General features: G+C 65.1%; 58 protein-coding genes (1 of these 58 running past the window's edge). 23 read left to right on the top strand and 35 right to left on the bottom strand.

Annotated features, from left to right (window positions below):
- The 3 genes in view from rnhA to ispH are tightly spaced (at most 53 nt apart) and all read right to left on the bottom strand, a layout consistent with a single transcriptional unit that may run on beyond the window.
- Positions 1–155: the 5' end (the start) of a ribonuclease HI gene (gene rnhA, locus QUV11_RS01410; RefSeq protein ID WP_300880117.1), read on the bottom strand. Its footprint begins 283 nt before the window's first position; 155 of the gene's 438 nt are visible here — the first part of the coding sequence; the start codon lies at positions 153–155; its stop codon lies off the left edge, out of view.
- Positions 156–208: 53 nt separating this feature from the next.
- Positions 209–1,180, bottom strand: a complete 972-nt coding sequence (thrB, locus tag QUV11_RS01405; protein WP_300880116.1) for a homoserine kinase — start codon at positions 1,178–1,180, stop codon at positions 209–211.
- Positions 1,180–2,163, bottom strand: coding sequence for a 4-hydroxy-3-methylbut-2-enyl diphosphate reductase (gene ispH / locus QUV11_RS01400; protein ID WP_300880115.1), 984 nt, complete (start codon positions 2,161–2,163; stop codon positions 1,180–1,182). Before ispH ends, thrB begins: the two co-directional genes overlap by 1 nt.
- A 190-nt stretch (positions 2,164–2,353) precedes the next feature.
- Here ispH and QUV11_RS01395 point away from each other — a divergent pair, with 190 nt between their 5' ends.
- The 9 genes from QUV11_RS01395 (at position 2,354) to tatC (ending at position 9,708) form a co-directional block, all read left to right on the top strand.
- Positions 2,354–3,034, top strand: a complete 681-nt coding sequence (locus QUV11_RS01395; RefSeq protein WP_300880313.1) for a hypothetical protein — start codon at positions 2,354–2,356, stop codon at positions 3,032–3,034.
- A gap of 184 nt (positions 3,035–3,218) precedes the next feature.
- Positions 3,219–4,955: an arginine--tRNA ligase gene (gene argS, locus QUV11_RS01390; protein WP_300880114.1), complete on the top strand. Its 1,737-nt coding sequence runs from the start codon at positions 3,219–3,221 to the stop codon at positions 4,953–4,955.
- A 57-nt stretch (positions 4,956–5,012) separates the two neighbouring features.
- Positions 5,013–5,639, top strand: coding sequence for an SPOR domain-containing protein (locus QUV11_RS01385; protein WP_300880113.1), 627 nt, complete (start codon positions 5,013–5,015; stop codon positions 5,637–5,639).
- A gap of 31 nt (positions 5,640–5,670) precedes the next feature.
- Entirely contained in the window at positions 5,671–6,678 is a 1,008-nt protein-coding gene (gene nagZ, locus QUV11_RS01380; RefSeq protein ID WP_300880112.1) for a beta-N-acetylhexosaminidase, read from the top strand.
- 59 nt (positions 6,679–6,737) lie between these two features.
- Positions 6,738–7,478 carry a ScpA family protein gene (locus QUV11_RS01375; protein ID WP_300880312.1) on the top strand — a complete coding sequence of 247 codons (741 nt, stop codon included), beginning with the start codon at positions 6,738–6,740 and terminating at the stop codon, positions 7,476–7,478.
- Positions 7,475–8,122 (top strand): SMC-Scp complex subunit ScpB, encoded by a 648-nt coding sequence (gene scpB, locus QUV11_RS01370; protein WP_300880110.1) that lies wholly within the window; start codon positions 7,475–7,477, stop codon positions 8,120–8,122. Before QUV11_RS01375 ends, scpB begins: the two co-directional genes overlap by 4 nt.
- 28 nt (positions 8,123–8,150) lie before the next feature.
- The gene (locus QUV11_RS01365) at positions 8,151–8,405 is read left to right on the top strand and encodes a twin-arginine translocase TatA/TatE family subunit (RefSeq protein WP_300880108.1); all 255 of its coding nucleotides are present in this window, start codon (positions 8,151–8,153) and stop codon (positions 8,403–8,405) included.
- A 68-nt stretch (positions 8,406–8,473) separates the two neighbouring features.
- Positions 8,474–8,890, top strand: a complete 417-nt coding sequence (gene tatB / locus QUV11_RS01360; protein ID WP_300880106.1) for a Sec-independent protein translocase protein TatB — start codon at positions 8,474–8,476, stop codon at positions 8,888–8,890.
- Positions 8,887–9,708, top strand: coding sequence for a twin-arginine translocase subunit TatC (gene tatC, locus QUV11_RS01355; protein ID WP_300880104.1), 822 nt, complete (start codon positions 8,887–8,889; stop codon positions 9,706–9,708). The genes tatB and tatC overlap by 4 nt, the downstream gene beginning before the upstream one ends.
- A gap of 111 nt (positions 9,709–9,819) precedes the next feature.
- On the opposite strand, the gene QUV11_RS01350 is transcribed toward tatC, so the two are convergent.
- Positions 9,820–10,161, bottom strand: coding sequence for a DUF2282 domain-containing protein (locus QUV11_RS01350; protein WP_300880102.1), 342 nt, complete (start codon positions 10,159–10,161; stop codon positions 9,820–9,822).
- 106 nt (positions 10,162–10,267) lie between these two features.
- Here QUV11_RS01350 and tgt point away from each other — a divergent pair, with 106 nt between their 5' ends.
- The gene (tgt, locus tag QUV11_RS01345) at positions 10,268–11,410 is read left to right on the top strand and encodes a tRNA guanosine(34) transglycosylase Tgt (protein WP_300880100.1); all 1,143 of its coding nucleotides are present in this window, start codon (positions 10,268–10,270) and stop codon (positions 11,408–11,410) included.
- Positions 11,411–11,427: 17 nt separating this feature from the next.
- On the opposite strand, the gene QUV11_RS01340 is transcribed toward tgt, so the two are convergent.
- Both QUV11_RS01340 and QUV11_RS01335 read right to left on the bottom strand, forming a co-directional pair.
- Positions 11,428–13,023: a histidine kinase dimerization/phosphoacceptor domain -containing protein gene (locus tag QUV11_RS01340; RefSeq protein WP_300880099.1), complete on the bottom strand. Its 1,596-nt coding sequence runs from the start codon at positions 13,021–13,023 to the stop codon at positions 11,428–11,430.
- On the bottom strand, positions 13,023–13,274 hold the full coding sequence (locus tag QUV11_RS01335; protein ID WP_300880098.1) for a NepR family anti-sigma factor: 252 nt from the start codon (positions 13,272–13,274) through the stop codon (positions 13,023–13,025). Before QUV11_RS01335 ends, QUV11_RS01340 begins: the two co-directional genes overlap by 1 nt.
- Positions 13,275–13,525: 251 nt before the next feature.
- Here QUV11_RS01335 and QUV11_RS01330 point away from each other — a divergent pair, with 251 nt between their 5' ends.
- The gene (locus QUV11_RS01330; protein ID WP_300880097.1) at positions 13,526–14,338 is read left to right on the top strand and encodes a response regulator; all 813 of its coding nucleotides are present in this window, start codon (positions 13,526–13,528) and stop codon (positions 14,336–14,338) included.
- A 125-nt stretch (positions 14,339–14,463) separates the two neighbouring features.
- Here the strand turns inward: QUV11_RS01330 and rpsD are convergent, their stop codons facing one another.
- Positions 14,464–15,078 carry a 30S ribosomal protein S4 gene (gene rpsD, locus QUV11_RS01325; protein ID WP_300880096.1) on the bottom strand — a complete coding sequence of 205 codons (615 nt, stop codon included), beginning with the start codon at positions 15,076–15,078 and terminating at the stop codon, positions 14,464–14,466.
- 236 nt (positions 15,079–15,314) lie between these two features.
- On the opposite strand from rpsD, the gene QUV11_RS01320 reads away from it, so the two are divergent.
- Positions 15,315–15,626, top strand: a complete 312-nt coding sequence (locus QUV11_RS01320; protein WP_300880095.1) for a chorismate mutase — start codon at positions 15,315–15,317, stop codon at positions 15,624–15,626.
- Between the two features lie 134 nt (positions 15,627–15,760).
- On the opposite strand, the gene QUV11_RS01315 is transcribed toward QUV11_RS01320, so the two are convergent.
- From QUV11_RS01315 to QUV11_RS01280, 9 genes are all read right to left on the bottom strand, one after another.
- Positions 15,761–16,828 (bottom strand): TrmH family RNA methyltransferase, encoded by a 1,068-nt coding sequence (locus tag QUV11_RS01315; RefSeq protein WP_300880093.1) that lies wholly within the window; start codon positions 16,826–16,828, stop codon positions 15,761–15,763.
- Positions 16,828–17,301 carry a transcriptional regulator NrdR gene (gene nrdR, locus QUV11_RS01310; protein WP_300880092.1) on the bottom strand — a complete coding sequence of 158 codons (474 nt, stop codon included), beginning with the start codon at positions 17,299–17,301 and terminating at the stop codon, positions 16,828–16,830. Before nrdR ends, QUV11_RS01315 begins: the two co-directional genes overlap by 1 nt.
- A gap of 16 nt (positions 17,302–17,317) precedes the next feature.
- A complete protein-coding gene (locus QUV11_RS01305) occupies positions 17,318–17,542 on the bottom strand; it encodes a hypothetical protein (RefSeq protein WP_300880091.1) in 225 nt (74 codons plus the stop codon).
- Positions 17,543–17,545: 3 nt separating this feature from the next.
- Complete coding sequence (gene glyA / locus QUV11_RS01300) at positions 17,546–18,856, bottom strand: serine hydroxymethyltransferase (protein WP_300880090.1); 1,311 nt, start codon at positions 18,854–18,856, stop codon at positions 17,546–17,548.
- 52 nt (positions 18,857–18,908) lie between these two features.
- Complete coding sequence (gene rpiB, locus QUV11_RS01295) at positions 18,909–19,352, bottom strand: ribose 5-phosphate isomerase B (protein WP_300880089.1); 444 nt, start codon at positions 19,350–19,352, stop codon at positions 18,909–18,911.
- A gap of 279 nt (positions 19,353–19,631) precedes the next feature.
- Complete coding sequence (locus QUV11_RS01290; protein WP_367279829.1) at positions 19,632–20,684, bottom strand: S41 family peptidase; 1,053 nt, start codon at positions 20,682–20,684, stop codon at positions 19,632–19,634.
- Positions 20,632–21,084 (bottom strand): hypothetical protein, encoded by a 453-nt coding sequence (locus QUV11_RS17165; RefSeq protein WP_367279828.1) that lies wholly within the window; start codon positions 21,082–21,084, stop codon positions 20,632–20,634. The genes QUV11_RS01290 and QUV11_RS17165 overlap by 53 nt, the downstream gene beginning before the upstream one ends.
- Positions 21,085–21,139: 55 nt before the next feature.
- Positions 21,140–21,697 (bottom strand): isoprenylcysteine carboxylmethyltransferase family protein, encoded by a 558-nt coding sequence (locus tag QUV11_RS01285; protein WP_300880088.1) that lies wholly within the window; start codon positions 21,695–21,697, stop codon positions 21,140–21,142.
- Complete coding sequence (locus QUV11_RS01280; RefSeq protein ID WP_300880087.1) at positions 21,694–22,725, bottom strand: type III polyketide synthase; 1,032 nt, start codon at positions 22,723–22,725, stop codon at positions 21,694–21,696. Before QUV11_RS01280 ends, QUV11_RS01285 begins: the two co-directional genes overlap by 4 nt.
- Positions 22,726–22,925: 200 nt before the next feature.
- On the opposite strand from QUV11_RS01280, the gene trxB reads away from it, so the two are divergent.
- Positions 22,926–23,891: a thioredoxin-disulfide reductase gene (trxB, locus tag QUV11_RS01275; protein WP_300880086.1), complete on the top strand. Its 966-nt coding sequence runs from the start codon at positions 22,926–22,928 to the stop codon at positions 23,889–23,891.
- A gap of 159 nt (positions 23,892–24,050) precedes the next feature.
- On the top strand, positions 24,051–24,338 hold the full coding sequence (locus tag QUV11_RS01270; protein ID WP_300880085.1) for a hypothetical protein: 288 nt from the start codon (positions 24,051–24,053) through the stop codon (positions 24,336–24,338).
- A 349-nt stretch (positions 24,339–24,687) separates the two neighbouring features.
- Here QUV11_RS01270 and QUV11_RS01265 read toward each other — a convergent pair whose 3' ends face one another.
- From QUV11_RS01265 to QUV11_RS01250, 4 genes are all read right to left on the bottom strand, one after another.
- Positions 24,688–25,512, bottom strand: coding sequence for a hydrolase 1, exosortase A system-associated (locus QUV11_RS01265; RefSeq protein WP_300880084.1), 825 nt, complete (start codon positions 25,510–25,512; stop codon positions 24,688–24,690).
- On the bottom strand, positions 25,509–26,204 hold the full coding sequence (locus QUV11_RS01260; protein ID WP_300880083.1) for a hypothetical protein: 696 nt from the start codon (positions 26,202–26,204) through the stop codon (positions 25,509–25,511). Before QUV11_RS01260 ends, QUV11_RS01265 begins: the two co-directional genes overlap by 4 nt.
- The gene (locus QUV11_RS01255) at positions 26,201–26,488 is read right to left on the bottom strand and encodes an acyl carrier protein (protein ID WP_300880311.1); all 288 of its coding nucleotides are present in this window, start codon (positions 26,486–26,488) and stop codon (positions 26,201–26,203) included. The genes QUV11_RS01260 and QUV11_RS01255 overlap by 4 nt, the downstream gene beginning before the upstream one ends.
- 63 nt (positions 26,489–26,551) lie before the next feature.
- Complete coding sequence (locus QUV11_RS01250; protein WP_300880082.1) at positions 26,552–27,598, bottom strand: GNAT family N-acetyltransferase; 1,047 nt, start codon at positions 27,596–27,598, stop codon at positions 26,552–26,554.
- A 42-nt stretch (positions 27,599–27,640) separates the two neighbouring features.
- Here QUV11_RS01250 and QUV11_RS01245 point away from each other — a divergent pair, with 42 nt between their 5' ends.
- Together QUV11_RS01245 and QUV11_RS01240 are read left to right on the top strand one after the other, a co-directional pair.
- Entirely contained in the window at positions 27,641–29,179 is a 1,539-nt protein-coding gene (locus tag QUV11_RS01245) for an acyl-CoA ligase (AMP-forming), exosortase A system-associated (protein ID WP_300880081.1), read from the top strand.
- Positions 29,176–30,402 (top strand): pyridoxal-dependent decarboxylase, exosortase A system-associated, encoded by a 1,227-nt coding sequence (locus QUV11_RS01240; protein WP_300880079.1) that lies wholly within the window; start codon positions 29,176–29,178, stop codon positions 30,400–30,402. Before QUV11_RS01245 ends, QUV11_RS01240 begins: the two co-directional genes overlap by 4 nt.
- A gap of 1 nt (position 30,403) precedes the next feature.
- On the opposite strand, the gene eda is transcribed toward QUV11_RS01240, so the two are convergent.
- The 9 genes from eda to QUV11_RS01195 form a co-directional block, all read right to left on the bottom strand.
- Positions 30,404–31,024, bottom strand: a complete 621-nt coding sequence (gene eda, locus QUV11_RS01235) for a bifunctional 4-hydroxy-2-oxoglutarate aldolase/2-dehydro-3-deoxy-phosphogluconate aldolase (protein ID WP_300880078.1) — start codon at positions 31,022–31,024, stop codon at positions 30,404–30,406.
- Positions 31,021–31,989: an ROK family protein gene (locus tag QUV11_RS01230; protein WP_300880077.1), complete on the bottom strand. Its 969-nt coding sequence runs from the start codon at positions 31,987–31,989 to the stop codon at positions 31,021–31,023. Before QUV11_RS01230 ends, eda begins: the two co-directional genes overlap by 4 nt.
- Positions 31,990–32,126: 137 nt before the next feature.
- Positions 32,127–33,953, bottom strand: a complete 1,827-nt coding sequence (edd, locus tag QUV11_RS01225; RefSeq protein ID WP_300880076.1) for a phosphogluconate dehydratase — start codon at positions 33,951–33,953, stop codon at positions 32,127–32,129.
- Between the two features lie 32 nt (positions 33,954–33,985).
- Positions 33,986–34,690, bottom strand: a complete 705-nt coding sequence (gene pgl / locus QUV11_RS01220; protein WP_289618284.1) for a 6-phosphogluconolactonase — start codon at positions 34,688–34,690, stop codon at positions 33,986–33,988.
- A complete protein-coding gene (gene zwf / locus QUV11_RS01215) occupies positions 34,683–36,131 on the bottom strand; it encodes a glucose-6-phosphate dehydrogenase (RefSeq protein WP_300880075.1) in 1,449 nt (482 codons plus the stop codon). The genes pgl and zwf overlap by 8 nt, the downstream gene beginning before the upstream one ends.
- Before the next feature lie 184 nt (positions 36,132–36,315).
- Complete coding sequence (locus QUV11_RS01210) at positions 36,316–37,158, bottom strand: S1/P1 nuclease (protein WP_300880074.1); 843 nt, start codon at positions 37,156–37,158, stop codon at positions 36,316–36,318.
- 37 nt (positions 37,159–37,195) lie between these two features.
- On the bottom strand, positions 37,196–39,421 hold the full coding sequence (purL, locus tag QUV11_RS01205; protein ID WP_300880073.1) for a phosphoribosylformylglycinamidine synthase subunit PurL: 2,226 nt from the start codon (positions 39,419–39,421) through the stop codon (positions 37,196–37,198).
- Between the two features lie 206 nt (positions 39,422–39,627).
- Complete coding sequence (locus QUV11_RS01200) at positions 39,628–39,891, bottom strand: type II toxin-antitoxin system VapC family toxin (RefSeq protein ID WP_300880072.1); 264 nt, start codon at positions 39,889–39,891, stop codon at positions 39,628–39,630.
- A complete protein-coding gene (locus QUV11_RS01195; protein WP_300880071.1) occupies positions 39,891–40,145 on the bottom strand; it encodes a type II toxin-antitoxin system prevent-host-death family antitoxin in 255 nt (84 codons plus the stop codon). Before QUV11_RS01195 ends, QUV11_RS01200 begins: the two co-directional genes overlap by 1 nt.
- 97 nt (positions 40,146–40,242) lie before the next feature.
- Here QUV11_RS01195 and QUV11_RS01190 point away from each other — a divergent pair, with 97 nt between their 5' ends.
- The 5 genes from QUV11_RS01190 to queA all read left to right on the top strand — a co-directional run bounded on the left by QUV11_RS01190 (position 40,243) and on the right by queA (position 44,211).
- Positions 40,243–40,491, top strand: coding sequence for an exodeoxyribonuclease VII small subunit (locus QUV11_RS01190; protein ID WP_300880070.1), 249 nt, complete (start codon positions 40,243–40,245; stop codon positions 40,489–40,491).
- Between the two features lie 71 nt (positions 40,492–40,562).
- Positions 40,563–41,468, top strand: a complete 906-nt coding sequence (locus tag QUV11_RS01185) for a polyprenyl synthetase family protein (RefSeq protein ID WP_300880069.1) — start codon at positions 40,563–40,565, stop codon at positions 41,466–41,468.
- A gap of 24 nt (positions 41,469–41,492) precedes the next feature.
- Positions 41,493–42,002 (top strand): pantetheine-phosphate adenylyltransferase, encoded by a 510-nt coding sequence (coaD, locus tag QUV11_RS01180; protein ID WP_300880068.1) that lies wholly within the window; start codon positions 41,493–41,495, stop codon positions 42,000–42,002.
- Positions 42,003–42,454: 452 nt separating this feature from the next.
- Positions 42,455–43,048 (top strand): peptidylprolyl isomerase, encoded by a 594-nt coding sequence (locus QUV11_RS01175; RefSeq protein WP_300880310.1) that lies wholly within the window; start codon positions 42,455–42,457, stop codon positions 43,046–43,048.
- A gap of 131 nt (positions 43,049–43,179) precedes the next feature.
- The gene (gene queA, locus QUV11_RS01170; RefSeq protein ID WP_289618278.1) at positions 43,180–44,211 is read left to right on the top strand and encodes a tRNA preQ1(34) S-adenosylmethionine ribosyltransferase-isomerase QueA; all 1,032 of its coding nucleotides are present in this window, start codon (positions 43,180–43,182) and stop codon (positions 44,209–44,211) included.
- 81 nt (positions 44,212–44,292) lie between these two features.
- Here queA and QUV11_RS01165 read toward each other — a convergent pair whose 3' ends face one another.
- Both QUV11_RS01165 and QUV11_RS01160 read right to left on the bottom strand, forming a co-directional pair.
- Positions 44,293–45,963, bottom strand: a complete 1,671-nt coding sequence (locus QUV11_RS01165; RefSeq protein WP_300880066.1) for an MFS transporter — start codon at positions 45,961–45,963, stop codon at positions 44,293–44,295.
- A 24-nt stretch (positions 45,964–45,987) separates the two neighbouring features.
- The gene (locus QUV11_RS01160) at positions 45,988–47,400 is read right to left on the bottom strand and encodes a DcaP family trimeric outer membrane transporter (protein WP_300880065.1); all 1,413 of its coding nucleotides are present in this window, start codon (positions 47,398–47,400) and stop codon (positions 45,988–45,990) included.
- Between the two features lie 197 nt (positions 47,401–47,597).
- Here QUV11_RS01160 and acs point away from each other — a divergent pair, with 197 nt between their 5' ends.
- Together acs and QUV11_RS01150 are read left to right on the top strand one after the other, a co-directional pair.
- Positions 47,598–49,553: an acetate--CoA ligase gene (acs, locus tag QUV11_RS01155; RefSeq protein WP_300880064.1), complete on the top strand. Its 1,956-nt coding sequence runs from the start codon at positions 47,598–47,600 to the stop codon at positions 49,551–49,553.
- Positions 49,550–50,170 (top strand): response regulator transcription factor, encoded by a 621-nt coding sequence (locus QUV11_RS01150; RefSeq protein WP_300880309.1) that lies wholly within the window; start codon positions 49,550–49,552, stop codon positions 50,168–50,170. Before acs ends, QUV11_RS01150 begins: the two co-directional genes overlap by 4 nt.
- A 6-nt stretch (positions 50,171–50,176) precedes the next feature.
- Here the strand turns inward: QUV11_RS01150 and QUV11_RS01145 are convergent, their stop codons facing one another.
- The 4 genes from QUV11_RS01145 to QUV11_RS01135 all read right to left on the bottom strand — a co-directional run.
- Positions 50,177–53,524 carry a PAS domain-containing hybrid sensor histidine kinase/response regulator gene (locus QUV11_RS01145; protein ID WP_300880063.1) on the bottom strand — a complete coding sequence of 1,116 codons (3,348 nt, stop codon included), beginning with the start codon at positions 53,522–53,524 and terminating at the stop codon, positions 50,177–50,179.
- Positions 53,525–53,786: 262 nt separating this feature from the next.
- Positions 53,787–54,011 (bottom strand): hypothetical protein, encoded by a 225-nt coding sequence (locus QUV11_RS01140; RefSeq protein WP_300880062.1) that lies wholly within the window; start codon positions 54,009–54,011, stop codon positions 53,787–53,789.
- Positions 53,971–54,249 carry a BrnT family toxin gene (locus QUV11_RS17160; protein ID WP_367279827.1) on the bottom strand — a complete coding sequence of 93 codons (279 nt, stop codon included), beginning with the start codon at positions 54,247–54,249 and terminating at the stop codon, positions 53,971–53,973. The genes QUV11_RS01140 and QUV11_RS17160 overlap by 41 nt, the downstream gene beginning before the upstream one ends.
- A gap of 9 nt (positions 54,250–54,258) precedes the next feature.
- On the bottom strand, positions 54,259–54,776 hold a 518-nt coding region (locus QUV11_RS01135), incomplete at its 5' end, for a ribonucleotide-diphosphate reductase subunit beta (protein WP_300880061.1).

Here is a 54,776-nt window from a genome sequence, read left to right as displayed (position 1 = left end):
ATCGCTGCCATCATTTCCATGCGGTTGTTGGTGGTGTCGGCTTCGCCGCCGGACAGTTCCTTCTCGTGCTTGCCATAGCGGATGATCGCGCCCCAGCCGCCAGGGCCGGGGTTGCCCTTGCAGGCTCCGTCAGTGAAGATTTCGACCGTTTTCATGTCTGTTGAACCATCGCCTTGATCTGACCCGACTTATGCCGTCCTGTTAGGACTCAGGCAAACAGCAAGGCGTTGGCCGGGTCCGCGTAGAATGCGGCCCGCCGCGCAAAGGCCATGGGGTCCTTGCGGGTCACCAGGGCATCGGCGGGCGTGTTGATCCAGTCATAGGCGCGGCTCAATGTAAAACGCAACGCTGCACCGCGTGCCAGAATGGGAAGCGCAGCCCGTTCGTTCTCAGTCAGCGTCAGGCGACTGCGATAGCCCTGCAGCAGCGCCGCAGACAGAGCGGGCTCGAACTTGGTCCCGTCGGTGCTGAAACACCACGCGCTGTGGGTGATCGCCAGATCATAGGCGCGCGCATCGGTGCACGAAAAATAGAAGTCGATCAGGCCGCTGACCCGGTCGCCCAGCATCAGCACATTGTCCGGGAACAGATCGGCATGGATCACCGATTGCGGCAGATCGCTCGGCCAGTTTGCCTTCAGATACGCCAGCTCCGCGCGCACCAGATGCTCGAGCGCGGGATCGACCTGCTGCCATTGCCCTGCGCAGCGGCTGGCCAGATCCTGCCAGGCGGCAGGGCCCATGCTGTTGGGGCGGCTTCCGCCAAAATCTGCCACCGCCAGGTGCAGATCGGCCAGTGCTGCACCCGCCGCTTCGGCCTGGGCCGGGGTCGGCGTGCTCAGCGATATGCCCTCGAGAAACTCGATCAGACACGCCGGGCGCCCCGCGAGTTCTCGAATCTGGATGCCCTTGCGGTCGGCAATCGCGCGCGGCACGCGGCATCCGCGCATCGCCAGATGATCAAGCAGCGCCATGAAGAACGGCAGGTCGCCTGGATCGACGCGCTTTTCGTACAAGGTCAGGATGAAGCGATGGCCATCGCTGCCGCCGCGGGTTTCGACCAGGAAGTTGCTGTTCTCGACACCTTCTGCGATGCCCTTGAAGCTGATCAGGTCACCCGTGTCATAATCGCCCAGAAACTGCGCCATCATCTCGGCGCTGACGTGCGTATAGACAGCCATCAGGCAGCGTCGGCCTCTGCCGCGAGCGCGCGGGGTAGCTTGAAGGTGATGCGCTCGTCGACGGTCTTGACGCGTTCCTCACGGACATCGAAATGCCGCCCGAGCAGGTCGACGACCTCGCGCACCAGGATTTCCGGTGCCGATGCGCCTGCGGTGAGGCCCAACGTTGTCACGCCATCGAACCAGCGCAGCTCGATTTCCTGCGCACGCTGGATCAGCTTCGCGCGCGTGCCCTCGCGTTCGGAAACCTCGACCAACCGCACCGAGTTGGAGCTGTTGGGCGCGCCGATGACCAGCACCAGTTCGCAATCGTCGGCCATCACCTTGACCGCAGCCTGGCGGTTGGATGTGGCGTAGCAGATGTCCTCGCCCTTGGGTCCGACGATCGCGGGGAAGCGCTGGTGCAATGCGGCGACGATCTCTGCGGTGTCATCGACCGACAGCGTGGTCTGGGTGAGGAACGCCAGCTTGGTGTCGTCGGCAAATTCGAGCTTTGCAACATCCTCGACCGTCTCGACCAAGGTCATATGGCCCGGCTCGACCTGGCCGAAGGTGCCGATCACTTCGGGATGGCCCTTGTGGCCGACGAAGATGATGTGACGGCCCGCCTCGACCTGGCGCTCTGCCTGGCGGTGCACCTTGGAGACCAGGGGGCAGGTGGCATCGAGATAATTGAGACCCCGTTCGGCCGCCTTGTGCGGAACCGCCTTGGGCACGCCATGCGCAGAGAACACCACGGGCACGCCATCGGGCACCTCGTCCAGTTCCTCGACGAACACCGCGCCTTTTGCTTTCAGGCTGTCGACCACGAACTTGTTGTGGACGATCTCGTGCCGGACATAGACCGGCGCACCGTATTTGTGCAGCGACAGCTCGACGATCTCGATCGCACGGTCGACGCCGGCGCAAAAGCCGCGCGGCGAAGCGATCTTGATCAGCAGTGGTGGCTTTGCTGCAAGCGGGGCGTTGGCGGTTTCGGTCATGTTCAGATTGGCTTTCGTAGTTCCGCATCTGTCTTAGGGGAAGCGGAGCGCGGTGTGAAGCATATCCCTGATGCCCGGCGATCTGACGGGACGGTTGCCCGATTGCGCACCCGGAATCTGGACATTGCGCTGAAACCCAACGGCAGATAAGGAGCGATCCACTGTGGCCTCGAAGGATTTTTGTTTGAACATGCCCAAACTGCCCAAGAAATCGTCCCCCAAGGCATCCAGCCTTGCCATTCTGGGATCCGGGCTTGCGCTGCTCAGCCTCTCGGCGTGCGCGGAGAAGAACCAGCTCGTGGTCGATTCCGGTGTCGGGGTGGCATCCACGCTGAGTGCCTGCCCGAACACCGCGATCCCCGAGCATACCGGTGATGTCACCATCTTCAATCCCGCCAACAGCCGCGATGCCAGCGCGATCGACGTGGTGGCGACGATCACCAACGTCCGTCCCACCTGCGACGAGACGGGCGCAGAGATCTACGCCACCGCCAGTTTCGATGTCCAGGCGCGGCGCAGCGACAATCGCGGCCAGCGCACCGTGACGCTGCCGTACTTTTCCACCGTCGTGCGCGGTGGCAACACCGTGGTCGCCAAAAGGCTGGGGTCGGTGACGCTCAACTTCGCCGATGGTGCATATCGCGCCGAAACCAAGGCGACGGGCGCGGGCTATATCGACAAGGCGGCGGCGACGCTGCCCGAGGACATCCGCGAACGCATCACCCGCAGGCGCAAGTCCGGCGACGCCGATGCGGCAATCGATCCGCTGTCGGTGCCTGAAGTGCGCACCGCGCTCCAGCGTACCAGCTTTGAACTGCTGGTCGGCTTCCAGCTGACCCAGGACCAGCTGCAGTATAACGCTACCCGATGAGGCTGGCTTAAACCCTCTCCCTCCAGGGGAGAGGGACAGCTTCACGCAGTGAAGCAGGGAGAGGGCGGCGAGCACGATTGGCTGCTCAGTTTCCCCTCTCCAACTCGCGCCTAGGCAGCAGGCTGCCAAGGCTTCGTATCCTCTCCCCTGCAGGGAGAGGAGGTATGCGATCAGGGCTAAAATCATGACACTGTATACCCGTTTCACCCAGCATCTGCATGACGCGCTCGACGCGATGGAAGCCAGCGGAGCATTGCCGTCGGGGCTTGACCGCGGCGCGCTGACCGTCGAGCCGCCGCGCGATCCGTCGCATGGCGATCTTGCGACCAATGCCGCGATGGTGCTGGCCAAGCCTGCTGGCACCAACCCGCGCGCGCTCGCCGAGGCGATCAGCGTGGAACTGGGCAAGGTCGACGAGATCACCGCGGTCGAGATCGCCGGGCCCGGCTTCCTCAACCTGCGTCTGGCGCCGTCCGCCTGGATCGAGGAACTGCGCGCCATTGCCGATATGGGCGCCGATTACGGCCGCTCGGAGCTGGGCAAGGGGGTGACGGTCAACATCGAATACGTCTCTGCCAACCCCACCGGTCCGATGCACATGGGCCATTGCCGCGGCGCGGTGGTGGGCGACGCGCTGGCCACCTTGCTCGAATATTCGGGCCACAAGGTGATCCGCGAATACTACATCAACGATGCCGGCGGGCAGGTCGATGTCCTCGCGCGCTCGGTTCACTGGCGCTATTGCGAAGCGCTCGGCAAGGCCTCGGGCGACATTCCCGAAGGGCTCTATCCCGGCGACTATTTGGTGCCGGTGGCACAGGCGTTGGCGGGCGAACTCGGCGATGCGATGGTCGATGCGCCCGAGAGCGAATGGCTAGTGATGTTCCGCAAGCGCGCGGTCGCTGCGATGATGGACATGATCCGCGCCGATCTCGCGCTGCTCGGCATCCACCACGACGTGTTCTCGTCGGAAGCGGAGCTGCAGGCCGCGGGCAAGCCCGAGGCGGCCGAAGCCGTGCTGCGCGCGCGCGATCTGGTCTATGATGGCGAACTCGAAGCGCCCAAGGGCAAGGTGATCGAAGACTGGGAGCCGGTGGACCTGCCGCTGTTCCGCTCGACGAAGTTCGGCGACGATCAGGACCGCCCGATCCGCAAGTCGGACGGCAGCTGGACCTATTTCGGCGCGGATCTCGCCTATCACTACCAGAAAGCCGAAACCGCCGACCAGCTGATCGATATCTGGGGCGCGGACCATGCCGGTACCGTCAAGCGGATCAAGGCAGCGGTCGCCGCGCTCACCGAGGGCCGCGCCGAGGGCCCGGCGCGCTTCGACGTGCGGCTGGTGCAGATGGTCAAGCTGATGCGCGGCGGCGAGCCGCTCAAGATGTCCAAGCGCTCGGGCAATTTCGTGACTCTGGCCGATGTCGTGAACGAGGTCGGCAAGGACGTCGTGCGCTTCACCATGCTCACCCGCAAGGCCGACGCGCAGATGGAGTTCGACTTCGAGAAGGTGGTTGAGGCCTCGAAGGACAATCCGGTGTTCTACGTGCAATATGCGCACGCGCGGATCCACTCGATCATGCGCAAGGCGCAGGGCGAGGGGCTCAGCGCCTCGGCCGAGCATCTCGACCGGCTGGGCGAGGAAGAGCACGCGCTGATTGCGCTGGCGGCGCAGTTCCCGCGCATTGTCGAATCGGCGGCATTGAACCGCGAGCCGCACCGGATCGCGTTTTACCTCGGCGATCTGGCGGCAGCTTTCCACGCCTTCTTCAACCTTGGCAACGATCGGCCCGACAAGCGTATCGTTATGACCCACGATGCCGACACCAGCGCCGCGAGGCTTTTCATGGCCCAAAATATCGGGCAAGTCATTGCCAACGGTCTGGCGCTTATGGCGGTGGAGGCGGCTACGCAGATGTAGCCGAACCATGGGCCGGAGCAGGCCGGACCGGTCTGGCGTGTCTATGGGGCGACAAGAATGAGCAATCGGCTGGATGATGGCATGGACGATAGCCTGAGGGATCAGCCGTTGGGGCTGGATGCCGATGACGACCGGCTGCCCTGGCTGGAATCGGCTGACGACGCGCCGTCGAGCGATGGCTCGGCGGGCAAGATCATGGGCTTCATCCTGCTGGGATTGGTCGGCCTGTCGATCGTGCTGGCCGCGATCTACTGGCTGGGCGGTGATGGCGCCGCGCCCGATGGCGATGGCAGCCTGATCGCCGCGCCGCAGGGCGACTACAAGGTGCGCCCCAAGGACAAGCAGGAACAGAGGGTCGAAGGCACCGGCGATGCGAGCTTTGCCGTCAGCCAGGGCGAGCAGCCGCAGGGACAGCTTGTCGATGCCGCTGGTGCCCCGCCGCCTCCGGGCAGCGCGCTGGTGCAATTGGGTGCCTATACCAGCGAGACGAGCGCCCTCACCGGCTGGTCGACATTGAGCCAGCGGCACGAGGTGCTGAGCGGGCTCAACCGCAGGATCGTCGAGGCGACCGTCGATGGCGGAACGGTGTTTCGCCTGAGCGCGGTGCTCGACAGCCCGGCCAGTGCGGACTCGGTGTGCGGTCAGCTCAAGAAAGCTGGGCAAAACTGCCTGGTGGTGCGTTGATTTCACCGCCGGTTTTGGCGACACTGCAGGCATGAAACCTGTAATTTTCGGCCTGGCCGGTCTGACGCTCGCGCCGGACGAGCGTGCCTTTTTCAAGGACTGCGCCCCTGCGGGCTATATCCTGTTCGGCCGCAACATCGACACCCGCGAACAGCTCCGTGCGCTGACCGACAGTCTGCGCGATCTGCACAATGATGACCGGCTGCCGATCCTGATCGATCAGGAGGGCGGACGGGTGAGCCGGATGAAGCCGCCGCACTGGCTGTCCTTTCCTGCCGGCGGCGCGTTCGACCGGTTGTACGATATCGCACCCGCGAGCGCGATCGAGGCGGCGCGGATCAACGCCGAGGCGCTGGCGCTCGATCTGGCCGAGGTCGGCATCACTGTCGATTGCCTCCCCTTGCTCGATGTCGCGATCCCCGGCGGCACGCCCGCGATCGGCGACCGCGCGCTGGGGCAGGAGCCGATGCGCGTTGCGGCGCTCGGCCGAGCGGTGCTCGACGGGTTGCGGCGCGGCGGGGTGCTGGGCACGATCAAGCATATGCCGGGCCATGGCCGCGCGATGGTCGACAGCCATATGGAACTGCCCCGCGTCACCGCCAGCGATGCCGAACTCGAGCAGGACATCGCGCCGTTCCGGGCGCTGAACACCGCCGAGATCGGAATGACCGGGCATATCCTGTTCGAGGCGTGGGACGCGGAGCGCTGCGCGACTCTGTCGCCGACCATCATCGAGGACATCATCCGCCAGCGCATCGGCTTTGACGGGCTGCTGCTCAGCGATGATCTCGACATGAAGGCGCTGAAGGGCGAGGTGCCCGACCGAGCCGCGCGTGCCGTCGCGGCGGGCTGTGACATCGCGCTCAACTGCTGGGCGCGGATGGACGAGATGGTCGGCATCGCCCACGCCCTTCCCGATATATCCGATGCCGCCCGCGCGCGGCTGGACCGGGCCCGCGCCGCGATCAACCCCGTGCATGACTGGTCGCACCAGGCGGAGCTGATCGCCAAACGCGATGCGCTGCTGGCGCTGGTGTGATCGCGCAGGACACCACGATCGCCCCGCCCGATGGCGATTACTTCTTCTTCAGCGAGCCCGTGCCTGCCGCCACCGCCGCAGCCGAGGCTCTGCTCATCGATGTCGACGGCTGGGAGGGCCCGCTCGACCTGCTGCTCGATCTCGCGCGGCGGCAGAAGGTCGATCTGCGGCAGATCTCGATCCTCGATCTCACCAACCAGTATCTCGGCTTCATCGAGAGCGCGACCAGCCTGAAGCTCGAGCTTGCCGCCGATTATCTGGTGATGGCGGCCTGGCTTGCCTATCTCAAGTCCGCGCTGCTGCTGCCTGGCGATCCCGAGATCGAACCTTCGCCCGAGGAACTGGCCTTGCGGCTGCAGTTGCGGTTGCAGCGGCTGGCCGCGATGCGCGAGGCGGCAGCAAGGCTGCTGGGCCGCGACCGGCTGGGCCGCGATGTCTTCGCGCACGGGCAGGGCGAGGGGCTGCGGCTGCTCACCCGCACCCGGCACGACTGCAGCCTGTTCGATCTGCTCACCGCCTATGGCCGGGTGAAGCAGCGCAGCGAACCGGTGGTGCATATGGTGAAATCCCGCCGGGTGATGACGCTGGAAGATGCGCTGGCGCGGCTGTCGCTGATGCTGGGCACCGCGATCGACTGGACCGACCTGCGCGCCTTTCTGCCTGAAGGCGCGCCTGCCGACCTCACCCGCTCGGCCACCGCGTCGACCTTTCTCGCGCTGCTCGAACTGGCGCGGCAGGGGCGGGTCGAGCTGGCGCAGGAGGCGGCGTTTGCGCCCTTGAGAGTGCGCAGGGCGCCATGAGCGAGATCGATCCGGTGGTGCGCGCGGTCGAAGCGGCCCTGTTCGCAGCCGAGCAGCCGCAAAGTGCCGCCGATCTGGCTGCGCATATCGGAACGGACGCCGATATTTCAGGCGCGCTTGCGGTGCTGCAGGGCGATTACGCCGGGCGCGGGGTCGAGCTGGTCGAGCGCGGCGGGCGCTGGCATTTCCAGACCGCGCCCGATCTCGCCTGGCTGCTGCGTCGCGAGACCGAGCAGACCCGCAAGCTGTCGCGCGCGGCGACCGAAACGCTGGCGATCATCGCCTATCATGAACCGGTCAGCCGCGCCGAGATCGAGGCGATCCGCGGCGTGCAGGTCAGCAAGGGCACCATCGACGTGCTGATGGAGGAAGGCTGGATCGCACCTGCCGGACGGCGCGAGGTGCCGGGTCGGCCGCTGACGTTCGCCACCACACCCGATTTCCTCACACATTTCGGCCTGACCAGCAGGCGCGACCTGCCGGGGCTCGAGGACCTGCGCGCGGCAGGCCTGCTCGACCCGGTCGATCTGGCGCTGGAAGGCGCGCTGGCTACGGATGATACGGGCGGTGATTTTGGCGACGATGCCGACGGCTCGTCCGATGAATCCGATTCATTGCTGGAAAACAGCAGCGATCAGGCCTAGATAGCAAGCGAATTTCAGGAGAAACGCCATGGGATCCTTCTCCCTGATGCACTGGGTAATTGTGCTGATCATCGTCGTGCTGCTGTTTGGCGGCGGACGGATTTCATCGATCATGGGTGATGTCGCCAAGGGCATCAAGAGCTTCAAAAAGGGCATGGCCGACGATGACGAAGAGCCGGTGCAGCCCAAGCGCCCTGTCGCGCAGATCGAGGCTCCGCCCGCGCGCACCATCGATGGCACCGCCAAGTCGACCGCGGCGAGCGAAGAACGCAAGCCGGGTTGATCCGGGCGGTTGTTCCGGTTCGATCGGGGTCGGGACGGCTTCAGCCAGCGTGAAGGCGTGACCATGTCATGTTAGACATCGGATCGACCGAGTTGTTGATGATCATCATCGTGGCGATCGTTGTGATCGGCCCGAAGGATCTTCCGCGCGCGCTGTACAAATTGGGTCAGGTGGTCGGCAAGGCCAAGGGTGTTGCGCGCCATTTCCGGACCGGCATCGATGCCATGGTCCGAGAGGTCGAACTCGAGGAAATGGAAAAGAAGTGGAAGGCCGATAACGAGCGCATCATGCGCGAGCATGCCGCGCTGTCCCCTCCCGTTGCGACCGCCGCTGCCGCCTCTGATGCAACCGAAGCTGCCCCGGTGATGCAGCCCTTGCCATCGGCCGAGAAGCCCCCCGCCGCGGCTGCGCCGAACGACCCTGCCGCGAATGCCGTTCCCGATGCTGCGCCTTCCGGGGTTCCGGCCACCGAGGGCGAACGATGAGCGAGCCCGAAGACGAAATCGATGCCTCGCGGGCGCCCTTGCTCGATCACCTGATCGAACTGCGCCAGCGTCTGGTGCGCTGCGTCGTGGCGCTGCTGCTGGCGTTCGGCGTCTGCTTCTATTTTTCCGAGCATATCTTCGCGTTTCTGGTGGTGCCGCTCAAGGAAGCGTTCGGCGACGGCAATGGCCGGCTGGTCTACACCAAATTGTACGAGGCGTTCTTCGTGCAGGTGAAGGTGTCGATCTTCGCAGCGTTCTGCGTCTCGTTCCCGATAATCGCCAACCAATTGTGGGCCTTCGTCGCGCCCGGGCTGTATCGCCAGGAAAAGCGCGCGCTGCTGCCGTTCATCCTCGCAACCCCGCTGCTGTTCACCACCGGCGCGGCGCTGGCCTATTACATCGTCATGCCCACCGCCTTCCACTTCTTCCTGCAGTTCCAGGGCGAATCGGGCGGGCTCGAGGTCGAAGCGCTGCCCAGTACCGATGCCTATCTGTCGCTGGTGATGCAGTTCATCCTCGCTTTCGGGATCAGTTTCCTGCTGCCGGTGCTGCTGATGCTGCTCAACCGCGCGGGCATCGTCTCGCGCGCGCAACTGATCAGCGTGCGGCGCTACATGATCGTCGCCGCGTTCGTTGCAGCGGCGATCCTGACCCCGCCCGATGTCGTCTCGCAGCTCATGCTGGCGATCCCTTTGGTGCTGCTTTACGAGATCAGCATTCTGGCGATCTGGTTCACCGAGCGCAGGGCTGCCAAGGCCGCGCCCGAAGAGACTGAAGACGCCGCTGAGCCTGAGGCGCAGTCCGAGCCTGCCGAGTAATCTCCACTTCCGTCCTTCCCGCGAACGCGGGAATTCCGCTATTGCGCGAGGGATGAAATAAAGCGGGACTCCCGCGTGCGCGGGGGTGACGATGGGGCTTTGGTTAAAAGTTCAGCCCTTCACCGGCACCGGGGGATCGTTGTCCGCGACTTCCGTCAGCGAACCGCCCATCTTCTCGCAGGCGCCCGCCTCGGTGAACTTCCAGGCATTGCCCTGATAATCGACCGACGACGTGCCGGCGCAGCTGGTGCCGGGGCCGGCAGCGCAGTCGTTCTGCTTGGCCAGCGCAACGCCATAGCATTTTTCCTGCGCGGCGAGTTCGGTCGCGGCCTTCTCGATGGCCTGCGCGCTGGTTTCCTCGGGCGCTGCAGGCGTGTCGGATGAACAGGCGGACAACGCGGCGGTCGCGATCAGCGCCGAGGCCAGCGCGGCAAGGGGGGAGGTCTGGGACATGATGACGGCGCTCCTGCAGGGCAATAAGCAGGGTTATCGCTCGCACAACCGGGGGCAATCGTCAAACCTTTGCCCCCGCGCGGCAAAGACGATAGAGCGCCCGGCCATGACCAAGACCGCTCCCAGATTCGCCTTTTCAATCACCGCCCGCGAAGGCAAGGCGCGGCTGGGCGAGATCGCCATGCAGCGTGGCACCATCCGCACCCCGGCGTTCATGCCGGTGGGCACTGCTGCGACGGTCAAGGGCATGAAGCCGGCCGAGGTGCGCGGGCTGGGCGCGGATATCATCCTGGGCAACACCTACCACCTGATGCTGCGTCCGGGCGCCGAGCGCGTGGCGAGGCTGGGGGGCTTGCACAATTTCATGGACTGGCCGCACCCGATCCTTACCGACAGCGGCGGCTATCAGGTGATGAGCCTGTCGGCGCTGACCAAGACCACCGAAGAGGGTGTCGCTTTCCAGAGCCATCTCGATGGCTCGCGGCATATGCTCAGTCCGGAGCGCTCGATGGAAATCCAGCGGTTGCTGGGGTCGGACATCGTCATGGCGTTCGACGAGCTGGTGCCTGCTACGGCGGAGCGCGATGTTCAGGCCGCCGCGATGGAGCGATCGATGCGCTGGGCGCGCCGCTCGCGCGAGGGCTTCGACAGCGGCACCGAGCATGCCGACCGCGCGGCTTTGTTCGGCATCCAGCAGGGATCGCTCAACGAAGGCCTGCGCCGCCAGTCCGCCGATGCGCTGCGCGACATCGGTTTTGACGGCTATGCGATCGGCGGGCTTGCGGTGGGCGAGGGCCAGGAGGCGATGTTCGGCGTGCTCGATTATGCTCCGGGCCAGCTGCCCGACGACCGCCCGCGCTACCTGATGGGCGTCGGCAAGCCCGATGATCTGGTCGGCGCGGTCGAGCGCGGGGTCGACATGTTCGATTGTGTGCTGCCGACGCGCTCGGGGCGCAACGGCCAGGCGTTCACATGGGACGGACCGATCAACATCCGCAATGCGAAGCACGCCGAGGACCAGTCCCCCCTCGACGCGGCGTGCGCATGCACCGCCTGCAGCCGCTTCAGCCGTGCCTATCTGCATCACTTGGTGAAATCGGGCGAGATGCTGGGCGCTATGCTGATGACCGAGCACAATCTGCGCTTCTACCAGGATCTGATGGCAGCGATGCGCACTGCGATCAGCGAGGGGCGGATGGCGGCCTTTGGGCAGGCGTTCCGCGAGCGATATTACGCCAGGGGAGGCTGAGCGGCCAGCAGCAACCGTCAGGCCGACGCGGGCACGAACACCGGCACGGCGATGGCGATGCTCTCGAACGCGGTGTCCCTTTCCAGCGGCGCGCGCAGCTGGCGGGCAAGCCCTGTCATCACACGGTCGATGCCGTCTGCGAGCATCTCTTCGAGCATCGGGTTGGGACCAAGCGCAGGAGAGGCGATGCGCAGCTTGATCCGGGTCGGGTCGTCGGCCAGGCGGGTCGCGGATATCCGCACCGGAGCCTCGGGCCGAGTCAGGTGGATCAGCTCGAGAATTTCGGTCAGCAGGAACGCGATCGGCACGCCGACATCCTGGCTGACGTGGAGATTGTCGATATCGACCATGATATCGGGGCCATCGCTCGACGCGCCGTTTCCGGCATGCTCGAAGCTGCCCGCCAATTCGCCGACCAGAGCGCGCAGATTGATGCCCTCGTTGCGCTCGGTCCCCGCGAAATGGTTGCGGTGGACCACCGCAAGCGCATCGACCCGCCGCTGGATCTTGCCATAGGCCAGCTTGGCCTGATCCGAATCGGCCGTTCGCGCGTGCAGGTTGATCAGGCTGGCGATGATCTGCAGGTTGTTCTTGACCCGGTGATGGACCTCGCGGGTCAGCATGATCTGCTGCTTGAGACCCTCATCGAGCGCGTCGCGATCGATCGAGACCTTGTGCGCCAAGGTGACGAATCCTTGATCGAGCTCCTGAATCTCGCTGGCGTTGAACGCGGTGAGCGCCATCGGCACCAGCCGCTCCCCGGTTTCGTACTGGCGCACCTTGCGTTGCAACTGCGTCAAAGGCGCGATCAGCATGTAGTTCACCACGAGCCAGCCGATCAAGGCGGCGGCAAGCACGGTGATGAACGGAATGATCTGCGCAAGAAATTCGGGCGGCGTCTGGGCGGGACGTGCGAAGCGCAGGTCCAGATTGACGCCAGCGATGTCGCTCTGCGCGCTCATGACCGCGTTGAGTCTGCGCTCCCAGTTTGTCGGAATACGCGTCAGGGGCAATACGACCGACTGGTCGCGCAGATCGAATTGCGAGAGCGGAACATCATCAACCGGGTCGGCGAGAGCCAGCAGACTATCGACAGGGTAGAAGGCGACCGCACGCGCCATGGACACCCGTCCGCGGGTCGCGAAGATGGCGCCATTGGCGCTGGGGACGAGCGTGGTGGCCGGTGTGCCCGGCTCGCGGCCGGCCTGCCGCAGAGCTTGGGGCACAGCGCCGATCTGGCAGGCGGCGGGGCTGGTGCTGTTTGCGAACAACAGCGCGGCAAAACGCGTTTGTTGCGGCCCCAACTGCTCCCGCAAGTTGAGGCATATCTTCGCCGGGTCTTCGCCCAAAGCGATCTGCGAGGCTGCCGTGCCGAGGATCGCAAGATCGCTCTGGATGGCGGTCCGCAAACGCTGCGCGGCGTCGTCGACATTCTTCTGCAGCAATCGGCTGCGCTCTTCGGCGGCGGTATCGGCGAGGCTGCGGTTGGCGACAACCGCGCCCATCGCCAGCGGCAACAGGGCGACGGCGAGGATGAGGAATAATCGCGTGCCGATCGACAGCCGCGCCAAGGGGGCAAAAAGCGGGAAACTAGCCCTGGGGGTGCTGGGCATTATTTAAGCTGCTTGAGTAGATCCAGAAAATCGTCCGGAATGTCCTCTTCCAGCGTGCGCTGATACACCGACTTGAGGGCATCGCCGATCACATGGGTCTTGCCTTCTTCCGGCGCGTTGGCGCTATCCTGCCCATCGGAGAGGGGCGCGGAGGCGTCGTCGGTCGTCTGGCGGTGGGCCAAAGGTGGCTTGCCGTCTTTGCCGGAGAGTTCGTCGCCGGACTGATCGTCATTTTCACGATGCACGAGCATCCCATCCCGCCTGTTGAATTCGTCCCGAAATGGGGCTTAGCAAGCCGTCCAACCCCTGCCAAGCCCGCAAAATTCTGCGGGATCGTGCATAAACGTCTCAGGGGAGGAAACAAACTGCGGCGAGGATTGTTCCTTGCCTGAGGTTCTGTTTGTTGCCTTTCCACTGCAATGTCATCCCGGCCGACCTGATTTTGACACTGGCTGCCAAAAGCAATAGACACGAGCGCTATCCGATGAAGGAGTTTCAATACATGTCCCTGGGCCAGACGCTCGCTCCCCACCTTCCCCTCCTGCGGCGTTACAGCCGGGCGCTTGCAGGCGATCAGCATCATGGCGATGCCTATGTGAAGGCAACGCTGCAGGCGATCATCGCCGCACCCGACCAGTTCCCCAGCGATGTCGACGCGCGGCTCGGCCTGTACCGGGTCTTTCAGGTCATCTGGAGTTCAACCCATGACGACCGCCATGAATCGGACAGCTTTGACGCCTATCCCGATGCGGATGACGATGCTCGCCGGCTGCTGACCGAACAGAGGCTGGGTCGCATCCCGCCGATGTCGCGGCAGGCGCTGCTGCTGACGGCGATGGAAGGCTTTTCCAATGCCGATACCGCCTATCTGATGGGGCTGGACGACCGTACCGTTTCGGGACTCGTCGCCGAGGCCCTCAGCGAGATCGACAGCCAGATCAAGGCCAAGGTGCTGATCATCGAGGACGAGCCGATCATCGCGATGGATATCGAAACGATCGTGCGCGACCTTGGACATGACGTCACCGGCATTGCGGTCACCCGCGACGAGGCTGTGGAACAGGCACGGCTGCACAAGCCCGGTCTGGTCCTCGCCGACATTCAGTTGGCCGATGACAGCTCGGGCATCGATGCCGTGGCAGACATTCTGCGCGAGATCGAAGTTCCGGTGATCTTCATCACCGCCTTCCCCGAGCGCCTGCTCACCGGTGAACGTCCCGAGCCCGCGTTCCTGATCACCAAGCCGTTCCACCGCAACACGGTGCGCGCGGCGATCAGCCAGGCCTTGTTCTTCTTCGACGCCGAAACGGTGTAATCATCGCATGCCTGCCGGGTGGCTGGATGGCCGCCCGGCAAGCGAGCGCTCTGGTCATGCCGGACACACAAAAAAAGGCGGGCATTGCGGCCCGCCTTTTTCGTATGCGTTGGGTGTGAACCAGATCAGCGCGAATAGAATTCGACGACCAGATTGGGTTCCATCTTCACCGGATAAGGCACTTCGTCCAGCGTCGGAACGCGGGTGTAGGTGATCTTGTCGGTGCCGTCGGGTGCGACATAATCGGGGATGTCACGCTCAGCCAGGCTCTGCGCTTCGATGACCAGAGCCATTTCCTGCGCCTTCTTGCCCAGCGACACGACGTCGCCCGGCTTGACCTTGCGCGATGCGATGTTGCACTTGATGCCGTTGACGCGGATGTGGCCGTGGCTGACGATTTGGCGCGCCGAGAAGATGGTCGGCGCGAACTTGGCGCGATAGACCACCATGTCGAGGCGCTGTTCCAGCAGACCGATGAGGTTCTGGCTGGTATCGCCCTTCATGCGGCTGGCTTCGGTGTAGTTCTTCTTGAACTGCTTTTCGGTGATTTCGCCGTAATAGCCCTTGAGCTTCTGCTTGGCGCGCAGCTGCAGACCGAAGTCCGAAACCTTGCTCTTGCGACGCTGGCCGTGCTGGCCGGGACCATATTCGCGCTTGTTGACGGGAGATTTGGGGCGGCCCCAAATGTTCTCGCCCATGCGGCGATCGAGCTTGTACTTTGAACTATTGCGTTTGGACACGCGTGTTTCTCCAATTTGCTGCCTGGTATCAGGCGGGTCCGGCCAGACAGGAGGCCGGATTTCAGTCCCGGGTTCGCTCCATGGTGCCAAACATGCACCGTGCGGCCGCTGCTTCACCGGGGGTGCAGGGCCAATTGCGAAGCGCGGCCTATGGCGAAGCAGGCTGGCAGAGTCAAGGCGTGTAGCGTGCGACAGCCACCTCGACACGGCGCGCGGTGGTGATTAAGGCTGCGCGCATGTCAGAACCCATCAAAACACCGGACGACTGCGCGACGATGATCGATGTGCGCGCAGGCGTCGACGCCCTGGACCGCGAGCTGATCGCGCTGCTCGAAACCCGATTCGGCTATATGCGCGCTGCCGCCCGGATCAAGCCCGAGCGCGCCATGGTCCGCGACGAAGCCCGCAAGGCGCAAGTCATCGCCCAGGCGAAGACCGCCGCGTTCGAGGCGGGCGTACCGGTCGGGCTGGTCGCCGATTTCTGGGAGCGGCTGGTCGAAGCGTCGATCGCGTACGAGACCGAGCACTGGGAGCTGCTGCGGCGGTAGGGGGCTGACCCTATCGCACGCTGCTACCTACATCCGCTCAGGCTGAGCTTGTCGAAGCCCCCGCTATTTCGCCCGCGTGGGCGCGGGGCCTTCGACAGGCTCAGGCTGAGCGGGGGTAGGAAACTCGGGCTGACTCAAACAGGTTTGCGCTTGTCCTTGGCCAGCGTGCTCAGCACGCCGCGGAAGGTGCGGACCTCGTTGCTGTTCCATTGCGGCTTGGTCAGCAGGTTGCGCAGCGTACGCCGGGTCATCGAGGCGCGGCCTTCGGGGAAGAAATAGTTCTTTTCCTCCAGCATCGTACACAGTTGCTCGAACATCCCGTCGAGCTCTTCCATCGCCGCGGGCGGATCGATCTCGACCTCGGTCGGCGATGACACCGCATCGCCGCCGCCGGTCTTCGACCATTCATACGCCACCAGGATCACCGCCTGGGCGAGGTTGAGCGATCCGAATTGCGGGTTGATCGGCACGGTGAGGATCGCCTGCGCGATCGCGACGTCCTCGGTCTCGAGCCCCGAGCGCTCGGGCCCGAACAGGATTGCGCTGCGTCCCGGTGCGGTGACGATCTGCGCAGCGGCGTCGGCGGGCGTCACCACCGGCTTGGTCACCCCGCGCTTGCGCACCGTGGTCGCATAGACATGGTTGCAGTCGGCCACCGCATCGGCGACGGTCTCGAACACCTGCGCCTGTTCGAGCACGATGTCCGCGCCCGATGCCGCTGGCCCTGCCGTCGGATTTGGCCAGCCGTCGCGCGGCGCGACCAGCCGCATTTCGGTGAGCCCGAAGTTGAGCATCGCGCGCGCGGCCTTGCCGATATTCTCGCCCAGCTGCGGACGGACAAGGATGATGATCGGCTTGCGCAAGTCCGCAGGCGTTGCCGCGGGGGCGGACTGCAGGTTGCGCGCGGCCTTGCTCTTGCCGAGCAGCAGCTTGCGCGCGCGTTCGGAGAGCGATGCATAATCCTGCCGGATCAGCGCCTCCTTCTTGGCACGGCTCCAGCCCTTGATCTGCTTGTCGACCGCGTTGGCGTTGTCAGCCGTGGCGTAATCCTCGCTCCACACAAGTTCGACCGGCTGGCGCGACTTGGTGTAGCCGGGAACGGTGCCCGCCTGATGCGCGACGACATCGGCGTCGAGGTCTTCGCCATGGCCGACATAATACGAGCCATCGCCGCAGCGCAGGATATAGGTGTAGAAAGGCATCAGGCGGCGCTCCCGCCCCCGCCAACGTCTTTCACGGTGCTGGCGAATTCCTCGAAATCCTTGGCCTCGCTGAAATCGCGATAGACCGAGGCGAAGCGGATATACGCCACGCTGTCGAGCACGCGCAGGCCGTCCATCACCATCTCGCCGATATCGCGCGAGCGCACCTCGTTCTCGCCCGAGGTTTCGATCTGCCGCTGGATTCCCGAGACGAGCTGGTCGATCCGCTCCTGGTCGATCCCGCGCTTGCGGCAGGCAACCGCCACCGATTTCTCGATCTTGGCGCGGTTGAACGGCTCGCGCCGGTTCTCGCTCTTGACCACCATGATGTCACGCAGCTGGATGCGCTCGAACGTCGTGAAGCGCGCGCCGCAGCTTTCGCATTGGCGGCGACGGCGGATAGCCGCCCCGTCTTCGGTGGGGCGGCTATCCTTGACCTGGCTGTTTTCGTGCGCGCAAAACGGACATCTCATTGTTCAGCCGATGCCCTCAGGGACGCAGTCGCTTGTAGAGCATATAGCCCGCACCAGCGACCAGGCCGATCGGCCAGCTCACCACCGGCAAAACCGCGCCTGCCACCGCGCCGATCGCGCCTGCGGTCAGCACCGGCTTGGTCGACGGGTGCGCCATGCCCTGCTTGGCCATGCCGACGATTTCCTCGCGGGCGTCGCCGATCAAATCGCCTGGGTTCTTGGGGTCGTCAGGATTCTGCATGGTTCAAAGCTCCGGATAGATGGGGAAACGGTCGCAAAGGGCTTCGACGCGCACGCGCACCGCAGCCTCGACGTCCGGATCGCCATGTTCGCCCTTTTGGCGCAGCCCGTCCAGTACGTCGGCGATCATGTCGCCGATTTCCCGGAACTCCGCGACGCCAAAGCCGCGCGTGGTGCCGGCGGGCGAACCGACGCGGATGCCGCTGGTCTTGGTCGGCGGCAGCGGGTCGAAGGGGATGCCATTCTTGTTGCAGGTGATGCCCGCACGCTCGAGCGCCTCGTCGGCATCCTTGCCGGTGACGCCCAAAGGCCGCAGATCGACCAGGGCGACGTGCGTGTCGGTGCCGCCCGCGACCAGATCGGCGCCGCGTTCCTTCAGGCGGCTCGCCAGCGCCTTGGCGTTGTCGATCACCGCGCGCGAATAGCTCTTGAACTCGGGCGTCAACGCCTCGCCGAACGCGACTGCCTTGGCAGCGATGACGTGCATCAGCGGGCCACCCTGAAGCCCCGGGAACACCGCCGAGTTGATCTTCTTGGCCAGCGCCTCGTCATTGGTCAGGATCATGCCGCCACGCGGACCGCGCAAGGTCTTGTGCGTGGTGGTGGTGGCGACGTGCGCGTGCGGGAAGGGCGAGGGGTGGACGCCGGCTGCGACCAGTCCTGCGAAATGCGCCATATCGACCTGAAAGTAGGCGCCAACTTCATCGGCGATCGCGCGGAACTTGGCGAAATCGATGTGGCGCGGATAGGCCGAACCGCCCGCGAAAATCAGGCTGGGCTTGTGCTCGAGCGCCAGGCGGCGGACCTCGTCATAATCGATCAGGTGGGTGTCGGGGGTCACGCCATACTGGATCGCGTTGAACCACTTGCCCGACATCGCAGGCCGCGCGCCGTGGGTCAGGTGGCCACCGGCGTCGAGCGACATGCCGAGGATCGTGTCGCCAGGCTTGATCAGCGCGAGCAGCACCGCGCCATTGGCCTGCGCACCCGAGTGCGGCTGGACGTTGGCATACGCGCAATCGAACAGCTTGCAGGCGCGGTCGATCGCGAGGCGTTCGACATCATCCGAAGGCTCGCAGCCCTGGTAGTAGCGCTTGCCGGGATAACCCTCGGCGTACTTGTTGGTGAACACCGAACCCTGCGCCTCGAGCACCGCCTTGGAGACGATGTTTTCCGATGCGATCAGCTCGATCTGTTTCTTCTCGCGGCGCACTTCCTTGGCGATAGCCGCGGCAACCGCAGGATCGGTGACGGCAAGGCCTTCGCTGAAAAAGCCGGAGGATCGGATTTCACTGGTTGCAGGGTTGGTGGACATGACAGGCTCCATCAGGGACTTGAATTTGGCGGGGTCGTGAACAGCGGTTGTATCAGGCCGGGGTCAATTTGGCGACGCGGCGTTCGTGGCGGCCGCCCTCGAAAGGCGTGGCAAGAAAGGTTGCGAGGCAATCCTTGGCGGTATCGATCCCGATCAGCCGCGCGCCCATCGCGATGACATTGGCGTCATTGTGCTGGCGCGACAGGCTGGCGGACAGGTGATCCGACACCAAGGCGCAACGGCACGCCGGGTTGCGGTTGACCGCGATCGAAATGCCGATGCCCGATCCGCACAAGGCAACGCCGAATTCCGCCGCGCCCGACGCGACATGATCGGCCAGCTTGAAGCCGTAATCGGGATAATCGACGCTGTCGGCGGTGTCCGGGCCCAGGTCGGTCACGCTGTGGCCATGCTCGGTCAGCCATGCTGCGAGTTCCGCCTTCAGACCGAGCGCGGCATGGTCAGAGGCGAGGGCGATTTTGCGAACGGTGGTCATCGTGAGCTGCGATCCGGATCAAGGCATGATGGGGCGATTCCCGTGATGGCCGCTATCTAGGCGAGCGTGCGACGCGATGCCACCAGTGATTGTGGTTTGATGACGGATTTATGATGGGGTGGGGGGCTCTCCCCTCCCGCAACCTCTAACGGTCCCCTGCGGAGGCAGGGGCCCATCTCCAGACGTCAGCTCGGTCAAACGCACGTTGCATCAGACGCGCTTGCAGGAGATGGGCCCCTGCCTTCGCAGGGGAACAGGATGTTGATGGCTGGCAAACCCTCAAAACAGCCCGGGCACCTCGCGCTGCGCCGGTGTCGGCGCATCCGGCACCAGTAACGCGCGGTCGGTGGCGATCATGCCGCGTTGCGACTGGCCTGCGACCGTGCCCGAAGACCCGCTCAACGCGATCGCGGTGCAGCTGCGTCCTGCGAGGAAATCGAGCGCGCCCCGGATCGAGGCTTCCTGCGGGTCACCCAGCGGGCGGCTGAGATCGTCCGCCGCCTGGCATGTCACGTCCAGCGTGCTGGCCAGGCCGTTGAAAAAATCGCCTTGCCCGCGCGCGTTGACCGAGCGGAAGGCAACCACGCGCACGCGGTCGTCGCAGGCGCTGCGGTCCAGTGCAATCTGTCCGACGGGCTTGCCGAAGGTGTTGTCGCCAATCAGCGCAAGGTTGCGATCATAAAATGGGGCAAGCCCGTTGATCACGAATTCGCTGGCGCTGGCGGTCGCGCCGGTGCCGATAAAGGCTATGCGGACCGGGCTCACCGATTCGACGCGCGGGTTGAAGAATGCCGATTCGTCGTTCGAAGACTTGGATGCGCGGAACCGCAGGCCCGAAAACAGATCGGCAGTGCTGCGGTTGCCGCCGAGCAGATCGGCCAGAAGTTCCGCCGTCGAGACCAGTCCGCCGCCATTGTAGCGGAAATCGATGATGAATTCGGTGATCCCCGCTGCGCGGAAGCTGCGAAAGGCATCGCGCAGCGGCGTGTCGGCGGCCGAAATGAAGGTGCGCAGGTTGAGATAGCCGATCTGGCGGCCATTATCCTGGATGATGCGCGCGCCATAGCGGCTGGAGAGCGCGGGCAGGTCAAAATTTGCCTTGGTGACGCTGACCTCACGTGCGACGCCATTGCGCGATATGCGCAGCAGCCGGGTGGTGCCTGCGGTGCTTGGGCCCAGCGCGTTGGTGATCCCGGCAGAACCTTCCGCCGCGATGATGTCGGCCACGCTGCGCAGATTGACGCTGGTCGTTCCGATGGCGAGGATCTCGTCGCCCCGGTCAATCCCGGCGGCCAGTCCCGGCGCGCCTTCGATGCTCTCGCCGATCAGCACCCTGCGCGCAGGGGTGTCGATCGCCAGGCGGATGCCGATGCCTGCGCTCGACCCGGTGGTGTTGAACGCGTTTTCCTCGGCGATCGAGGTGATGAAGGTGAAGAAGCGGTCCTTGCCCTGCGCCCGCGGTCAGCGCGTCGATATAGCCTTGCACGCTGGTGAAGCTGGCCGGATTGGCGCTGGTCGCCAGCAGTTCGGGGAAGAGATACCATTCGTCGAGCACATCGCGCGCGAAAGCCTGGCGGCTGGCGAGCGAGCAGGTCGGGCTGGGGCTTGGCGAGGGCGCAGGGGCCGATGCGGTAGGTGACGGACCGGGCGCGGGCGAACCACCGCTGCCTCCGCCACCACAGGCGCTCAGCAGCAGGGCGGAACTGGCCAGAAGGCCGATGATGTGGCGCATGAATGTCTTGCCTGACCAATCCGTTATCGGCGCAAGCTTATGCCCAAGTCGCCCGTTACGCGACAGATTTATCGCCGCTCCGCTGGATGAGCGCGGCATTCTCTGCGCGGATGCGGACGAACAGGATGCCGAAGTTGAGCACCGTCCACACCGCCGCGATCTCAAGATGCCCGAAGATCAGCGGAATGGTGAGGATTTCGAGCGTCACCACCCAGTAATTGGGATGCCGGACGAGGCGATACGGTCCGCCGGAAATCCGCGGGAAGTCGGGCGAGGAAATGATCCGCGTGGTCCAATAGGGGCCGAGTGTCGCCAGCACCCAAAGCCGCGCGATCTGCAGCAGCGCAAACACGATCAGCAGCGGCCACAGCATCGGGGCTTGCGCCGGCGTGCTCAGCCACAACGCGGCCAGAAAGCTCGCATGGATGCCCACCATCACCGGATAATGCGACCGGCCATGCTCGACAGCACCGCGCGCGAGCAGGGCTTTGGTGTTCTTCTGCGCATAGACCAGTTCGCCCAGTCGCTGAACGGTGAGCACCGCGAGCACCACCCAGGCCGCCGCCCAGCCGGGTTGCCAGACATAGGGGGCAAGCTGCGCCAACCCCATCATCGGTGGAGCACCCCCATCGCGCCGGTAAAGCCCGGACCCAGCGCGGTGAGCAGCAGCGGTCCGCTGTCTCCCTTGGCCAATATCCGCTCGAGCACGAAGTGGACGGTGGGCGAGGACATGTTGCCATGATCGGCGAGCACCGCGCGGGTCGCGGCGAGACCATCGGGCAGATCGTCGAAATAGGCTTCGAGCGCGTCGATCACCTTGCGCCCGCCCGGGTGGCACGCGGGTTCGGTGAGCACCGCCTTGGTAAGGCCTGCGCTCTCGAGAAATCCGTCGACCACCGGCGCGAATTCATTGGCCACGAACGCGGGCAGATCGCGCGACAGGATCAGCCCCAGCCCCAAGGCATCGACATCCCAGCCCATCATCGCGCGGCTGCCCGGCCAGGTGTGCTGCGCGAAGTGCCCGAGCGCGGGACCGTCGCCATCGGCCGAGAGCACGATCGCGCTCGCGCCATCGGCGAACAGGGTCGAGGCGATGATCGCCTTCTTGGTCAGGTCGCCGAAGCGGAAGGCGAGCGAGCACAGTTCCAGCGTCAGCAGCAGCACGCGGCGATCAGGATCGGCGCGGACCAGATCGCCCGCGACCTGAAGCCCGAGCACCCCGCCTGCACAGCCATAGCCGAACAGAGGCAGGCAGGTCGCATCGGCGCGAAACCCCATCGGCCCGAGCATCTGGCTGGCGATCGAAGGCGTGGCGATCCCGGTGGAGGACACGCAGACGATGGCGTCGATCTGATCGGGGGCAAGGCCGGCTTTGGCGAGCGCGGACGTGGCGACATCCTCGAGCAGCTGCTGCCCGGCGGACAGATACAGCGCATTGCGCTCGGGGAAATCAGCCGTGCCGAGATAATTCTCGGGCGGCTGGACGATCGCGCGGGCATTGACCCCGGTGCTGTCGTAGATCGCGGCGATCCGCGGCGGCAGCCCGGCAGGCAAGGCGCTGGCGACAAAATCGCGCACCTGGTGCTGGGTGATGGCGAAGGGCGGCACTGCGGTGGCAATGGACTGGATGCGGGGAAGCATCGCGCACAGGTGGCTACGGCCACCGAGCTTGGCAAGCGAATTGATCAGGCCTGCGCAAGAATCGCGCTTGGCATCGCCGCTGCAAATTGCTTTAGCCTCGCGCCAACTTAATGTTGTGCCGCCGCCGGACCCGCGCCCCTTGCAGCAGGTGCGCCAGCAGGCCACATCCCCAGTTCGCATTTCATTGGAAAGCTATCGCCATGACCAACACCGTCCAGACCCGCATGCTGATCCTGGGCTCCGGCCCCGCCGGCCTCTCTGCCGCGATCTATGGCGCGCGCGCTGGCCTCAAGCCCATCGTGGTGCAGGGGCTGCAGCCCGGCGGCCAGCTGACCATCACCACCGATGTCGAGAACTATCCCGGCTTCCGCGATGTCGTGCAGGGCCCATGGCTGATGCAGGAAATGCAGGCGCAGGCCGAGCATGTCGGCACCACGATGCTTTACGACACCGTGCTCTCGGTCGACCTGTCGCGCCGCCCGTTCCGGCTGATCGGCGATGGCGGCACTGTGTACGAGGCGGAGACCCTGGTGATCGCCACCGGCGCGCAGGCCAAGTGGCTGGGCGTTCCGGGCGAGCAGGAACTGGGCGGCAAGGGCGTCTCGGCGTGCGCGACCTGTGATGGCTTCTTCTATCGCGGCAAGACCGTCGCGGTGATCGGCGGCGGCAACACCGCGGTCGAAGAAGCGCTCTATCTCACCAACCATTCGGACAACGTGACGCTGATCCACCGCCGCGATTCGCTGCGCGCCGAAAAGATCCTGCAGGAACGCCTGTTCGCCAATCCCAAGATCAGCGTGCTGTGGAACAAGGGGGTGGAGCGCTTCGTCGGCGGTGGCGAGCCGCACGGGCTGGTCGGCATCGATCTGAAGGACACCGTGACCGGCGAAACCTCGCACCTCGCGGTCGACGGCGGCTTCGTCGCGATCGGCCACGCGCCTGCGACCGAACTGTTCAAGGGCCATCTTCCGCTCGACCGCGACGGCTATATCGAAGTGACCCCGGGCACGCCGTTCACCAGCGTCGCGGGCGTGTTCGCGTGCGGCGACGTGATGGACAAGGTCTACCGCCAGGCGGTGACCGCGGCGGGCACCGGCTGCATGGCCGCGCTGGATGTCGAGCGGTTCCTGGCCGAAGCGGACTTCGAGGCGATCGCGGCGGAGTAACCCGCAGCGCACACCCCGTCATTCCCGCGAACGCGGGAATCCCGCTTGTGTGCGAGCGATGAGAAGAAGCGGGACCCCCGCTTTCGCGGGGGTGACGGAGTTGGTTGGATGGCAGTCAATAGGGTGGAAATTTTCCGCGCGGACTGATAATCTTTGCGAATGGATTTATCGAGCGTCCTTATTTTGCCGCTCGGTGCGATGGTGGCATTTATTGCTGTTGTCGGAGCGGCATCATTTGCGCAACCAAGACCACGACTGATTTGGCCTTTCGGAATTTCGACCTTAGCAGCGATACCTTTGGTCTTAAGATTGCCTTCTGCGGTAGAAATTGAGTTCTGGGCATTTGTGCTACTTGGCCTTGCGCCGTTGTCGGCAGTCGGAACTGTGATTGGAGCGCAGGTCGCGAAAATCGGTATCAAACTTGTTGGCTTAATGTCGTCTCGCTGACGGCCCCGCATGGACGCCAGCGGGCTCTTGTATCCGTCATGCTGAACTCGTTTCAGGACCTATCATCCCCCGACAGCCGAAGCCGCGTTGGGAAAAATGGGCCCTGAAACGAGTTCAGGGTGACGGGTTGGTATCACGTTCGGTTGGCGCGGGGCCTTCGACAGGCTCAGGCAGAGCGGGGGTGGGTTGGCGTAGTTTTGGTTCGTCGGGAGCGTGTGCGCTTCAGAAAGCCCCTCTCCTTCAGGGGAGGGGTTGGGGTGGGGAGCAACGGTCGCGCCGAATGGCTGCGCCAGCGATTGCGTGCCGCAATCGGCCCCACCCCTAACCCCTCCCCTGAAGGGGAGGGGCTTTAGGAGGTTAGCGCCTCCAGTATCCGATCCCGCAACCACGCCTTGTCGTCCGCGCTCGCGAAGCTGTGCGAGCCGCTGTCGAGGCGGGCCGTGGTGATGTTGGGGTTGGTGCGGGCGGGGGTGAAGGGTTCGCTGTCCCAGTGTTCGAGGAACCACAAAGCGGTGCGGTCGTGTTCGGCGACGAGCAGCTTCGTCGGCAGCGGCATATCGGCCAGCGCCTGGCCCAGCTTTGCCGCCAGCCCGGTGACCTCGGTCTTCGCGGTCGCCTGTTTGAGCCCGCGCACGACTTTGCCGAGGTTCACCCCGCCGCTCGCCAGCCGCCACAGTTCGCGCGGGTCCTTGAGCTTGGCGAGATAGCGGCTGCGGATCGCGCCTGCGGTCATCGTGGCGGCGGCTTCGGTCTCGTCGCCCTCGTCGCTCTCGATCTCCAGCGTCCACATATTGGCGAGCACCAGCGCGTCGATCCCCGCCGCCGGGCCATAAAGCGCCAGCGCGCTCGCCGCATCGCAATTGCCGAACGCCACCAGCCGGGTAAGCGTCGGCACCTCCGCGCGCATGGCCTGCACCGCGGCGGTGATATCATCGGCGCTGGCGTCAAAACCGGCGTTTGCGCCGGTGCTGTCGCCGATGCCGCGCCGGTCATAGCGCATCACCGGATGGCCTGCTGCCGCGACCGCTGCCGCCAGTGCGGCCATCCCGGCATGCGCGCCCGAGCGGATTTCGTTGCCGCCGCTGACGATCAGCAGGCCGGTGGTGCCATCAGCGCCGTCCAGCGTTGCGGCAAGCGTTTCGCCTGCGCAATCGAATGGGAAGTGCCGCCTCATCCGCGCATCCAAGCCGCGATGTCCGCCGCCATCGCCTGCGCCATCGCGGGATCATGCGCAGGCTCGGCGCGAAGCCACAAAGGCGCGCCTGCGATGCGGCCATCGGCGTCGAGCGGATCGTCGGCAAAGCGCACCAGCCGGATCGCGCTGCCGTCCGAGGGCGCAGCGCTGTCGAGTTCGCGGATCATGCACGGCGACAGGCTGTTGCCCGCCAGTTCGATCCCCGATGTGCGCGCCCGCTCCATCAGAGCTTCGCTGGTGCTGATGATCCCCGACTCTCGGTCGCTGGCGATGCGGGTGCGCAGCATCGTTCGCAGCAGCTGCCCGCCCTTGGCCGGCGCCAGCCGCCAGCGGGGCATATCGCCCAGAGCATCGTCGATCAACGCGCCACCGCGCAGCGAGGCGATATGGGTAACCGGCCCCAACTGTTCGCAGCACGCGATCAATGCGGCCTGCCATAGACTGATGCTGGCATGCTCCAGCGGCACAACGCTCTCGTTGCAGCCGGGAAGGTCCGGCAACAGGCTGGCGATGCCAAGCTCGGCGAGCGCCCGCCCGGTCTCCACCATCAGGTGGCGCACGCGGTTGGCCTCGTCGAACAGCGGCGGCAGGATCAGCAGCTTTGGCGCGTCATCGGCCCCGAAGCGCAGGCACAGTTCGTCGTTGCCGTCGAACCGATAGCGCGCAATCACGCGGCCAACTTCGCCCGCGCGAAATCGACGAGGTTGCCAAAATTCTCGAACAGCTCGCCGTCGACCTCGTCATCCTCGATCAGGATATCGAGCCGGTCTTCCATTTCGGTGAGCAGGCCGGCGACCGCCATCGAATCGAGCTCGGGAAGCGCGCCGAACAGCTCAGTATCGCGGTCGAACCCCGCGACCTGATCTTCCGACAGGCCCAATATGTCGCGCAACACATTGCGGACCACGCGCTCGACGGTGTCGTTTTGACCGTTGGTCTGGCCGTTGGTCTGGATGTCGCTCACATGTCCCTCGCTCGCCGTGCAACCCACGGCTCCCCCGGCCGCTGGCTTGCGGCCTTAGTCTTTCGCCATTCGTGCGGCAAGTCCTGCCATGCGACGGCGTGCCATATAGGGCCAGGCGAGCGGCGCGCGCGGCCACAGCATTTCAAGGCGATAGCGCGGGCGGACGTCTTCCATCCAGTCGCGCTTGTAAGCGTCGCTGCCGGTGCCGAAATCGACAAGGTCGACATGGTCGGTATCGATGACATGGGCAAACAGCGCATGCGTCAGCAGCGTGCCCGGCGAGGCGTGCAGGTGTCGCTCGTCGTGCGCGAGCTTGTGGATATAGGCGGTGCCGTTCTCGACGGTCCAGAACTGCGCCGCGACCGCGACACCGTCGATGCTGGCGATCCCCATCCGCAGCCGCCCGGCCTCTGCCTCGCGCGCCGCCAGCCAGCGCAGGAAATCGGGGTTGCCCTCCTCGGGCTTCCAGCTGCGCGCATAGATCGTTTCGTAATCGAGCCAGCTGGCGGCATTGAAATTCGTCTCGATGCGCAGATCGACCACGCCCTTGGCACCTTTGCGCTTCACGGTGGAGCGCAACTGGCCGGGGCGGGTGGCCCAATAGGCGTCGAAGCTGCGCCCGCCGACATGCAGCACATGGTTTTCGTCGCTCTGTTCGCGGCTCACCAGCCATCCGGCGGCGGAGAATGTGTCCGCGATCAGGCTGGCAGAGCCGTCCTCGTCTGGCACCGGCGCCAGCACCAACCGGTGCGTCCTGCGCGGCAACTCGCGCGCAATGCGGTCAAGCAGCATCCGACGGCGCGCGCTATCGGGGTTGCCGCCGAACACCGGGCGCCAGATGAAGCTGTACCAGTTGGCCATCGCGAGCATTCCTGCGCGACCGGCGTCGATCAGATACAGCTTGGCCGCATCGCCATCTTCGGCGGAATAGGCGATGTGCGGAGCCTGTTTGGCGAGACAGTGGCGGTGCAGGCCGTCGAACCACAAGGCGCGATCGAAAAGCCCGATGCGATTGCCGGTGCGATCTGGGTCACAGCCGCCGGAATCCCAGTGCGCTATGCCCGGGGCCAGGTTATCATGATATTCATCATTCAAAGTCATGAACCCCATGATACAGCATAATCCTTTACAGCCAGGCCGTTCGTGATTTCGCTCGATCCAACCCCGTTACCGCTCGATCACCTCGTCCTGCGCGGCGTCGGCCGAGCCGATGCGCTGATCCTGCGCGAAGAAACCCTTAGCTACGACATCCTAAATTTGCGTATCGGTTTGCTTGCGCATTGGTTAACCGCGTTTCGGCTGGCGCATGGCGACCGGATCGCCACCTGGCTGCCCAAGAACGAGACCACCTGCCTGATGCCGCTGGCGGCGGCAAGAGCCGGCGTGGTGCACGTGCCGATCAACCCGGTGCTCAAGCGCGCGCAGGTCGCCCATATCCTGGGCGACAGCGGCGCGCGGATGCTGATCACCAACCGCACGCGGATGAACTCGCTGCTGCCCGGCGACGTCCCCGAGGACTGTCTGGTGATCGAGGATGAAGAGGCGATGGAAAAGTGGAAGGGGGGGGAGATGAGCGCGCACCCCTCGCACCGCGATCCATCCGACCTTGCAGCGATCCTCTATACCTCCGGCTCCACCGGCAAACCCAAGGGGGTGATGCTGACCCACGCCAATATGTGGCTGGGGGCGCTGAGCGTCGCGCATTACCTCAACCTCAAATTCTCCGACCGCACCTTGTGCGTGCTGCCGTTGAGCTTCGATTACGGCCAGAACCAGCTGCTCTCGACCTGGGCGGCGGGCGGCGCTGCGGTGCCGCTGGATTATCTGATGGCGCGCGATGTGATCAAATCCTGCGCGCGGCACAATATCACCACGCTGGCGGCGGTGCCGCCGTTGTGGACTCAGCTCATCGAACAGAGCTGGCCCGAAGAGGCGGTGGCGAGCATGCGTCGCCTGACCAACAGCGGCGGCGCGCTTAGCCCTGCCTTGGTCCAGCGGCTGCGCGGCATCTTCCCGTCGACCGATATTGTCGCGATGTATGGCCTCACCGAGGCCTTCCGCTCGACCTATCTCGACCCCGACCGGATCGACGACAACCCGACCTCGATCGGCAAGGCAATTCCGTTTGCCGAGATTTTGGTGGTCAACGATGCAGGCCAGGACGCGGCCGAGGGCGAGGAGGGCGAGCTGGTGCACGCAGGACCGCTGGTCGCGCAAGGATACTGGCAGGACGAGACCCGCACCCGCGAGCGTTTCAAGCGCGCGCCGTCTTTCTCGCATTATGGCGGCATGGCGGTGTGGTCGGGCGACCGGGTCCGGCGCGATGCGGAAGGGCTGCTCTATTTCGTCGGACGGCGCGATGCGATGATCAAATCGTCGGGCAACCGCATCAGCCCCGCCGAGATCGAGGATGCCGCGACATCGAGCGGTCTGGTGGCAGAGGCGGTGGCTCTGGGGATTCCCGATGCGCAGCTTGGCCAGGCGATCCTGCTGCTGGCGCGGCCCGCTGTGGTGCCCCGGCCCGATGCGCTCATCGACGATCTGATGATCGCCTTGAAGCGCGAGCTGCCTGCCTTCATGCTCCCCAAGACGGTGGAATTGCGCAAGACGTTCCCCAAGAACCCCAACGGCAAGATCGACCGCGCATTGCTGGTCGCGGAAATCGAGGAGCGGTTTGCATGAAGCCTTTGGGACCGATCCCTCCCGGATTTTCTGCCGTGAACGGTGAACTCGCGGTGCAGGGCATCGCGGCGAGCGAGCTGGTGACACGCGCAGGCGATACCCCGTGCTTCGTCTATTCGTCTGAGATGCTGGAGGCGCGGGTGGCTTCGTTGCGCGCAGCGATGCCCGCGCGGCTTTCTATCCATTACGCGATGAAGGCCAACCCGTTCGCGCCGGTGCTGGGGCTCATGGCCTCGCTGGTCGATGGCATCGACATCGCGTCGGCCGGTGAGCTGACGCTGGCTGTGGCAGCGGGCATGGACCCACGCAAGATCAGCTTTGCCGGCCCGGGCAAGCGCGACCGTGATCTGGAAGCGGCGATTGTGGCAGGCGTCACGCTCAACCTCGAATCCGAAGGCGAGGCGGATCGCGCCTTGGCGATCGGCGAACGGCTGGGCGTGCAGCCGCGGCTTGCGGTGCGGGTGAACCCCGATTTCGATCTGCGCGGATCGGGGATGCGGATGGGCGGCGGCGCCAAGCCGTTCGGCATCGATGCAGAGCGGGTGCCCGATCTGGTGCGGCATATCCTCAGCGCCGGGGCGCACTGGCGCGGTTTCCACATTTTCGCCGGATCGCAGGCGCTCGGCGCCGATGCGATCATCGAAACGCAGGGCAAGACACTCGATCTGGCAGCCCAGCTCGCCGACGCGGTGGGGCAGGCGCCCGAGCATCTGAACCTCGGCGGCGGCATGGGCATTCCGTATTTCCCGGGCGATGTTCCGGTCGATATCGCGCAGGTTGGAGCAGCGCTGGGCGAGCGCTTCGCCGATCTGCCGCCGGTGCTCGCGGGCACGCATTTCGCGATGGAGCTGGGTCGCTGGCTGGTGGGCGAGGCGGGGGTCTACCTCACCCGCATCGTCGACAAGAAGACCAGCCATGGCGAGCTCTATCTGATCACCGATGGCGGGCTGCATCATCAGCTCGCAGCCAGTGGCAATTTCGGCACCGTCGTCCGGCGCAATTATCCGGTGGCGATCGCCAACCATTTCGACGCGGAGGCTACGGAAGAGGCCAATGTTGTTGGCTGCCTGTGCACCCCGCTCGACCGGTTGGCGGACAAGGCGATGTTGCCTGCCGCCGAGGTCGGGGATCTGGTCGCGGTGTTCTGCGCCGGAGCCTATGGCGCGACCGCGAGCCCTGCGGATTTCCTGGGCCATGGCAAGGCCCCGGAAATCCTCGTCTAGATCAGCCGAGCGACTTGGCCGCAGACGCGTTGCGCTGGATCGCGGCGGTATCGAGCGGCCCGGCCGGGATCATCCAGCTTCCGCCGACGCACAGCACCGGATCGATCGCCAGCCAGTTGCCCGCGGTTTCCAGCGTGACGCCGCCAGTGGGGCAGAACTTGCACTGACCGAACGGTGCGCTGAGCGCCTTGAGCGCCGGGATGCCGCCCGCCGCCATCGCCGGGAAGAACTTGAAGTGGCTGAGCCCCAGATCGAGCCCGCGCATGATGTCGCCGGCATTGGCAATACCGGGGAGGAAGGGCACGCGGCTGGCGATCGCTGCCTTGCCCAGGCTCTTGGTGAGCCCGGGCGAAACGATGAATTCGGACCCGGCTTTCAGCGCGGCATCGAGCGTCTTGGGATCGATCACCGTCCCTGCGCCGACGATCGCGCCCTCGACCTGCTTCATCAGCGCGATCGCTTCCAGCGCCGCAGGGGTCCGCAGCGTGACTTCGAGCACCCTGAGCCCGCCCGCGACCAGAGCCTGCGCCATCGGCACCGCATCGGCGACATCGTTGATCACGATCACCGGAATGACCGGCGCAGTCCGCATGATGGTCTCGATAGTGCGGTCTGCGGTCATGCGGGGTTCTCCTGGGCAAAGGCAGCGGCGGCGCCGAACAGGCCGGGCTGGGGGTGGTCGATCAGCTTGACCGGGATCGTCTCCATCAGCCGCTGGAAACGGCCTTTGGCGAGAAAACGCTCCTCGAAGCCCGATTGCGGCAGGCGGTCGGCGATCCGTTGACCAAGCCCGCCGGCGATTACCACCGCGCCTGCGCCCTGCGCCAGCGCAAAATCGCCGGCCGCAGCACCCAGGCTGAGACAGAAGCGGTCGAACGCGGCCGCCGCCAGGCTGTCCTCGCCCGACAGCGCCAGCTGCCACAATGTCTTGTCGTCCATGCTGACCACGGCGCGGCCCTCGATGCTCGCCAGCGTTTCGTAGATCGCGGCAAGGCCGGGCCCGGAGCACACCCGCTCCACCGACACCCGGCGGTGCTGGCGGCGCAGGCGGGTGAGGATGGCATCTTCGGTGGTATCGAGCGGCGAATAATCGATATGCCCGCCCTCGGTCTCGACCGCACGATAGCCGTCAGGACCGCGAAGGACATAGGCGACGCCGAGGCCGGTGCCGGGGCCGATGACGGTGATCACGCCGGTGTCCGGAAGGTCGCCTTGCGGACCGCACAGATGCGAGAAGCTGGTCGCACCGCAATGCTGCACAGCATGCGCCACCGCGCCGAAATCATTGACCAAAGTGTAGCGGTCGACGTGCAGTTTCTCGCAGATCAGCGCCGGGCGGATGACCCACGGGTTGTTGGTCATCTTGAGCACTTCGCCGCGGATCGGGGTGGCGAGCGCGATGGCTGCGGCGCGCGGCAGCGGCTGCCCGATCTGCGCGCCGAACGCCTCCCAGGCGGTCTGCAGGCTGGCATATTCGGCGCATTTGAGCGTGACTGGCTCGCCCAGATCGGTGACGCGACCGCCTTCGATGGTGGCGAGCGCAAACCGCGCATGGGTTCCGCCGATATCTGCGGTGACGATCTGCATGGGTTAGCTGTCCGACCCTAGATTGCTCGTCATCCCCGCGCAGGCGGGGATCCCGCTTTTCTGCGCGATCGTTGCGCCAAAGCGGGATTCCCGCGTTCGCGGGAATGACGGGGAGAGTGCTTGAACCCGACCGATCATCACAACCCCGCCATCGCCAGCATCGCAGACGCACCTGCCTCTGCGTTATCGCTCGACGCCCGCATCAGCGCAAACAGTTCGCGGCCCGTGCCCATGGGCTGAGCGGGCTGGCTCGCAGTGGGACGCGCTTCCCAATCGGTGGAATCGGTTTCGACGCTGATCGTGCCCGCGACCGCATCGAGCCGCACGATATCGCCGTCCCGAATCCGCGCGAGCGGGCCGCCGTCGCACGCTTCGGGCCACAGATGGATCGCCGCAGGCACCTTGCCCGATGCGCCCGACATGCGGCCATCGGTAACGAGCGCGACCTTGTAGCCACGGTCCTGCAGCACCCCCAACGACGGCGTGAGCTTATGCAGTTCGGGCATGCCGTTGGCGCGCGGCCCCTGGAAGCGGACCACGACGATCACATCATGGTCGAGCTCGCCTGCCTTGAACGCCGCGATCACCGCATCCTGATCGTCGAACACGCGCGCAGGCGCCTCGATCACCCAACGCGCCGGATCGACCGCGCTGGTCTTGACGATGCCGCGCCCCAGATTGCCCTCGACCAGCCGCATCCCGCCATCGGCCTGAAAGGCCGTCGCGACCGGGCGCAGCATATCGTCGTCGCGCGAAACCTCGGGCGCAGGCGCGAAGGCCAGCGCGCCATCGCCATCGAGCACGGGCTCGACCGCGTAATCGAGCAGCGACTGGCCCGACACGGTCATGATGTCGGTGTGCAGCAGGCCGTGGCTTGCCAGTTCGCGGATGATGAAGCCGATGCCGCCCGCTGCGTGGAAGTGGTTCACATCGCCCGACCCGTTGGGATAGACTCGCGATAGCAAGGGGATGATCGCCGAAAGTTCGCTGAGGTCGTGCCAGTCGATATGGATTCCCGCCGCGCGCGCCATCGCGGGCAGGTGGATCGCGTGGTTGGTCGATCCACCGGTGGCCAGCAGCCCGATGCACGCGTTGACGATCGCCTTTTCATCGACGCAGTGGCCGAACGGGCGGTAATCGTCGCCGTTCCAGCCGATCTGCGTCACCCGGTGGGTGGCGGCGCGGGTGAGCTCCTGGCGCAATTTGGTGCCGGGGTTGACGAACGCCGACGACGGAATGTGCAGTCCCATCATCTCCATCATCATCTGGTTGGAGTTGGCGGTGCCGTAAAAGGTGCAGGTCCCCGCGCCATGGTAGCTCGCGGCCTCGGCCTCGAGCAGCTCCTCGCGCCCGACCTTGCCCTCGGCATAGAGCTGGCGGACGCGCTGCTTTTCCTTGTTGGCGAGGCCCGACGGCATCGGCCCGGCGGGCACCAGGATCGTCGGGATATGGCCGAACCGCGCTGCGCCGATGAACAGACCGGGGACGATCTTGTCGCAGATCCCCAGCAGCAGTGCGCCCTCGAACATCCCGTGGCTCATCGCGATGGCGCTGCCCATGGCGATGTTGTCGCGGCTGAACAGCGACAGTTCCATGCCGAGCTGGCCCTGGGTCACGCCGTCGCACATCGCAGGCACCCCGCCTGCCACCTGTGCGGTCGCGCCGACTTCGCGTGCGAAAATCTTGATCTGCTCAGGGTAGCGGCCATAGGGCTGGTGCGCCGAGAGCATGTCGTTGTACGCGGTGACGATGCCGATGTTCATCGTGCTGCCTGAGCGGATCACGGGCTTGTCCTCGCCTGAAGCGGCAAAGCCGTGTGCCAGGTTGCCGCACGACAAGGTCGGCCGATGGACGCCCTTGTCGCGTTCGCGGGCAATGAAATCGAGATAAGCCTGACGCTTCGGCCGCGAGCGTTCGATGATCCGCTGGGTGATCCGTTCGAGTTCGGGGTTGAGGTTCGTCATGGCATTCGCTTCCAGTTGTTTCGAGCCGGAGCTCAGGCAGCCCAGTGAATGTCGACGGGCAGTTCGACGGCGCTCAGCACCCTGCCGATCGGATAGGCCGATGCGTCCGCCTGGCTGATCGCCGTTTCGAGCACCTTCTTCTTGTCCTTGCCGGTGATGGCGATGATCAACGCACGGGCAGAGGCAATCGCGGGCAGCGACAGGGTGACCCGTGCCACCGGTGCGTCCTTCGGCATGGGATCGGGCATGACCCCCACCGCACGGCGGTCGGCGGGCGCGGTCAGCGCCTCTTCCAGATCGGGCCCGGGGAAGATCGACGCGGTGTGGCCATCGGCGCCCATGCCCAGCAGGCACAGGTCGAGCGGCCAGTGGAAGTCTTCCAGACGGGCATTGGCAGCATTGCCGCACGCCTTGTAGTCGCTCGCCGCCTCGCTGATGATCGGGATGACACGGGCACCCTTGGGCAGGAAGGTCTTGGCGAGCATCGTCACGTTCGACAAAGCATCGCCCATCGGCACGATGCGGTCGTCGGTGGGGATGATCGTGACCTTCTTCCAGTTGATCTTCGCTTCGGCGAGCTTGGCATAGGCCGCCAGCGGCGTGCTGCCCCCGGCCAGGGCGATCACCGCGCTGCCGCGCGCATCGATTGCGCTCTCGATGATGAAGCCGATGTCGCCCGCGAGCGCGCCTGCCATCTCGGCGGCATCGTCATAGTCCCACCATTCAATCTCAGTCATTCCAGCTTACTCCGTCGCGTTCGGTCAGCGCGATGGCCGCACTCGGCCCCCAGCTTCCCGAACCATATGATTTGGGTTCGATCGCGTTTTCAGCCCAGGTCTTGCGGATGGCATCGACCCAGCGCCACTGCGCTTCCACCTCGTCGCGGCGGACGAACAGGGTCGGCTCGCCATCGATCAGGTCGAGCAACAAACGCTCATAGGCGATGCGGCGTTGCGCCTTGGAAAACGCCATGGTCAGCGACAGGTCGAGCGGGACCTCGCGCAGGGTGAGGCCGCCGCGATCGAGCCCGGGCTCCTTGGCCATCACCAGCAGCCGGACATATTCCTCGGGCTGCAGGCGGATCACCAGACGGTTGGCCGACAATTTTCCGCCGCGCTGGGCGAAGATGTTGTGCGGCACCGGCTTGAACTGGATGACGATCTCGCTGCGCCGTTCGGCCAGCCGCTTGCCGGTGCGCAGGTAGAAGGGCACGCCCTGCCAGCGCCAGTTGTCGACATGCGCCTTGATCGCGACGAAGGTTTCGGTGTCCGATGCCTCGCCCAGATCGTCGGCATAGGAATGCACAGCCTTGCCGCCGACCGCGCCTGCGCCATATTGCCCGCGCACGGTTTCGGCCGGCGCGACCGGACGCAGCGAGCGCAGCACCTTGACCTTTTCGTCGCGGATCGAGGTCGCGTCGAACTCGGCCGGCGGTTCCATCGCGATCAGCGCCAGCAGTTGCAGCATATGGTTCTGCACCATGTCGCGCAGCGCGCCGGTGTCGTTGTAGAATCCGTGGCGCCCCTCGAGCCCCACGGTCTCCGAAACGGTGATCTGGATATGCTCGATGCCGTTGGCGTTCCACAACGGTTCGAACATCATGTTGGCAAAGCGCAGCGCCATCAGGTTCTGCACGGTTTCCTTGCCCAGATAATGGTCGATCCGGAACGTGCGGCTTTCGGGGAAGGCTTCGGCAACCGCATCGTTGATCGCCTTCGACGAGGCCAGATCGTTGCCCAAGGGCTTTTCGAGGCCGATGCGCACCATCTCGCCCGCCAGACCTGCGGATTTCAGGCCCTGGATGGTTGGTTTGAACAGAAACGGCGCGGTCGACAGGAAGATCGACATGCCGCCCGAGATATCGCCCAGCCGGTCGGCAAGGTCACTGAACCCCTCGATGGTCGAGGCATCGAGCGGCTGGTAGCTGATCCGCTCGAGGAAGCTGGCGATCAGCGCGTCGTCCTTGCGCGGTTCGGGGAGGAATTGCGCCAGCGCCTCGCCCGCCATCGCGCGAAAGGCGGCATCGTCGAGATCGCTGCGGGCGGTTCCCATGATCTTGAGATCGGGCGCGATCAGGCCGTCAGCGTGAAGCACGAACAGCGACGGCAGCAGCATCCGCTTGGACAGGTCGCCGGTCGCCCCGAAAAGCAGCAACGTCCGCGATTGCGCATTGGCCATCAGTTTTCCCTATCCCTCAAGTGTCTGCGTGTATCGGCGGCTGGCCGGTGCGGCCCCGTGTTAAGGTTGGCCCGGCTGCCTGTCCACCGCTGTTGCCCGGTCCAAAGCATGCAATTTTATGCAAACGATTGCAAGAAGCGTGACGGGATCATTCGTCCGGGGTGTGCTGATGCAAATCGGTCGGTCAGCCCAGCGCTCGCTCGAGCGCATCGGCGAGGCGCAATCCCGCGCGCAGCACTTGCTGGCGCACGACTGGTATCAGTGTCTCGATGTCTTCGTCATCGTGCCGGGCGCGCTCGCCTGGCTGCAATGCGGGGCCGCAGGCCGGCCCGTGCTGCGCGGTGGGATAGGCGATGTCGCGCGCGATGCTCCAGCTTTCGAGCCCCCAGTCCTCGACCGTGCCGGTGAGATACGGGCTGCGTTCGGAGGGGGTGTAGCGGCGCACCATCGGTTCGCCTTGGGTGATCGCGCGCTCGGCGACGGGCGTATCCCACAGCCGGTGCAGGTTCATCCGGCCTTCGACGATGCCATAGGCCGCGCTGACCCGGTTGCCGCCCAGATCGCCGCGGTCACCGCCGTGCATCGGCTGGTGCATGTCGCCCATTGCATGGACCAGCCAGGCCAAAGCCTCGAGCCGGACGTGCGTGGGCAGGCTGGTGTCGGCCAGCAGCTTCTCGTTGCGCGTGACCTGCGCGCCGACGCAGTTGCCATTGGGGCAGTTCGCCTTGATGTCGAACGGCTTGCAGATGTCCATGTTGATATAGTGCCAGGGCCCGGTGTGCCCCCAGCGCAGGTCATCGCGGCGGATACAGTCCGCCCACACGCCGGCATCGCCGATGTTGGCCAGCGGGCAATCGGGCGTTCCGAGCAGCTTTTCGACGCGGAACAGCGCGTTCATCCGCGCCCTGGCCTTGGCCGAGATATTCGCTTCGGCGATCGAGGCGATGGTCTTGTGACCATATTCGCCCCACGCCAGAGCAGGGGCGGGCAGGGCGAGCAGGACGATCACGAGCAGGCGGGTGAGCATGGGGGGTACTCTTCTGGGCTGAGCTTGAGACGCGGCCTCAGCCTTCCATCCAGTCCTTGAAGAAGGCGAGGTTTGTCTCGCGCAAATCGGCGACGGCAACACGGTCGCCCGTGGCAAAGCTGATCGCGTCGCTTCCGGTCGATCCAATCACCCGGGCGCTGACACCCGCCGCCTTCGCGGCAACCAGCACCGCATCTGCATCGCCGGTCGTCACGACATAGCGCGCCTGGTCCTCGCCGAACCAGAAGCCTGCATCCCCCTCGGCATCCAGCACCGCGCCGATGCCCGAGGCCAGCGCCATCTCGGCAATCGCGACGGCCAGTCCGCCATCGGCGCAATCGTGCACCGCGCTGACGGCGGCGCCAGCGATCAATCCTGCGATGACGCTGCCGGCTGCCAGTTCCGCGTTCAAATCCACCTGCGGAGGCGCGCCCTCGCGGCGGCCATGCAGCACGTCGAGCCAGAGCGACTGGCCGAGCGCGTGCGTTTCGCCGCCTCCGACCAGGACGATCGCCTCGCCCGCCGCCTTGAACGCCAGCGTCGTCATGGTCGAGATGTCCTCGATCAGGCCGATCGCACCGATCGCGGGCGTCGGCAGGATGGCGCGGGCCACACCGTCGGGGCCGGTGGTTTCGTTGTAGAGGCTGACATTGCCGCTCACGATCGGCATGTCGAGCGCCTTGCAGGCCTTGCCCATGCCCTCGATGCAGCCGACGAACTGGCCCATGATCTCTGGCCGCTCGGGGTTGCCGAAGTTCATGCAATCGGTGGTCGCCAGTGGCCGCGCGCCGACGCTGACCAGGTTGCGATAGCATTCGGCGATCGCCTGCTTGCCGCCCTCGAACGGATCGGCAAAGCAATAGCGCGGGGTGCAATCGGTGGTGATCGCAAGGCCGCGGTTGGTGCCGTGGATGCGCACCACGCCGGCGTCGCCGCCGGGGATCTGCACCGTATCGGCCATCACCATGTGATCGTATTGCTGCCAGATCCAGCTGCGGCTGGCGAGCGCGGGCGAGGCCATCAGTGCGGTGAGGTCGGCCGCCAGATCGGCGCTTTCGGGCACATTGGTCAGCGGTGCGGGCGGCGCGGTGGTGACATAGGGACGGTTGTAGGCGGGCGCATCGTCAGCCAGCGGCCCAAGCGGGATGTCGCAGACCGTCTCACCCTTGTGCTTGAGCACCATATGCCCGGTTTCGGTGACGTGGCCGATGACGGCGAAATCGAGCTCCCATTTGCGGAAGATGCTTTCGGCAAAATCCTCGCGGCCGGGCTTGAGCACCATGAGCATGCGCTCCTGGCTCTCCGACAGCATCATCTCGTATGCGGTCATGTTGGTTTCGCGCTGGGGGACGTTGTCGAGGTCGAGCTCGATGCCCACGCCGCCCTTGCTCGCCATCTCGACGCTGGAGGATGTCAGGCCCGCAGCGCCCATGTCCTGGATCGCGACGATCGCGTCCGAGTTCATCAGTTCGAGACACGCCTCGATCAGCAGCTTTTCGGTGAACGGGTCGCCGACCTGCACGGTGGGGCGCTTTTCCTCGCTGTCCTCGCCGAACTCGGCCGAGGCCATGGTCGCGCCGTGGATGCCGTCGCGCCCGGTCTTGGAGCCGACATAGACGATCGAGTTGCCCGCACCCGAGGCGGCGGAGTAGAAGATCTTGTCCTGCTCGGCGATGCCTACCGCCATCGCGTTGACCAGGATGTTGCCGTCATAGGCCGGATCGAAATTGGTCTCGCCGCCCACGGTGGGCACGCCGACGCAGTTACCATAGCCGCCGATTCCCGCGACCACGCCCTGCACCAGATGCTTCATCTTGGGGTGATCGGGCCGTCCGAAGCGCAGCGCATTCATCAGCGCCACGGGCCGCGCGCCCATCGTGAACACATCGCGCAGGATGCCGCCCACGCCGGTCGCCGCACCCTGATAGGGTTCGATGTAGCTCGGGTGGTTATGGCTCTCCATCTTGAAGATCGCAGCCAAGGGCTTGCCGTCCGCGCCTGGGCCGATATCGACCACGCCGGCATTTTCGCCGGGGCCGCAGATTACCTGGGGACCGGTGGTGGGCAGGGTCTTGAGGTGCACGCGCGAGCTCTTGTAGCTGCAGTGCTCGGACCACATCACCGAGAATATGCCCAGCTCGACCAGATTGGGTTCGCGTCCCAATGCGGCGAGGATGCGCTGATATTCGTCCGGCTTGAGGCCGTGCTCGGCTACGATCTGCGGGGTGATGGCCGCCACGGGCACTGTCTGGGTGTCGCTCATGGCCCCGCGCTTTACGCGGCTGAGCGCGATCGGGGAAGGGGGCAAATCAGGGGGTGACAGCGGTTATGCCGAAGTGTTGCGCGGCAGCAAACTGAGGCCGGTCAAAAGTGGCCATAGATAGACGCAGCCGTGCCGCGATCGCCAGGTGAAGGGCATCCGGACCGCGAAGGTTCAAGTGTCAGGTTGAGCAGAAACGTGCCGCGTCGTCAAAGTCCGGCTCGGTGAGCGGGCAGCACTTGCAAGGTCCCTTCCAGCATTTCCTCCAGCATGGTCTTTGCCTTGTGTGCATCTGAGGTGGCGATTGAACCCATTCTGATCTTCAGCGCCAAAGCACTGGCGAACTCTACCAAGGTCCACTGGCTGATAGCTGCGCTGCCAGCTTCGAGGTCATATAACCATGCCAGCACGTTCTGGCTGTTCGTCTCGCGGCAGAGCAACGCAACCAGCACAGACGTGTCGAGATATTGCATCAATAGCGGTCGGTATCGCGCATGTGACGGATAAACTCGCCTGCGGAATGATGCTGCATGGGCATCTGTTCAAGATGCCGCCGGAGCGCCTCGATATCCACACGCCGCTTGAGCTTGTCGACCGGCGGCTCCACCGGCACCAGCTTGGCCACCAGCCGGCCGTCGCGCAGGATGTCGATCGTCTCGCCCGCCTCGGTTCGGTCGACCAAGGCGCTCAGACTTTTATCGGCGTCCGACAGGTTGAAACCGTCCATGACAAACTCCCGTGTTTGAGGGCTGAGAAATTACAAGAAGCGCCTATCGGCAGCAACTGCCTTGACCGCGCGCGGGCCAGCGGTCAAAGCTGTGCGCATGACTGAAGTCCCTGCCATTGCCGCCGATTTGTCGTTTGAAGATGCCTTGAAGGAGCTGGAAGTGATCGTGCGCCAGCTCGAATCGGGCGATGTCCCGCTCGATGCATCGATCAGCCTTTACGAACGCGGCGATCAGTTGCGCAGCCATTGCCAGAAGCGCCTCGACGTCGCGCAGGCGCGGATCGAGAAGATTCGTGTCGGGGCGGATGGTCACGCGGCGGGAACCGTTCCGTTCGATGCGGGCTGAAGACTTGAAGACAGCGCGATGACACCACTGGGTCAACCCGGAAACGCGACCGGGGTGGGGGATTGATGACGATGACGACCGCAATTGGCGATATTGCCCTTGCCGATGCCTTCCGCCAGATATCGCTGGATGTCGATGCGTGCTTCGATGCGCTTCTGACCGTTCCCGATGATCCGCGCGCAGTGCTGTACGAGGCCATGCGCCATGCCGCGATCGGCGGCGGAAAAAGGGTGCGTCCGCTGCTGCTCACCGCGACCGCTGCGCTGTTCAACGTCGATCGCTCGCTCGCCGTGCGCGTCGCCTGCGCGGTCGAGGCGATCCATGTCTATTCGCTGATCCACGACGATCTGCCCTGCATGGACGACGACGACATGCGCCGTGGCAAGCCGACGGTGCACAAGGCGTTCAGCGATGCTGTCGCGGTTCTGGCAGGCGATTCGCTGCATGCGCTGGCGTTCGAGATCCTGGCCGGAAGCCAGTCGCACCCCGATCCGTTCATCCGTGCCGAACTGATCATGACATTGGCTGAAGCGAGCGGCCCTAACGGAATGGCCGGCGGCCAGATGATGGACCTCGAGGCCGAAAAGGCCAAGTTCGACCTGCCCACCGTCACCAAGCTGCAGCGGCTGAAGACCGGCGCGCTGATCGCGGCCTCGGTCGAGATGGGCGCTATCCTTGCCAATGTGCCGGTCGAGGGGCGCACCGCGTTGCGCGCTTATGCCCGCGACATCGGTCTGGCCTTCCAGATCGCTGACGACATCATGGATGAGACCGGCGACGAGGCTCTGGCCGGCAAGGCGCTGCACAAGGACGCGGCCGCGGGCAAGGAAACCTTCCTGTCGCTGCTGGGTCTGGAGCGCGCGCGCGAACAGGCGTTCTTCCTGGTCGATCAGGCGATCGGTCATCTCGCCAGCCATGGTCGCGAGGCCGATCTGCTGCGCGCGCTGGCGCGTTACATCGTCGAACGCGAAAACTGACCGCAGAATGCGACGCAAAAGAGGATGACCATCATGCGCATAGGCGTTTATCCGGGGACATTCGATCCCATCACCCTGGGGCATATGGACATCCTGAGGCGCGGGGCCAAATTGGTCGACAAGCTGGTCGTGGGCGTCACCACCAACCCGTCCAAGAACCCGATGTTCAGCGTCGAGGAACGCATGGCGATGGTCCGCCGCGAGACTGCCGATATGGGCGATGCCATCCATGTCGTCTCGTTCAATTCGCTGCTGATGGACTTTGCCGAGCGCGAGGGCGCCAGCATGATCGTGCGCGGGCTGCGCGCGGTGGCCGACTTCGAATACGAATATCAGATGGCCGGGATGAACCAGCAGCTCAACCATCGCATCGAGACGGTGTTCCTGATGGCGGACGTCTCGTTGCAGCCGATCGCGTCGCGGCTGGTCAAGGAGATTGCCAGCTATGGCGGGCAGATCAACCGCTTCGTTACCGATGCGGTGCGGATCGATGTCGAGAAGCGGGTGCGCGAAATCGGTCTCAAGGGTGACTGACCGCACAGCCGCGCGCGTCCCCCAAGTTCATTCATGACAGGCTCAGATGCTTTGGCTATAGCCGTGCCCGAAACGGGACGCGGCGCTGCCGGCCGTCCCGCCTGACTGGAACAGGAATTCCCGCTTTTATGCCCAAGATGTTGAAATCGCTTGCTGCCCTGCTTTTCGTGCCGATGCTGCTGACTCCGCTTGCCATCCAGGCCCAGGACGCGGCCCCGACCGAGCAAACGGCGAAGGATGCCGAGCGCGCAGCCCGCGACGCTGCGAAGGCCGAGGAAAAGGCACGCAAGCAGCAGGAAAAGGAAGCGGCCAAGCTCGAAAAGGAGCGCGAGAAAGAGGCGCGCGCCGCTGAAAAGGCGGCCGCCAAGCAGGCTTCGGCCGATGCCGATGCTGCCGAGGAGGCTTCCGAAGATGCGAAAGAGGCTGCCAAGGAATCCGGCACTGCCGATGCGGTGACGATTGTTGAATCGATCCCGACGCTTCCCACGCCCGACAAGGCCGATCCCGACAACATCCTGTTTCTCGACCTGTCGACCGGCGGCCGGGTTTCGATCCAGCTGTACCCCGAAATCGCTCCGAACCATGTCGAGCGGGTCAAGACGCTGGCACGGCAGGGTTTTTATGATGGCATCATTTTCCATCGCGTGATTGATGGCTTCATGGCGCAGACGGGCGATCCCACCGGCACCGGCACGGGCGGATCGGACCTTCCCGATGTCGCGGCCGAGTTTAACAAGTTCCCGCATCTGCGCGGAAGCCTGTCGATGGCGCGTGCGCAGGACCCGAACAGCGCCAACAGCCAGTTCTTCATCGTCTTCTATCCGCGCTTTTCGCTCGACAACAGCTACACCAACTTTGGCCGTGTCTTCTCGGGAATGCAGTTTGTCGATTCCATTCCGCGCGGCGAACCGCCCACGGCGCCGGCCCGCATCCTGCAAGCTTCGCTCAAGACGCAGAACAAGCCCGAACCGAATTATGCGGCGGTGGCCCAGCCTGCCGAGCAGGCGATCTCGGTCGACGATCTGAACGCTCCGATCACGAATTGAGCGGCACGGCCCCATTGCATTGCGGTGTCATTCCCGCGAAAGCGGGAATCCCGCTTATTGCCCAGCCTTAGTCGCCAAAGCGGGACCCCCGCGTGCGCGGGGGTGACGGGTCAGGTCAGGCATACGGAACAATGCGCGTTGACGATTTCGATTTCGAGCTCCCTCCCGAACGGATAGCCTTGCGGCCGGTTCGCCCGCGCGATGCGGCCCGGATGCTGTGCGTGCGCGGCGACGGCCTGTCCGATGCCCATGTCCGCGATCTGCCCGGGCTGCTCGAACCCGGCGATTGTCTGGTGTTCAACGACACCCGCGTCATCCCCGCGCAGCTTGAAGGCGTGAAACTGGGCGGACAGGCGCGGATCGGCGCCACGCTGCACAAACGGATCGATCTGCGCCGCTGGCAGGCCTTCGTCCGCAACTCGCGGCGGCTGCGGCTGGGCGATGTCATCGATTTCGGCGCGGATGTCTTCGCCACTGTCGAGGCGCGCGGCACCGATGGATCGATCACGCTGGCGTTTCAGGGCGACGAGCCTGTCGAGGTGCTGCTCGAACGCGCCGGCAATATGCCGCTGCCGCCCTATATCGCCGCCAAGCGGGCAATCGACGCAGCGGACCGCGAAGACTACCAGACCCGCTTCGCGCAGAAGGATGGTGCGGTCGCGGCACCGACCGCGTCGCTGCACTTCACCGATGAGCTCATGGCCGCACTTGCCATCAGGGGGGTCGAGCATGCGACGCTGACGCTCCATGTCGGCGCGGGCACTTTCCTCCCGGTCAAGGCGGACGACACCGCCGATCATCAGATGCACGCCGAATGGGGCTGCATTGATACAGCGACAGCGGAGCGGCTCAACGCTGTGCGCGCGCGGGGCAACCGCGTGGTGGCGGTGGGCACGACGGTGCTGCGGCTGATCGAAAGCGCAGCGCGCGAGGATGGCACGATCGCGCCGTTCGAAGGCGACACCGCGATCTTCATCACCCCGGGCTATCGCTTCAGGGGCGTCGACGGGCTGATGACCAACTTCCACCTTCCGCGCTCGACACTGTTCATGCTGGTCTCGGCGCTGATGGGGCTCGATGTTATGAAAGCGGCTTACGCCCATGCGATCGCGCAGGGCTATCGCTTCTATTCCTATGGGGATTCGTCGCTTTTGCTGCGCTGATGCCGGAGGTGCCGCACAAAAAAACGCCCCGCCGGTAAGGGCGGGGCGTTGCTGGCCGGAGGGCCATTGAGGTGATGCGGCTCAGTCGTCGATGTTGCGGCGGAAGGTTTCGGGCAGGAAGATCAGTCCGATCACCACCGTCGCCGCTGCGATCACCACCGGGTACCACAGACCGTAATAGATGTTGCCGGTGGCCGCGACCATCGCGAACGCGGTGGTGGGCAGGAAGCCGCCGAACCAGCCGTTGCCGATGTGATAGGGCAGCGACATCGACGTGTAGCGGATGCGGCTGGGGAAGAGTTCCACCAGCATCGCAGCGATCGGCCCGTAAACCATCGTCACCAGCATCGCCAGCGCCCACAGGATCGCCACCACGGCCACCTTGTCGATGCGGGCATTGTCTGCCTTTTCGGGATAGCCGACTGCAACCAGCTCCGCCTTCATGTCGTCCTGGAACGCCTTGATCGCGGCGGGTTTGGCAGCGGGATCGAGCGAGCCCGGGTTGGGAGCCGTGAACACCTTGTCACCAATGCTGACCGTCGCCACCGCGCCGGGAGCAGCCTCGACATTCTCATAGCCCACGCCGGCCTTGGCCAGATAGGTCTTGGCAATGTCGCAGCTTGTGGTGTCGAAGGTGTTCTTGCCGATGGGATCGAACTGGAACGAGCATTGCTCGTTGTCGGCGGTGATGGTGACCGGGGCCGCTGCCTGCGCCTCGGCCAGTGCCGGGTTGGCAGCCTGGGTCAGCGCACCGAACAGCGGGAAGTACAGCACCGCCGCCAGCGCGCAGCCGCCCAGGATGATCGGCTTGCGACCGATCTTGTCCGACAGCCAGCCGAAGAACACGAAGAACGGCGTGGCCAGAGCCAGCGCGATCGCGATCAGGATGTTGGACGTCGCCCCATCGACCCGCAGGGTTTTTTCGAGGAAGAACAAGGCATAGAACTGGCCAGCATACCAGACCACCGCCTGGCCCATCACCGCACCGACCAGCGCGATGATCACCCAGCGCAGATTGCCCCAGCGGGCGAACGCCTCGGTCAGCGGAGCCTTCGACGTGGTGCCTTCGTCCTTCATCTTCTGGAAGACCGGGCTCTCGTTGAGCTGCAGGCGGATCCACATCGAGATGCCCAGCAGAAAGATCGAGATCAGGAACGGCAGGCGCCAGCCCCATGCGGCAAAGGCTTCTTCGCCCAGGGCATAGCGGATGCCGATGACCACCAGAAGGGCTGCGAACAGCCCGAAGGTGGCCGTTGTCTGGATCCAGCTGGTGTAGAGCCCGCGCTTTCCTTCAGGCGCGTGCTCGGCGACATAGGTGGCCGCGCCGCCATATTCGCCGCCGAGCGCAAGGCCCTGTGCGAGCCTCAGAGCGACGAGGATGACCGGCGCGGCAACCCCGATCGAGGCATAGCTGGGGAGTAGTCCGACCGCGAAGGTCGAAAGCCCCATGATGCCCATGGTGACCAGGAAGGTGTTCTTGCGACCGACGATATCGCCGATCCGCCCGAACACGAGCGCACCGAAGGGCCGCACCGCAAAGCCTGCGGCAAAGGCGGCGAGCGCAAAGATGAACCCGGTGGTTTCGTTGACGCCCGAGAAGAATTGCACCGAAATGTACGTCGCCAACAGGCCGTACAGGTAGAAATCATACCATTCGAACACCGTGCCCAAGGACGAAGCGGCGATGACCATCTTCTCCCCCTGGGTTGCCTTGTGATGCTTTGGTAGCGCATCCTCAGGTACTGTCGCCATCATCCCCACTCCTTGTTGGTGTCTTCAGAACGTGTATTTCGCTGCCATCTCGAACCGGTCCATCTGCCCTTTCAGACCGTTCGCCACCTCGCGGCCGGCGTGGCGAACCTCAATGCCGATGTCGAGATTTTTGACCGGCGACCAGAACAGATTGGCGGCCAGGCTGTAGGCCGACACATTGGCCAGCCCCGGAATGACGATGCCATCGGGATAGTCGGCGTGCTGATATCCGGCGGCAAAGGTCGACCGCAGGTTGCTTGTCCAGCCCAGCTTGAGCGCGGCAAAACCTGTAATGTTGTCAACATTGAGCAGCCGGTTGCCCAGCACAGTGCGGTCGAACACCGCATCGGGGGCATAGCCCAGCCCGAGATAGCGACCGATGCCGTTGCCATAGGTGCCGCTGAAGCGGATATCGTGGCGACCATCGGGCCCGAAAACGAGTTTGCCGCCTGCCGACACGCCCCAGCCCAGCGCGTCGTCGCCGCTGCCGCCATCATGCACCGAGAGCTGGCGCACCAGCCCGGCCAGATGCAGGTCGAGGCCAGGCTTTTTGTAGACCAGCTTGGCGACCAGATCGGGAATGCGGTCCTGATCGTTGTCGGCCAGCGCGGCACTGGTGGTGTTGACCGTTTCGGTCTGCGGATTTTCGAGCGCCAGATACAGGTCGAGCCCCGTGCCCAGCGGTTGCCGGTATTGCGCGATCATCTGCCGGACGAACACGGTGCCCTCCAGCGGCCCCACGAAATCGGTGCTTTCGGGCAGCAGCGCGGGGTTCTGGAACGTGGTCCATTCCTGCCCGATCAGGAACCGGTCATAGGTCAGGAAGGCGCGGCGCAATGTCGGCGTATAGGCGTTGGTGGCGCGCTGCGCGCCCGGCGGCGCGGTCGCCAGCGCAAAGTCGAATTCGATATTGCTCTTCAGTTCCTTGCCGCCGACCGGCGTTGAACTGGTGAAGGACAGCCGCGTCTGACGCGCATTGGCCATGAAATCGCGGGTCGCGGTGCCACCAACCGGGATCTGCTGCGGCAAGTAGAATTCCTTGCCCAGCGATCCACCCGCCAGCATGCCGTCGTCGAACCGCGTCGCGCTGGCCACCGCCTTGACGAAACCGCCCAGCCGGAAGGTGGTGCCGCCGACGCGGAAGCCCTCGGCAGGGGCGGTGGGGCGGCTCTCCAGCGTGGCGAGCTTGGTTGCGGTCTCTTCACTGCGCGCAGCGGCCTGACTGGCGGCGGCAGCGGTCTCGGCCTGCTGGCTGCGTGCGGCGCCCAGATCGGCGCGCAGCGCGGCCATCTCCGCCTCCAGCCTCAACAGCCGCTCTTCCAGCACCTGTTCGCGATTGCTTTGGATATTGGCGCTCTGCGCAAAAGCGGTCTGCGGCGCGACCAGCGCGCTCGCTCCCAGCAACATCAGCCATAACGAGTGTCCGGCCCTTGGCATCTCACCCTCCTGTCACGCAGTCCGGGTTGTTCCCGGTTGTGCGTGCAGTGTTTGCTCAAAGCGGGCCGCCCGCCACCTGGACGATGGTCGTAGGCCTACGACCTTTGTCTAAGGTCCCGCAGCGCATCCACCGGGCTATCGTTGCCGCCAGCAAAGCGCCCAAGACGCGCCCGATCGACACACAGGAGAGAGACGACATGGCCGACAGCATCTATCCCGTGCCCGCAGACTGGGCGGACAATGCGCTGATCACCGCATCGGTCTATGACGAACGCTACCGTCTTTCGCTCGACGACCCCGATTCCTTTTGGCGCGAGGAAGCCGCGCGGCTCGACTGGATCAGGCCGTTCTCCAAAGTGAGCGAATCGAGCTTCGACGAGGCCGACTTCGGTATCACCTGGTTCGCTGACGGCACGCTCAACCTTGCCGCCAACTGCCTCGACCGGCACCTGGCCGAACGCGGCGATGCGGTCGCGATCCTGTGGGAGCCCGACAGCCCCGACGAAGCCAGCCGCTCCATCACCTATCGGCAGCTGCACGAGCAGGTGTGCCGCTTTGCCAATCTGCTCAAGGCGCATAATGTGCGCAAGGGCGAGCGGGTGACCTTGTACCTGCCGATGGTGCCCGAAGCCGCAGTAGCAATGCTCGCCTGCGCACGGATCGGCGCGATCCACTCGGTGGTGTTCGCAGGCTTCTCACCCGAGGCGCTGGCTGGCCGCATCCAGGACTGCGACAGCCGCATCGTCGTTACCGCCGACGAAGGTCTGCGCGCGGGCAAGCGCGTGCCGCTCAAGGCCAATGTCGATGCCGCGCTCGGCCTGCACCAAAGCGGCGTGGACGCGGTCATCGTGCTCCAGCGCACCGGCGCAGACGTGTCGATGGTCGAGGGCCGCGATGTCGATTGGGCAGCGGGCGTCGCCGCGCAACCCGCCGACTGCCCGGCAGAGGAAATGGGTGCGGAAGACCCGCTGTTCATCCTCTATACCTCGGGCTCGACCGGCAAGCCCAAGGGCGTGCTGCACACCACCGGCGGCTATGCGGTGTGGGCGGCGATGACCTTCCAATATGTGTTCGATTACCGCCCCGGCCAGATCTACTGGTGCGCCGCCGATGTCGGCTGGGTCACCGGGCACAGCTATGTCGTCTATGCCCCGCTGATGATGGGCGCGACCACGGTGATGTTCGAGGGTGTGCCGACTTGGCCCGATGCCTCGCGCTTCTGGCAGATCGTCGACAAGTTCGGCGTCGAGATCTTCTACGGCGCACCCACGGCTCTGCGCGCGCTGATGCGCGAGGGCGATGACTGGGTGACAAGGACCAGCCGCAAGTCGTTGCGCCTGCTGGGTTCGGTGGGCGAACCGATCAACCCCGAAGCGTGGGAATGGTATCACCGCGTGGTCGGCGAGGGGCGCTGCCCGATCGTCGATACCTGGTGGCAGACCGAGACCGGCGCGTGCATGATGACGCCGCTGCCCGGCGCGCACGCGCTCAAGCCCGGTTCTGCAGCAAAGCCGATGTTCGGGGTCAAGCCGCTGCTGCTCACCCCCGAGGGCGCGGTGATCGAGGGCGCGGGCGAGGGCTGCCTTGCCATCGCCGGCAGCTGGCCCGGCCAGATGCGCACCGTATGGGGCGATCACGACCGGTTCTTCCAGACCTATTTCACCACCTTCAAGGGGCTGTATTTCACCGGCGATGGCTGCAGGCGCGACGGGGATGGCTATTACTGGATCACCGGTCGCATCGACGATGTCATCAACGTCTCGGGGCATCGCATGGGCACCGCCGAGATCGAGAGCGCTCTGGTCGCGCACCCCAAGGTGGCCGAAGCCGCCGTGGTCGGCATGCCGCACGACGTGAAGGGCCAGGGCATCTACGCCTTCGTCACCACCAATGTCGAGGTCGAGCCCGACGAGGCGCTGCGCCGCGAGCTGGTGCAATGGGTGCGCCGAGAGATCGGGCCGATCGCCACCCCCGACATCATCCAGTTCACGCCCGCTTTGCCCAAGACCCGCTCGGGCAAGATCATGCGCCGCATTCTGCGCAAGATTGGCGAGAACGACCTCAGCAATCTGGGGGACACATCGACGCTTGCCGATCCTTCGGTTGTCGATCATCTTGTCGCCGAGAGACCCCAACCGGCAGAAGCGACATAGAAACGATCCTGATCGCGGATGACCACCCGCTGTTCCGGCAGGCTTTGGTGCTCGCCGTGACACGGGTCGCTCCGCAGGCGCAGATCCTGGAATCCGGCACGCTCGCCGCTGCCGCGCGTGCGGCGAGTACGGCCGAAGGGTTGCGCCTGATCCTGCTCGATCTCAAGATGCCCGGCGCGGTCGGCTATTCGGGCATTGCGTTGCTCCACGCCGAACGCCCCGAAGTGCCGATCCTGGTCGTCTCGAGCGCCGAAGGCGCAGGCGTCGCGGACGAGGCGCGGCAGCTGGGCGCGGTGGGCTTCCTCTCCAAGGACAGCGACCTTGACGCTATCGAACAGGCCATCGCGCGGGCGTTGGGGGGACGGCCTGGCAAGCCTGCAGCTTCAGGACCGCAGGAAGAGGTGCAGCAGGAGATCGCCTCGCTCACCCCGACCCAGCTCAAGGTCCTGCTCGAGGTGCTCGACGGCAAGCTCAACAAGCAGATCGCGCACGACCTGGCGATGAGCGAGGCGACGGTGAAGGCGCATATGACCGTGATCATGCGCAAGCTCGGCGTGCAGAACCGCACCCAGGCCGCGCTGGTCGCCCGCTCGCTGGGGCTCAACCTCAGGCATTGAAGCCGGTCAGCCGGGGGTCGGTAGTCCCGCTGCCTCCGCCAGAAATCCGGTAATGTCCGCCGACGCCGCGGGCTTGGCGATCACCTGAACCCCCGATGCACCCGCGCGTCGCACCAGATCGGGCGAGCCTTGCGCGGTGACCAGGGCTGCGGGCAGGCCGGGGGGCTGCAGCCGCAACGCTGCGATCAACGCCAGCCCGTCGGTCGCAGTCCCGAGGTGGAAGTCAACCAGAGCCGCATCGAACGGCCCGTGTGCCACCAGCGCTTGCGCAGGATCGGCAGCGCCCGTCGCCCGGTGTCCCAGGCTTCCCAGCATCGACAGCGTGCCCTCGACGATCATCGGATCGTTGTCGATCACCAGCACATGCAGCGGACGCGCCGGGCTGTGCGTCGGAACGGTGTGGGCACGTGTCGCCGTTGGCGTCTGCGACGCGCTCAAGGGCAATGACAGGCTGAACCGGCTGCCCTTGCCGGGCATCGAACGTACCGAAATCTCGCCGCCCAGCAGCCGCGCGATCCGCTCGGCGAGCGCGAGCCCCAACCCAAGCCCATCGGCCTCGACTGCGCCCAACCGGGTGAACTCGGTGAAGATGCTGTCGATCTGCTCGGGCGCGATCCCGACGCCGGTGTCGTAGACATCGATCCGCACCCGGTCGCCGCGCCGCCGGCTGCCGATCAGCACGCCGCCGCCCTGCGTATAGCGCAGCGCATTGGAGAGGAAGTTCTGCAGGACAGACCGCAGCAGCCCCGGATCGGTGTGGACCTGGCCGGGCAGCGCGCCAATGCACAGTTTCAATCCCTTCGCGTCGGCCATCGGCAGGAAGCTGTGCGCCAGATCGGTGAGGAAAGGTTCGAGCGCCACCGGCTCGGGGCTCGGCTCCACCCCTCCTGCATCGAGCCGGCTGATGTCGAGCAGCGCGCGGATCAGGCCATCGGCGGCGCTGATCGCGCTGTCGACCCGGCCCGCCAGCATCTGCGTCGAAGGCTCGGCATCACGCGCGAGGGCTGCGGTGAACAGCCGCGCAGCGTGCAGCGGCTGGAGCAGATCGTGGCTGGCGGCGGCGAGGAATCGCGTCTTGTCGCGCGTTGCCTCGGCAAGCTGGCGGTTGGCCGCGCTCAATTCGCCGGTGCGCTCGGCAACCCGATGCTCGAGCTGCGCCAACGTCCGCTCCAGCTCGTCGCGCACCATCGCCTCGTCGCTGATATCGGTGAAGCTGGTGACATAGCCTCCGCCGGGCATCGGGCCGCCGACGGTCTTGATCACCCGGCCATCCTCGCGCTGCCGCTCGAAGCTGTGCGGCTGGCCGCGCCGCATATGGTTCAAGCGCTTGCGGATATGGTGCTCGATGTCTTCCGATCCGAAATCGCCCAGCCGCGCGTTGTAGCGGATCAGATCGGCGATCGGCGTGCCGACGCGCACCAGCCCGGGGGGATAGCCGAAGATGTCGAGATACTGGCTGTTCCACGCGACCAGGTTCATCTCGGCATCGACCACGCTGATCCCGGCATCGACATGCTCGAAGGTCGCCGCCAACAACTCGCGCGAGAAGCGCAGCGACTGGCCGCGCTCGCCGAGCAGCCGGGTGACATCGGCAAGGCTCATCTGGCTGCCCGCCAGCGCCGATGCCACCAGCGCCCGCGCCGACGATGCGCCGACCACGCGGGCGATCAGATCGCGCGCGCGCTGCGCCGCCGCGCGGGTGATCGGCACGCCGGGGGCAGCATCGGGAAACTCGGCGCGCGCGCGCTCCTGCCCGACGAAGCTCGCGGTCAGCCGGGCGAGGTCATCGAGATCGCTGATCTTCTGCTGCCCGCGCAGCTGCCACGGCAACGGCGGGGTCTGCACCTTGCGCGCGGCGACCGCGCTATAGGCGAGCAGGTTGCACCCCAGGCTCCACGCAACGCCATGCACCAGCGGCGAGGCGTTGCCGATGCCGAACAATCGCAGCGGATCGAGCAGGCTGCCGCGCAGCGCCTCCGCCACCACATCGGGCAGGATCGGCGGCAGCGCCAGCGTGTAGAGCCACAGCGCAAAGCCGATGCTCAGGCTCACCCGTGCCGCCAGCGCATCGCGCCCGCTCGCCCGCGTCGCCAGGATCAGGTGCGGGGTGAACTGCGCCATCGCCGCGAAGGCGATCAGCCCGATCGACGCCAGGCTGTTCTGCGCCGGGATCACCAGCGCCCAGGCCAGCGCCGCGACCACGATGCCCAGGATCGACAGCCGCCGCACCTGCAGCATCCTTTTGCCCAGCGCACCCTCGGGCGCATCGGAGCGCCGGGCGCGCAGCAAAGCGGGGAAGATCAGGTCGTTGGAAACCATCGTCGCCAGCGCGGTCGAATCGACGATCACCATCGATGCCGCCGCGCTGATCCCGCCGACCAGCGCCAGCACCAGCACCCAGCCGCCGCCCGCCATTGTCGGCACCTGCAGCACGTACAGGTCCGACCCCGCGCCCGGCTGCATCAGGCTGGCACCCGCCAGCGCGATCGGCAGCGCCATCAGCGCCATGACGGCGAGGTATGCGGCGAGGCCGAAGCGCGCGCGATCGAGCGAGCCGGGTTCCTGCGCCTCGACGAGCCCCATATAGAACTGCCGGGGCAGCGCGATGATTGCCATGATCGAGATCAGGAAGATGACGCCGAAGTCGACCGAGAGGCGTTCGGGCTGAAAGTTGTCGGCAAGCCGCGCCATGCCACCGGTCACTGCGGCAGGCTCGGCGCGGACCAGCAGCATCACCGCGACCCCCGCCACCACAGTCAGCGCGACGATCTTGATCACCGATTCGAGCCCGATCGCATAGACCAGCCCCTCGCTGCGCCCGGCCAGTTCGTACCGCCGCGCGCCGAACAGGATCGCGAACAGCGCCAGCAGCGCGGCAGCGCCGATCATTGTCGCATCGGATATCGGCTGTCCCGAGGCAAAGGCGAGCGCGCTGCCGATCGAGCGGAACTGCAGCGCGACATAGGGGATGGTGCCGACCAAGGCGATCAGCGTGACCAGCCGCGCCACGCCGCCATCATGGCCGAAGCGCGCCGCGATGAAATCGGAGACGGTGGTCGCCTGCTCCTCGGCGACGGCTTGCGCCAGCCGCCGCAAGAAGCGCGGCGCGCCCAGCAACAGGCAGATCGGCGCGAGATAGATCGGCAGATACTGCCAGCCATCGCGCACGATGCTGCCCACCGCGCCATAAAAGGTCCAGCTCGAGCAATAGACGCCCAGCGCCAGCGTGTAGGCGCCATGCCGCAGCCACGGCCGCCGCACCGCCAGCCCCGCACGCCCCTCCACCACCGCCGCCACCGCAAACAGCAGCGCGATCATCGCAAGCCCGAACAATGCCGCCGACGGCAGGCTCATGTTGGTGTGTCCATCCCCCAAAGGCGCAAGCGCCAGAGCGGGAGGTTAGGGGAGCGGGCGGGAGGGGTGCAACTTATTCCTGAGGGGAGGTCAAGCGGCTTCGGAAAGAAGTCCCGCTGACTCCATCTCTCGATGCAGCGTCCACGACGCAAGCTCCAGGCCATTGGGCCATGCCAGCGCGCCGTTGTCGATAAAGGCGCGGGAAAACGCTTGCGGGTCGCGCAATGGTAGGCAGCATAAGAGCTTAACCATCGAAACTGCCTCAGGCTGCCTTGCGACCTTTCAGGGGAATGACCAGACGCGCTCGTTCGAACCATTCGTCGGTCAGTTCTGGTGCGACATCCGGGTTTTCAGCAATTTGTCGGGCGATATCGTCTTCCGTAATTGCATCCAGCGCGGCGAGGCGGTCGGGCGTCGCCCATTCCTTGGCCTCAGCCAACACGTCTTCATACGACATGCGAACGGTATTTTCGGACTTCTCGGTCATTCGCCTTCCTGAAGCTGATGATGCGCCGTGTTGCATCACGCCATGTGTATACCACAACGAAGATACGCCCGCCAAACAGTTCGATTGGGCCGGAAGCTATGAACCGAGTTCCGCCATAGTCCTTGCGGGAGTCTTCCTCTTCGATAAACGGCCCGGCAAACAACAAGGCCGCATATCGAAGAGGGAAACCGTGTTTCAGGGTGTTTTCGTCATCCTTCAATGAGTCAAACTCGATCACGGTCGGTTGTCACTCCGCAGCGATCCCCGCCTGCTTGAACATGTCCTCGCCGTCATCGATGACCGCAACCTCGTTCGCCGCGCCCTTTTTCTGGCGCTTGTCGAACGAGCTCCACACGTCGTTCCAGTTGCCGCGGGTCGCGCCCTTGGAATATTCGGTGGAGCGGGTTTCGAAGAAGTTGGCGTGTTCGACACCGTTGAGCAGCGGCGCGAGCCACGGCAGCGGGTGGTCCTCGATCATGTACACCGGCGCAAAGCCCAGCTGGCCCAGACGCCAGTCGGCGATGTAGCGGATGTAGCGCTTGATTTCCTTGGCGGTCATGCCGTGGACCGGGCCATCCTGGAAGGCGAGATCAATGAACGCATCTTCGAGCCGCACCGTCTTCTGGCAGCAGTCGATGATGTCCTCTTTCACGGCCTTGGTCAGGCAGTCGCGTTCGGCGCAGAACGCGTGGAACAGCTTGGTGATGCCCTCGCAGTGCAGGCTTTCGTCGCGCACCGACCAGCTGACGATCTGCCCCATGCCCT

Origin of the sequence: Blastomonas sp., assembly GCF_030373265.1 — a bacterium.
Taxonomy (GTDB): Bacteria; Pseudomonadota; Alphaproteobacteria; order Sphingomonadales; family Sphingomonadaceae; genus Blastomonas.
Note: the sequence above shows the minus strand (reverse complement) of the source record. Positions and strands in the feature narration are given on the sequence as shown.

What these genes read in the sequence shown, in the direction of transcription:
- thrB (WP_300880116.1), bottom strand. Translation starts at nt 1,180, where the DNA reads ATGGCTGTCTATACGCACGTCAGCGCCGAGATGATGGCGCAGTTTCTG.
- ispH (WP_300880115.1), bottom strand. Translation starts at nt 2,163, where the DNA reads ATGACCGAAACCGCCAACGCCCCGCTTGCAGCAAAGCCACCACTGCTG.
- QUV11_RS01395 (WP_300880313.1), top strand. Translation starts at nt 2,354, where the DNA reads ATGCCCAAACTGCCCAAGAAATCGTCCCCCAAGGCATCCAGCCTTGCC.
- argS (WP_300880114.1), top strand. Translation starts at nt 3,219, where the DNA reads ATGACACTGTATACCCGTTTCACCCAGCATCTGCATGACGCGCTCGAC.
- QUV11_RS01385 (WP_300880113.1), top strand. Translation starts at nt 5,013, where the DNA reads ATGAGCAATCGGCTGGATGATGGCATGGACGATAGCCTGAGGGATCAG.
- nagZ (WP_300880112.1), top strand. Translation starts at nt 5,671, where the DNA reads ATGAAACCTGTAATTTTCGGCCTGGCCGGTCTGACGCTCGCGCCGGAC.
- scpB (WP_300880110.1), top strand. Translation starts at nt 7,475, where the DNA reads ATGAGCGAGATCGATCCGGTGGTGCGCGCGGTCGAAGCGGCCCTGTTC.
- QUV11_RS01365 (WP_300880108.1), top strand. Translation starts at nt 8,151, where the DNA reads ATGGGATCCTTCTCCCTGATGCACTGGGTAATTGTGCTGATCATCGTC.
- tatB (WP_300880106.1), top strand. Translation starts at nt 8,474, where the DNA reads ATGTTAGACATCGGATCGACCGAGTTGTTGATGATCATCATCGTGGCG.
- tatC (WP_300880104.1), top strand. Translation starts at nt 8,887, where the DNA reads ATGAGCGAGCCCGAAGACGAAATCGATGCCTCGCGGGCGCCCTTGCTC.
- QUV11_RS01350 (WP_300880102.1), bottom strand. Translation starts at nt 10,161, where the DNA reads ATGTCCCAGACCTCCCCCCTTGCCGCGCTGGCCTCGGCGCTGATCGCG.
- tgt (WP_300880100.1), top strand. Translation starts at nt 10,268, where the DNA reads ATGACCAAGACCGCTCCCAGATTCGCCTTTTCAATCACCGCCCGCGAA.
- QUV11_RS01340 (WP_300880099.1), bottom strand. Translation starts at nt 13,023, where the DNA reads ATGCCCAGCACCCCCAGGGCTAGTTTCCCGCTTTTTGCCCCCTTGGCG.
- QUV11_RS01335 (WP_300880098.1), bottom strand. Translation starts at nt 13,274, where the DNA reads ATGCTCGTGCATCGTGAAAATGACGATCAGTCCGGCGACGAACTCTCC.
- QUV11_RS01330 (WP_300880097.1), top strand. Translation starts at nt 13,526, where the DNA reads ATGTCCCTGGGCCAGACGCTCGCTCCCCACCTTCCCCTCCTGCGGCGT.
- QUV11_RS01320 (WP_300880095.1), top strand. Translation starts at nt 15,315, where the DNA reads ATGTCAGAACCCATCAAAACACCGGACGACTGCGCGACGATGATCGAT.
- QUV11_RS01315 (WP_300880093.1), bottom strand. Translation starts at nt 16,828, where the DNA reads ATGCCTTTCTACACCTATATCCTGCGCTGCGGCGATGGCTCGTATTAT.
- nrdR (WP_300880092.1), bottom strand. Translation starts at nt 17,301, where the DNA reads ATGAGATGTCCGTTTTGCGCGCACGAAAACAGCCAGGTCAAGGATAGC.
- QUV11_RS01305 (WP_300880091.1), bottom strand. Translation starts at nt 17,542, where the DNA reads ATGCAGAATCCTGACGACCCCAAGAACCCAGGCGATTTGATCGGCGAC.
- glyA (WP_300880090.1), bottom strand. Translation starts at nt 18,856, where the DNA reads ATGTCCACCAACCCTGCAACCAGTGAAATCCGATCCTCCGGCTTTTTC.
- rpiB (WP_300880089.1), bottom strand. Translation starts at nt 19,352, where the DNA reads ATGACCACCGTTCGCAAAATCGCCCTCGCCTCTGACCATGCCGCGCTC.
- QUV11_RS17165 (WP_367279828.1), bottom strand. Translation starts at nt 21,084, where the DNA reads ATGCGCCACATCATCGGCCTTCTGGCCAGTTCCGCCCTGCTGCTGAGC.
- QUV11_RS01285 (WP_300880088.1), bottom strand. Translation starts at nt 21,697, where the DNA reads ATGATGGGGTTGGCGCAGCTTGCCCCCTATGTCTGGCAACCCGGCTGG.
- QUV11_RS01280 (WP_300880087.1), bottom strand. Translation starts at nt 22,725, where the DNA reads ATGCTTCCCCGCATCCAGTCCATTGCCACCGCAGTGCCGCCCTTCGCC.
- trxB (WP_300880086.1), top strand. Translation starts at nt 22,926, where the DNA reads ATGACCAACACCGTCCAGACCCGCATGCTGATCCTGGGCTCCGGCCCC.
- QUV11_RS01270 (WP_300880085.1), top strand. Translation starts at nt 24,051, where the DNA reads ATGGATTTATCGAGCGTCCTTATTTTGCCGCTCGGTGCGATGGTGGCA.
- QUV11_RS01265 (WP_300880084.1), bottom strand. Translation starts at nt 25,512, where the DNA reads ATGAGGCGGCACTTCCCATTCGATTGCGCAGGCGAAACGCTTGCCGCA.
- QUV11_RS01250 (WP_300880082.1), bottom strand. Translation starts at nt 27,598, where the DNA reads ATGACTTTGAATGATGAATATCATGATAACCTGGCCCCGGGCATAGCG.
- QUV11_RS01240 (WP_300880079.1), top strand. Translation starts at nt 29,176, where the DNA reads ATGAAGCCTTTGGGACCGATCCCTCCCGGATTTTCTGCCGTGAACGGT.
- eda (WP_300880078.1), bottom strand. Translation starts at nt 31,024, where the DNA reads ATGACCGCAGACCGCACTATCGAGACCATCATGCGGACTGCGCCGGTC.
- QUV11_RS01230 (WP_300880077.1), bottom strand. Translation starts at nt 31,989, where the DNA reads ATGCAGATCGTCACCGCAGATATCGGCGGAACCCATGCGCGGTTTGCG.
- edd (WP_300880076.1), bottom strand. Translation starts at nt 33,953, where the DNA reads ATGACGAACCTCAACCCCGAACTCGAACGGATCACCCAGCGGATCATC.
- pgl (WP_289618284.1), bottom strand. Translation starts at nt 34,690, where the DNA reads ATGACTGAGATTGAATGGTGGGACTATGACGATGCCGCCGAGATGGCA.
- zwf (WP_300880075.1), bottom strand. Translation starts at nt 36,131, where the DNA reads ATGGCCAATGCGCAATCGCGGACGTTGCTGCTTTTCGGGGCGACCGGC.
- QUV11_RS01210 (WP_300880074.1), bottom strand. Translation starts at nt 37,158, where the DNA reads ATGCTCACCCGCCTGCTCGTGATCGTCCTGCTCGCCCTGCCCGCCCCT.
- purL (WP_300880073.1), bottom strand. Translation starts at nt 39,421, where the DNA reads ATGAGCGACACCCAGACAGTGCCCGTGGCGGCCATCACCCCGCAGATC.
- QUV11_RS01200 (WP_300880072.1), bottom strand. Translation starts at nt 39,891, where the DNA reads ATGCAATATCTCGACACGTCTGTGCTGGTTGCGTTGCTCTGCCGCGAG.
- QUV11_RS01195 (WP_300880071.1), bottom strand. Translation starts at nt 40,145, where the DNA reads ATGGACGGTTTCAACCTGTCGGACGCCGATAAAAGTCTGAGCGCCTTG.
- QUV11_RS01190 (WP_300880070.1), top strand. Translation starts at nt 40,243, where the DNA reads ATGACTGAAGTCCCTGCCATTGCCGCCGATTTGTCGTTTGAAGATGCC.
- QUV11_RS01185 (WP_300880069.1), top strand. Translation starts at nt 40,563, where the DNA reads ATGACGACCGCAATTGGCGATATTGCCCTTGCCGATGCCTTCCGCCAG.
- coaD (WP_300880068.1), top strand. Translation starts at nt 41,493, where the DNA reads ATGACCATCATGCGCATAGGCGTTTATCCGGGGACATTCGATCCCATC.
- queA (WP_289618278.1), top strand. Translation starts at nt 43,180, where the DNA reads ATGCGCGTTGACGATTTCGATTTCGAGCTCCCTCCCGAACGGATAGCC.
- QUV11_RS01165 (WP_300880066.1), bottom strand. Translation starts at nt 45,963, where the DNA reads ATGGCGACAGTACCTGAGGATGCGCTACCAAAGCATCACAAGGCAACC.
- QUV11_RS01160 (WP_300880065.1), bottom strand. Translation starts at nt 47,400, where the DNA reads ATGCCAAGGGCCGGACACTCGTTATGGCTGATGTTGCTGGGAGCGAGC.
- acs (WP_300880064.1), top strand. Translation starts at nt 47,598, where the DNA reads ATGGCCGACAGCATCTATCCCGTGCCCGCAGACTGGGCGGACAATGCG.
- QUV11_RS01145 (WP_300880063.1), bottom strand. Translation starts at nt 53,524, where the DNA reads ATGAGCCTGCCGTCGGCGGCATTGTTCGGGCTTGCGATGATCGCGCTG.
- QUV11_RS01140 (WP_300880062.1), bottom strand. Translation starts at nt 54,011, where the DNA reads ATGACCGAGAAGTCCGAAAATACCGTTCGCATGTCGTATGAAGACGTG.